This is a genomic window from Kribbella sp. NPDC058693, from assembly GCF_042715335.1.
GTDB classification, from domain to species: Bacteria; Actinomycetota; Actinomycetes; order Propionibacteriales; family Kribbellaceae; genus Kribbella; species Kribbella jiaozuonensis.
On the sequence record NZ_JBHXSQ010000004.1, the window covers coordinates 1,285,099 to 1,333,691 of the forward strand.

The window sequence follows — 48,593 nt, forward strand, 5'->3', positions numbered from 1 at the left end:
ATCGGGTCAGGAGTGTGGTGGAGCTGGTGGAGGCGGGCTAGTTCGTTGGCCAGGGTGGTGGGGGCTTCGGTTGGTTCGGCGCCGTGGATGCGTTCCATGACGACGTACGGGGCGGGGAGGAGGCGGCGGGTTTCGTCGTACTCGAGGATTTCGGGGGTCAGTACGCCGACCAGTCGGGCGGCGGGGACGACGTGGGTTTCTTTGCGGAGGTCGTCCTCGTAGCCGGGGCGGGAGGCGCGGAAGAACAGGTCGTCGCCGAGGATGAAAGCGCGGTTGGCCACGCCGCCCGGGACCTCTTTCACGTGTTCGGCGTCGATGCCGTGGCGGCGGGCGACAGTGGTCACCTGGTGCAGGAAATCGTGATGCTCGGCCAATCCACTTCTCCGTCGCGCGCGGGAGCCGCCGGCCGGATCCGCGAGGCGGGGTGGGGCGGCATCCACCGAGTTTGATGTACTGCGGGCGTGCGTGTCGATGTAGATCCGGAGACCGTCGGGCGACGAGAGTTCTACGCGCTGCTGAACTCTGTGGTGGTGCCGCGACCGATCGCGTGGGTGTCGAGCCGCTCGGCCGACGGTGTGCTGAACCTCGCGCCACACTCGTTCTTCACCGTTTCGTGTGTCCGGCCGCCGATGGTGCAGTTCACCTCGGTCGGCCGGAAGGACAGCCTGAACAACGTCGAGGCGACCGGCGAGTTCGTGGTGAACTTCGCCGCGGAGCCCCTGTACGAGCAGGTGAACGCGTCCGGGACGAACTTCCCGCCGGACGTCTCCGAGTTCGAGGCGATCGGCGTCACCACCGAACCGTCGCGAACAGTCTCCGTCCCACGGGTCGCGGAGTCGCCGGTCGCGATCGAGTGCACCTTGCACACCACCCTCGAACTCGGCGACTGCACCCTCGTGATCGGTCAGGTCCGCCAGATCGCGATCGACGCCGCGATGATGGACGGCGGTCACCCCGAGGTACGCCGACTCCGCCCGCTCGCCCGGCTCGGTAAGGACGAGTGGAGCACGCTGGGCGAGGTCCGCTCGATCACGCGCATCCGCCACTCCGACTGGCCTGGTCATTTCACTCCTCCTGGTGGCTGAACAGTTCGAGTTAGTTGCTCATGGCACCTGTCGTCACCGCGACCTCGACGGCAGCTCCGACGTGGCCAAGACCTTCGTGAGCGTTTCGAGCTCAGAGGACAACCTCAGCGGCGTGTAGTCCGGCGACACGGTGGTCGCCGGTAGCCAACGGAAGTCCGGCGTCACCATGAAGACCTCGGGCGACAGCGGTCCGGGGTCATGGGCGTGGCTGCGGGCGGCGACGTTGAGCAGCAGACCCAGGGCCGGGATGAGCGACAGGTCCCGGATCACGTGCAGCATGAGCGTGTCTCGGGCCGGCACGGCCGCGAGGACGCCGTGTGGTACGTGCTCCACGTGCAACGACTCGCGCAGCACGGTATCGAGAACGAGCGCCCGCGACGCCGCGAACGGTGTCCCGGTGACGAAGTCGACCTGTAGATCCTCGTGGTCGACGTGCTCGACGTGGTCGGTCATCCTGCGGAGGTTGGCGAGGCCGAACCGCTCGGCCTCGGACCAGGTGATCCCCATATCAGCCGGCTCGAGGAACATGGTGACGATCCCGTCGTCGGTCGTGGACGGAACGGACAGCAGACCGGGCAGGAAGTCGGGCCGGTCCGCGGTCCAGCCGGGCGGCAGCGCGTCGCGGGGCACGAGACGCTGGATCAACTCGCGCTCGGGATCTGTCGGTGGTGTCGGTGGACCCTGCCGGAGCTGCTCCAGCAGTTGGTCGAAGTGCTCCTCGACGAGCACCGGCCAGCTGTCCTCGTCGAACTGGGCGACGATGCGGGCGAGGTTGCTCAGACCGAGCACCGGATTGTCGGCGGAGCGATCGGCCGGGACCAGGGCCGCGCCGCCCTGGTAGGCGAGATCGAGCCCGAGCTCGGCCGCGGTGGACAGGGCGAGGTGCACGAGTCGGGTGGCTTGTCGGCGGGAGAGTGGGGTCAGGATCGGGTCGGGACGGTCGGAGTTGTTGCCCTGGGCATATTCGGTGGCTGCGTCGATGGTCATCGTGGTCCTCCTTCTCGGCAGAGAAAGTACGAGGATCGGGCCTCGCCGGAGACCGTGATTCCGAACCTGTGGACAACTCCCGGGGGATACTCTGCGCAGACCCATCAGGGAGCCCGAAGGAGCCTGTATGTCCAGCAGCCCGTCGTCGCGGCCGACCTCCGAGACCCGGCTGTCGCTGTCGCACATCACCGCACAGAACGAGACCAACCTGCTCGGGACCGTGCACGGTGGCGTGATCATGACGCTGGTCGACTCGGTCGCAGGCGTCGTTGCGGCCCGGCACTCGGGCGGGGCCGCGGTCACGGCGTCGATGGACGAGATGGTGTTCCTCGTCCCGGTGCGGGTCGGGGACGTCGTGCATTTCAGCGGGCAGGTGAACTGGACCGGGCGCAGCTCGATGGAGGTCGGCGTACGGATCACCGCGGATCGGTGGGACGCGGTGGGTCCGCAGGTGCATGTTGCCTCGGCGTACCTGGTGTTCGTCGCGGTGGACGAGGAGGGCAAGCCGCGCGAGGTGCCGCAGGTCGTGCCGGTGACCGACGAGGACCGGCGGCGGTTGCGTGAGGCCGAGATCCGGCGGAGTCACCGGTTGGCCCGTCGCGCGGCGATCATCGCTTCCCGCGAACAATCGGATGAAGAAGGCGAACAATGACGCTCGTCGGCAGCGCCCGGCGGAACCCGTCGGCCGTGCTGCTCGTGGTGCAATTGCTCGGCGTCCTGATCTACCCGGCGATGGAAGGATCGCGGCCGGGTCGGGTCGCGTTCGAGATCCTCGGCATCGTCGTACTCGTGCTCGCGGTCTTCTCCGTCCGCTCGACGCCAGGGCTCACCTGGGTCAGCATCTGCCTGGGTATCCCGGCCGTCGGGTTGTCGTTGCTCGATGCGTTCGATCCGACCGATCCGGTGGTCGCGATCTCCGCCGTACTGCATGCTGCGTTCTACTTCTACGCGGCGTACAGCCTGCTCCGCTACATGTTGTCCGACCATGACGTCAGCGTCGACGAGCTGTTCGCGACCGGTGCGACATTCACCTTGGTGGCTTGGGGTTTCGCCTACCTGTACGTGTTCGTCCAGGTCCTCGTTCCGGAGAGCTTCACCGCAGCTGTTGCTCCAAGCAACGATCGCACGTGGATGGAGCTGCTCTTCCTGAGCTTCACCACGCTCTCCAGCACCGGCCTGAGCGACGTCGTCCCGATCACCTCGTGGGGCCGCTCGGTGGTGATGATCGAGCAGTTGGCCGGTCTCGGGTACGTCGCCATGGTCGTGTCCCGCCTCGTCGGCCTCACTCTCACGAAGCGCACCAACAGCTAGACCCGCGGCCACCCGGCCAGCAGGTCGGCCGCTGCTCGCGCGGCAACCTCCGGCGCTTCGGTCATCGCCGCGACCCGGTAGCTGACGAGCGCGCCTTCGTGGAGCAGCAGCAGACGATCAGCCAACTCACCCGGATCGGCAAGCCCGGCCGCCCGCGCCTGTGCTTCGAACTCGGACCGCATCCACCGCTTCTGGCCAACGATCACCGGCATCGCCGGATGGTCCGGCGCCGCCAGCTCCACGCTCGCGTTGATGAACCCGCACCCGTTGCGCGACCCGGCAAGCCAGTCCGTCAGCGCCGCGAACAACGCCAGGATCAGCTCTTGCGGGGTCGCCGGCTGCCGCTCGGTCAGCTGCTCGTCGAGGAAGAGGTGCCAGGCGCGATCCCGCTCCTCGAGGTACGCCGCGATCAGCCGGTCCTTCGACCCGAACCGGTCGTACAACGTCTTCTTGGTCACGTCCGCCGCGGCAGCGATCGCATCGACCCCGACCGTCCGGATGCCCTGCTCGTAGAACAGCGTCGACGCGGCCGCGAGGATGCGCTCCCCGGCCGGGGTCAACCGGGGCGCTGCACGCACCTGGCGGTCCACGATCAGTCTCACCTGCTGGTCAAGCATACTGACAGTATACCGACCGGTGTGGTTACTCTCGCTGACATGACCACCAACAAGGCGCTCACCCTGGCGGCCGGAGCCGGGTTCGTCGTGTTCTGGAGCTGCGGCTTCATCGGCGCCCGGTGGGGTACGCAGTACACGAACGCGTTCGACCTGCTTGCCTGGCGGTTCCTCGTCGCGGGTGCGATCGCCGCTGCGGTCCTGGCGATCAGGCGACCGCGGATCTCCCGCCGGGATCTCGCGACCCAGATCTCGATGGCGTTCCTGACCCAGTTCGTCTACCTCGGTCTGATCTTCACCGGTATCGACCACGGGATCACGGCCGGCGTCACCGCGCTCATCGGCTCGCTGCAGCCGCTGCTGATCGCGACCGTGGCCGGCCCGCTGCTGGACGAACGCGTGAGCCAACGCCAATGGATTGGTTTGGTTCTGGGCCTCGCCGGTGTGGGCTTGGTTGTCGCCGACGACCTTGGAGCCGGTCATGGGTCGCCCCTGCTGTTCCTGCTCCCGATCGGTGGCCTCCTCGGTCTCGTTGCAGGCACTTGTCTGGAGCGCTCTCGCAAGCCGAGTACGAGATCTCTGGATGCGCTGGCCGTGCAGAGCCTCGTGTCAGCTGTCCTCTTCACAGCCTTGGCCACCTCGACCCACAGGATGACTGTTCCGCAGCAGCCCGGCTTCTACGGCCCGGTGCTGTGGTTGGTGTTACTGGCGACCGGTGGTGGCTGGGGCCTGTACCTCGTCAACCTCAAACTCTCCGGCGCAACCCGCATCAGCTCGCTGCTCTATCTGGTCCCGCCGACCACGATGGTGTTCGCGTTCCTGCTCTTCCACGAGACCATCGGCGCGCTCGCCGTCGCGGGCATGCTGATTTGTGCGGTCGCCGTGCTGCTGATCCGGATCGGTGAACAAGTACGCTGCGGGGATGGCGGAGACCCGGTGGCTGGACCAACGAGAAGCACAGGCCTGGCGCGCGTACATCGCGGCGCAACGAGTAGTGAGTAGCCGCATCGAGCAACAGCTGCAACGCGACGCCGGAATCCCGCACACGTACTACGAGATCCTGGTCCGGCTGTCCGAGGCGCCGGGCAACCGGCTGCGGATGAGTGAGCTCGCGGTGGCGACCCAAGGTTCGCGCAGCCGACTGTCGCACGCGGTCAACCGGCTCGAGCAGAACGGCTGGGTCAAGCGCGAGGGCATCGAGTCCGACCGTCGCGGCCAGGTCGCGATCCTCACCGAGCTCGGACGGCAGAAGCTGATCGACACGGCCCCCGGTCACGTCGAGGAGGTGCGCAAATCGATCTTCGACGCACTCACCCCGGAGCAGGTCGAGCACCTGTACGACGTGTGCGCGACCCTGGCCCGGCATTCCGGGGACACCGTCGACCGCGCCGCCTGGGAGCGAAACTGAGATGAGGCGACCGGTCGCGCTGATCGCGCTGACTGCTCTCGTGGTCGCCGGCTGCGGCGACAGCAACTCTCCACCGACCGCCGGTCCGAGCACAGTGCCGTCCTCATCGATGCCGGTCGAGCCGACCGATCAGCCGACCGATGAGCCCAGCACTCCGGCGAGCGAGACGCCACCAACCCAGACGCCGACGGACCCGCCGACTGAAGGCTGCATCGACCAGAAGCTCCAGAGCCTGACGCTCCGCGAGCAGGCCGCTCAGCTGATCATGACCGGCATCGACGCCAGCGGCATGACGTCCGCCCAGAAGGCCGTCGTACAGCAGAAGTCCGGCAGCGTCTTCCTGATGGGCGCCAGCGGCAGCCTCTCCCACACCCGCTCGGCGATGACCGCGGTCAATACCGCGGCCACAGTGAAAGGCGTCCGCCCACTTATCGCAGCGGACCAAGAAGGCGGCCAGATCCAGCGCCTGAAGGGCTCCGGCTTCGACCGCATCCCCGCAGCGACGGTCCAAGGCACCTGGTCCAGCTCGAAGCTCACCGCACAGGCACAGGTGTGGGGCAGCCAGCTCAAGCAGGCCGGCGTCAACGTCGACCTCGCGCCGGTGGCCGACGTCGTACCTAGTTCACTGAAGTCCCAGAACGCCCCGATCGGCCAGCTCAACCGCGAGTACGGCAACACGCCGGCCGACGCGAGCCGCGGAGTACAGGCATTCGTGCAAGGCATGCGCAAGGCCGGAGTCGCGACCTCGGTCAAGCACTTCCCCGGACTCGGACGGGTGCGCGGCAACACCGACTTCTCGTCAGGTGTCGTCGACAACGTCACGGTTCGCGGTGACGACGACCTGCAGCCGTTCGCCGACGGGATCAAGGCCGGTGCGTCGATGGTGATGATCTCGACCGTCACCTACACCAAGATCGACCCGAAGAACCGCGCGATCTTCTCGCCGACCGTCATCCAGGGCATGGTCCGCGGCGACCTGGGCTGGAGCGGGGTGGTGATCACCGACGACGTCGGCGCGGCCGCCGAGGTCGCATCGGTCCCGGCCGGGGCCCGCGCGACCCGGTTCGTCGCGGCCGGCGGAGACATCGTCATCAACGCCAAGGCCGGGCTGACCACGACGATGGTGGACGCACTGGTCGCCAAGGCCCAGCAGGACAAGTCCTTCGCGGCGAAGCTGGCGAGTAGCGTGCGGCGTGTGCTGACGCTGAAACAGGACCACGGCCTGGTGAGTTGCGGATGACCGAGGAGGAGCCCGATTACCGGTTCACGCTGGCGAACGAGCGCACCTACCTCGCCTACCTGCGGACGTCGCTCGCCTGCTACGCCGGGGGACTGTCCGCGGTGCAGTTCCTCGACCTCGGCCCGGATCGCTGGCCGGCCCGCATCATCGGACTGATCCTGGTCTGCGCCGGCATCGTCACGACGGCCGGAGCGTTCCGGCGCTGGCAACAGAACCTGATCGCGATCCGTCGCGGTGGCGCGCTTCCGGTGACCCGGCTCCCGTTGATGCTCGGGGCAACGATCGCGGTCGTCGGCCTGATCGGCCTGCTGTTCTCACTGTGGCGATGAGCACACCGGATCCCGGCCGGCAGCCCGAGCGGACGCTGCTCGCATGGCGTCGTACGGCGCTCGGCCTGATTGCCAACGGCATCCTGCTGATTGCCTCCGGCCACGGTTCGTCGGACGTCCGCACCGGGCTCGGAATCGTCGTACTGGTGCTGTCCTTGGGCTGCTGGGCCGCCGTCAGCGCCGTCTATCGCAGTACCAGCGGCGGCGCGATCCATGCCCTCGGTCACGAGAATGTGCTCCGGGTCGCGGCCGGTCTGGTCCTCGTCGTCGGGCTGTTCGACCTGTACGCCGTGATAACGCGCTGAAACCGATCGGTTACCAACTGTGCAACGCCCAACTGCCCAGTTCATCACAACGCGATACGTTGCTCCGGGCGGATGCCACGTCAGGCGGATGTTCCCCCTAGCATGTTCACGGTTTGTCCCTCGTTCACCCGGAGCTTGAAGTGCCGTTACGTCTGCGTCCGAACGACCCGACGTTCTACGACCTTTTCACCGAGTCCGCCAACCACCTCGTGGACGGATCCCGGATCCTGGCCGAGTTGCTCGGCAGTACGGCGGGGACCGGCCTCTCCTCGAGTCACCAGATCGCCGCCGAGATGAAGGATGCGGAGCACGCGGCCGACGAGACCACCCACTCGATCATCCGCCGGGTGAACTCGACCTTCGTCACCCCGTTCGACCGCGAGGACATCTACCGGCTGGCCTCCGATCTCGACGACGTGATGGATTTCATGGAGGAGGCGGTCGACACCGTCCACCTCTTCAACCTGGAGAAGCTGCCGGAGGAGATCGCCGAGCAGATCGAAGTACTCCAGCGGATGGCCCAGCTGACCGCTGAGACCATGCCCAGGCTGCGGACGATGAAGGACCTGGCCGAGTACTGGATCGAGATCAACCGCCTGGAGAACACCGGCGACGCGGTCCACCGCAGGTTGATCGCAAAACTCTTCAGCGGCGAGTACGAGGCGCTGACCGTGATGAAACTCAAGACCGTGGTCGACCTGCTGGAGGCCGCGATCGATGCGTTCGAGCACGTCGCCAACACGGTCGAGCAGATCGCCGTCAAGGAGGGCTGAGCGTGGAGCTCGCGCTCGTCATCGCCGTAGTCCTCATCGCGCTCGTCTTCGACTACACCAACGGTTTCCACGATGCCGCCAACGCGATCGCTACCTCGGTGTCCACCCGGGCGCTCACTCCGCGGGTGGCGCTGGCGATGGCGGCGGCCTTCAACTTCCTCGGTGCGCTGGCCGGCACCGAGGTCGCCGAGACCGTTGGCAAGGGCATCATCAGCACGCCGTCCGGGACCCACGGCCTGGTGATCGTGATCGCGGCCCTGATCGGCGCCATCACCTGGAACCTGATCACCTGGTACTTCGGCCTGCCGAGCTCCTCGACCCACGCACTGATCGGCGGCCTCGTCGGCGCCGGCCTCGCCTCGGCGAGCACCGTCCTGTGGTCGGGGATCATCGACAAGGTCGTCATCCCGATGGTGCTGTCACCCGCGGTCGGCTTCCTCGGCGCGTTCCTGCTGATGGTCGCGATCCTCTGGCTGTTCCGGCGCAGCAATCCCGGCAAGACCACACGCGGTTTCCGGATGGCGCAGTCGCTGTCGGCCGCCGCGATGGCGCTCGGCCACGGACTCCAGGACGCGCAGAAGACGATGGGCGTGATCTTCCTGGCGCTGGTCACCACCGGGCACGCACAGCAGAGCGACGGCATCCCGCTGTGGGTCAAGATCTCGGCCGCGACGGCAATCTCGCTCGGCACGTACTCCGGCGGCTGGCGGATCATGCGGACGCTCGGTCGCCGGATCATCCACCTGGACCCGGCCCGCGGGTTCGCGTCGGAGGCAGTCGCCGCGACCGTGCTGTACGTGATGGCGATCGGCCTCCACGCCCCCGTCTCCACCACGCACACGATCACCTCCGCGGTGATGGGCGCCGGCGCGACCAAGCGGCTGTCCGCGGTGCGCTGGGGTGTCGCCAAGAGCATCGCGATCGCGTGGGTCCTGACCATCCCGGCCGCCGGGATCGTCGCAGCACTCATCTACGAACTGGCACATCTGATCTTGGAGTAAATTCCCTGGTTCCATTCATTTCAAATTCACTCACCGGGCCTACGGTCGATCGACGTTACTGATCGTCCGCCTAGGGAAGTGATCGGGATGGATCTGTCGTTCCTTGTCGTCGTGGTGATCATCACCGCATTGGTGTTCGACTTCACCAACGGGTTCCACGACACCGCCAATGCGATGGCGACGTCGATCGCCACCGGCGCACTGAAACCGAAGGTCGCGGTGGCTGTGTCCGCCGTGCTGAACCTCGTCGGCGCGTTCATCTCCACCGAGGTCGCCAAGACGATCTCGAGCGGGATCGTCGACGACGCCAAAGTGACCGTGCCGGTGATCTTCGGCGGCCTGGTCGGCGCCGTGCTGTGGAACTTGATGACCTGGTACGTCGGCCTGCCGAGCTCGTCGTCGCACGCGCTGTTCGGCGGCCTGATCGGCGCCACCTGGATCGCCTCCGGGAGCAGCGCCGTGCACTTCACCACCGTCGTGCAGAAGATCATCATCCCGGCGGTCGCCGCGCCGATCGTGGCCGGCGTCGTCGCGCTGCTCGGCACGTTCCTGGCCTACAAGATCACCCACCGGGCCGAGAAGAAGACGGTCACCGAAGGGTTCCGGGTCGGTCAGATCGCGTCCGCCTCGATGGTGTCGCTGGCCCACGGCACCGGTGACGCGCAGAAGACGATGGGTGTGATCACGCTGGTGCTGATCACCTCGGGCACCCTGGCCTCGGGCTCTGCGCCGCCGGTCTGGGTCATCCTGTCCTCCGGACTCGCGATCGCCGCCGGCACCTATCTGGGCGGCTGGCGGATCATCCGGACGATGGGCAAGGGCCTGACCGAGATCGAGTCGCCGCAGGGCTTCTCCGCCGAGACCAGCTCGACCGCGGTCCTGCTGGCTTCGTCCCACCTGGGCTTCCCGCTGTCGACCACGCAGGTCTGCTCGGGCAGCATCCTCGGCGCCGGTCTCGGCAAGCGGCTGGCCGAGGTGCGCTGGACGGTGGCCGGCCGGATGGCCGTCGCCTGGGTGCTCACGCTGCCCGCCGCCGCGATCGTCGGCGCGCTGGCCGGGCGGGTGGCCGACTCCGGCAACATCGGCGTGCTGATCATCGCGATCCTCGCGGTCGCGGCCGGTGTCGCCATCTACGCGGCCTCCCGGCGCAAGCCGGTCACGTCGAAGAACGTGAACGACTACCCGACCTCCACCCCGGCCGCCAGCTCGGCCGCGGCGGCCTGAGAGGAGTACGGCGATGCACATCGACTGGAGTTCACTCGGTCAGGTGGCACTGGCCAGCCTGATCTTCGGGGTCGGCCTGGCGGTCCTGTTCGCGTTCGGGGTCAGCGCGATGTCGCGGCGCGCGGTCGCGATCGACGCGAAGCGGCAGCCGTCCGTCGTGGACACCGGCGTCGCGGCACTCTGCTTCGCGGGCTGCCTGGCCGCGGTGCTGTACGGGCTGTACCTGATCATCCCGCAGTTCCACTGAGTCTCTTGAGTCTCTGAGAGGTACGACGGGCGGTCTGGCGGCTGCCCGTCGTACGTCTTCTCAGGGTGCGGCTCAGCGGTTCCAGCGCCGGACCGACTTCGCCACGTCCTTGGCGCGGATCGAGCCGAGGTTGTACTCCCACGCGGCCAACAGGCGGTCGCCCAGTACCTCCGCGTCGAGGTATGTCCGCGGCCGTACGGCGACCGCCCACGTCGCAGCGGCGGCGTGGCCCTGCTGGTGCAGCAGGTGGTCCACCGTCGCCTCGATGCGGCCCACCTGCTCGTCACGCAGGCCGTCACAGGCCCACTCCTGCAGGATCTTCGGGTCGTCGGCCGTCATCCTGGCCAGGTAGGTCAGCGGCCCGCGCCAGAAGCCTCTGCTGCCGATGCTGTCCAGCGTCTCCAGCGGGAACCAGCCGTTCGGGTTCCGCCGGCCGTTCACCGCGGACTCGATCTCGCGGGCGCGCTCCGGATTCAGCCCGCGGGTCGCCCAGTCGACGAAGAACGCTCCGGCGTCCGGGATGTGCTCGGCCACATGCGGCGCCGGAGTCATCGCGCCCGGGTCGAACAGATGCAGCTCTTCCGGTGAATCGAACAAAACCTTCCCCGCCCGCTCGTGTCGCAGGCCACCGACACCGGCCCGCCGCACAGGGACCCCCCAGGTTCCTGCTCAGTCAACGAAAGCCTTCGTACCCTCGTTCCGCCCCGAGGGTCAAGGTCCTGTCCGCCGTCTTAACGACGTTTGGAGGCCCGGCGGGCGAGCTCTTCCTGGTCGAGTCGTTCGGCCTCGGCCGGGGTCGGCGCGCTGCCGCCGTAGGCCGCGGGCAGCCACCAGGCGCCGGCGGGCTGCTCGGGGTACGCGCGGATGGTCTCGTCGAGCATCCCGGCCATCGTGGATCGCAGGTGTGCGGTCGCCTCGGCCGCGTCGTCGTCGCGCGTCACCGTGATCGGTTCGCCGACGGTGATCGAGATCGGGCGGTGCCGGGAGAAGTCCCGCGGATGGTCCTTGGTGAACATCCGCTGCGTGCCCCACAGGATCATCGGGATCACCGGTACGCCGGCCTCCGCCGCCATCCGGACCGTGCCGGACTTGAACTCCTTGAGCTCGAACGAGCGGCTGATCGTCGCCTCCGGGAACACGCCGACCACCTCGCCCGCGGCCAGGTACTCCAGCGCCTTCTGGTACGACGCCGCGCCCGCGTCCCGGTCGACCGGGATGTGGTGCATGCCGCGCATCAACGGACCGGAGTACCGGTTGCGGAACAGCACCTCCTTGGCCATGAACCGGACCAGCCGCTTGCTCGGCAGAGCGCCGTACCCGCCGAGGATGAAGTCGACGTAGCTGATGTGGTTCAGGGCGATCAGCGCACCGCCGGTCCGGGGCACGTTCTCCGTGCCGGTCAGGCGGAGCTTCAGGTCCAGCACCTTGAACGAGGTCCGGGCGAAGGCGATGACGGGCGGGTACACGAGGTCGCGCATACCTGGACGCTACAGGCTTCGTCTAGGGTGGTCGTGACAACTTGAGATCGCGGGAGCTCGCACCGTAGCGGGCTGAGAGGGCGGCTGGGTTCTGATCCCGGCGCCGCCGACCGCCGAACCTGTCCGGGTAATTCCGGCGTAGGGAGCACCAGCATGGTGAATGTCAGCACGATCCGTCCGACGGTGACGACGGGTCCGATCTCCGGCTCGGAGAAGATCTATCGCGGCGAGCTCGGCGTACCGGCTCGTCGCGTGCATCTGACGAACGGGGAGCATTTCGACCTGTACGACACATCCGGTCCTTACACCGACGCGTCGGCGCAGATCGACGTACAGGCAGGCCTTCCCGCGTTGCGGCGGGAGTGGATCGCGGAGCGCCCGGGACTGACCCAGCTCGGGCATGCGCGAGCCGGGACGATCACCGGCGAGATGAGGTACGTCGCCGTCCGGGAGGGCGTCGATCCGGAGTTCGTCCGGGCCGAGGTGGCGCGCGGGCGGGCAGTGATACCGGCGAGCCGGCGGCATCCGGAGAGCGAGCCGATGATCATCGGCAAGAAGTTCCTGGTGAAGGTGAACGCGAACATCGGCAACTCCGCCGTCACCAGCTCGGTCGAGGAAGAGGTCGAGAAGCTCGTCTGGGCGACCCGGTGGGGCGCGGACACGGTGATGGATCTGTCCACCGGGAAGAACATCCACGAGACGCGGGAATGGATCCTGCGGAATTCGCCGGTGCCGATCGGGACGGTGCCGCTGTACCAGGCGCTCGAGAAGGTGAACGGCGATCCGGCCGCGCTGTCGTGGGAGGTGTACCGCGACACGGTGATCGAGCAGTGCGAGCAGGGCGTGGACTACATGACCGTGCACGCCGGCGTACTGCGGCGGTACGTGCCGCTGACCGCGCGACGCATCACCGGGATCGTGTCGCGCGGCGGGTCGATCATGGCGGCGTGGTGCCTCGCGCATCACCAGGAATCGTTCCTGTACACGCATTTCGCGGAGCTGTGCTCGATCCTGCGGGAGTACGACGTGACGTTCTCGCTCGGCGACGGGCTGCGGCCCGGGTGCATCGCGGACGCGAACGACGAGGCGCAGTTCGCGGAACTGCGAACGCTGGGTGAGCTGACCAGGATCGCCTGGGAGCACGACGTACAGGTGATGATCGAGGGCCCGGGACATGTGCCGATGCACAAGATCGCCGAGAACGTGCGGCTCGAGGAGGAGCTGTGCGGCGAGGCGCCGTTCTACACATTGGGGCCGTTGGCAACTGATGTGGCGCCGGCGTACGACCACATCACCTCGGCGATCGGCGCCGCGCAGATCGGCTGGTTGGGTACGGCGATGCTCTGCTACGTCACGCCAAAGGAGCATCTCGGGCTGCCGGATCGCGATGACGTGAAGACGGGTGTGATCACGTACAAGATTGCTGCTCACGCCGCGGATCTGGCCAAGGGACACCCGGGCGCGCAGGACTGGGACGACACGTTGTCCAAGGCAAGGTTCGAGTTCCGCTGGGAGGATCAGTTCAACCTGTCGCTGGATCCGGACACGGCCCGGTCCTTCCACGACGAGACGTTGCCGGCCGAGCCTGCCAAGACCGCCCACTTCTGCTCGATGTGCGGCCCGAAGTTCTGCTCGATGCGGATCACCGCCGACATTCGGGCCGAATACGGGGAGTAATCGGCTGAAGCGATTCAGGTTTTGTCCTTCACTCTACGTGAATAAGACTGTAGCCTTAAGCCGTTCAGAAGGAGGTGCAGGGCGATGGTCTTCGTTCTCACGGTAGATCAGCGGGGCAGCCGAAGCACGAGCGATCTCGTACCCGAGCTGCTGAACTCCCTGAACCGCCGCCCGCGCCGGTCCGGACTGCTGCGGAGGTTCGAGCGGACCGCCGGCGACGAGGTACAGGGCGTGTTCTCGGAGGCCCGGTCGACGGTCGACGTGATCGTAGAGCTGCTCCGCGCCGACTCCTGGTACGTCGGGCTCGGCATCGGCGAGGTGACCCAGCCGCTGCCCCGCAGTACCAGAGCAGGCAGCGGTGAGGCGTTCGTGTTCGCCCGTGAGGCGGTGACGAAGGCCAAGTCGAGCCCCCACCATGTGAATGTGGTGGGGGCCGACTCGCGGGTCGCGGAGCAGGTGGAGACGGTGCTGTGGCTGATGGCGTCCGTACTGCGGCGCCGGAGCGAGCGTGGCTGGGCAGTGGCGGACCTGTTGGCCGAAGGACTCACCAGGCGGGAGATCGGCGTGAAACTCGGTATCAGCCAGTCGGCGGTGACGCAACGTGCGCAGGCGGCGGGATTCGCCGAGGAACAGCGCGGACGGGTGCTGGCCGCGGACCTGCTCGGTGCTGGAGTCGCTGCGTGACGGCGCTGGTCCTGTCGTTGACGGCCGCCGGGCTGATCCTTGCTGTGCTCGCATGGGTGCCCAGGTCCGGTTCCAACCTCGAGATCGTGATCAGCGGCGTCATGCTCGCCTGTCTCGCTGCTGTCGGCGTACTGCTGCTGTCAGGGCACGGAGTGGCCGGCTGGGCCGAGCGCTGGTGGAACGTGCTGCTCCTGCTCGCCGGAGGGCTGGCAGTGACCGGCGGCGGCCCGCTGACGACGTCTGTGCTCGCCCTGGTCGACCGGAACAACACCAGAGCCCAGTCGACCCAGAAAGCCGGTGAGGTACTGCGTGGCGGCGCGCTGATCGGAGCCCTCGAGCGGACCGCGATCTACGCGTCCCTGGTAGCCGGCTGGCCGGAAGGCATCGCAGTAGTACTGGCGATCAAGGGCCTTGCCCGGTACCCGGAGCTCCGCAGCCCCGACCAGCCGGCCTCAGTGACTCCGCAGGCCGTCGCCGAACGGTTCATCATCGGCACTTTCACCAGCGTGCTGTGGGCAGTTACCTGCGCCGGTCTCCTGCGTTCGCACTGACGTCAGCTCTTGATCACGATGTCGCTGACGACCTTGTCGTGCCAGGTCTGCTTCTTGTCGTCCCACAGCGGCCAGAGGACGTTGAGGAAGCAGAGCTGATTGAAGATCTGGGCGCAGACCTCGCGGCCGAGATTCTTGCCCATGCCGATCAGCTGACCGGTGTGTGCGTCCACGATCCGCAGGCCGGTCACCTTCTTGCCGAACGACTGGCCGGTGCGGCCCTGCTGGATGATGCGGTTCCACACCCAGATACCGAAGGCGACCAGGAAACCGGCGATCATCGCGATCCCGCCGCCGGTGCCCAACTCGTCCTGGTCGCCGTCGATGACCAGTGCGGCGAGCACCCCGGCGATCGACGGAATGGCCATGATCAGCGAGTCGACCAGTGACGCGCCGACCCGTATCGGCCAGTCCGCCAGCCGGCCGGGTGGCGCATAGCCGTACCCGCCGCCCGGAAAGCCTTGCCCGTAAGGGTTGTAGCCCTGTACCGGGTACTGACCAGGCGGTGGATACTGACCGTCGTACGGCCCTGTGGGAGGGGTGCTCACGACAGGTCAGAGCTTGATGACGTAGGTGTTGTTGATCTTGTCGGCGAACGTCTGCCGCTTCTCGTCCCACAGCGGCCACAGGTAGCCGATGTAGCAGGCCAGGCCGTCGAGGATGTGCGTGAGCTGGCGGAGGAACGTCTTGCCGGCGCCGATCGGCTGGCCGGTGTCGGCGCCGACGAGCTTCAGCCCGAGCACCTGCTTGCCGACGGTCTGACCGGTGCTGCCCTGGCGGATCAGGATGTTCCAGATCGCGAGTCCGACGCCGGCCAGGTAGAAGATCAGGCCGATGATCGCCAGCACCGAGCTGTTGGTGTTGCCCGCGATCGCGGAGCCGATACCGGACGGCACACCGACGATCAGCGCATCGACGAACCAGGCGCCGACCCGGTTCGGCCAGGCGGCCAGGTTGCCGGGGATCCCGCCGAAGCCCGGCTGGCCGTAGGGCTGACCGTACGCCTGACCAGGCTGGCCGTAGGGACCCGGCTGGCCGTACTGGCCGGGCTGCTGCGGATACCCCGGCTGCTGGCCGTACTGACCAGGCTGCTGGGGATAACCCGGCTGCTGCCCGTAGCCAGGCTGGCCGCCGTACCCCGGCTGCTGCCCGTACTGGCCCGGCTGCTGCCCCGGCTGACCAGGTTGACCGTACTGGCCGGGTTGGCCGTACTGACCCGGTTGCTGTGGGTCTTGCGGGCCGTAACCCGGCGGTGGCGTCGGATTGCTCACGACGATCCCTTCTACTGAAGACATGTGAGGAGTGAGTTGCAGGCTACGGGTCAGACGGCTCAGACCTGTCGACGGATCCCACCGGTTGAGAGTTACCGTTAGGGGGTGAGCGTCTCGCAGAGCGTCGTACTCCGGCCGGCCGGTCCGGTCCAGCCGTTGGACCGCCGGGTCTGGGGCCTGTCCGCGGTCGGTGTCGGCGGGTTCGCGCTGGCCGGGCTGTACCAGCTGTCCGGCGGCCGGATCGGCGTGCCTTGCATCTTGCACGCCACCACCGGTCTGAACTGCCCGCTCTGCGGGTCGACCCGGATGGCGGCCGCCTTGCTCCGCGGCGATCTGGACGCCGCCTGGCACTTCAACCCCGTGATCCTGGTGCTCGGCCCGCTCGTCGGCGTTGCCGTCGGCTACCAAGTGCTTGCCTGGGGCCTCGAATCGCTACGGCTGGTGCGCCTGCCCAGGCTGTCGATGAGCCCGCGCGTTGCGGACTGGCTGATCAAGGGCGTCATCGCCCTGCTGGTCGTGTACGGCGTCGCCCGCAACCTGAACTGACGCCGTCGCGGGGCCACGCCGGCCCCGCGACGAGCAGGATCAGTTGGACGCGAGTCCGATGATGTAGAACAGCAGTCCCAGGCCGGTCAGGGCGGCGCCGCCGATCCACGCGACCTTTGCCAGCGTGTCGGAACGGCCCTGCTCGCGGAACTTGCCCTGGGCAATCAGCCCCAGCACGATCGAGGCCGGCGTACAGATCACCAGGCAGACGATGCCGATGATCGCCAGCGTCTGCGGGGTGTTGTTCTGCGGTACGGCGCCGCCGCCGTACCCATAGCCGGACTGGCCGTACGCGCCGTATTGGCCGGGCTGCTGACCGTACGCACCCGGCTGCTGCTGGCCGTAACCGCCTTGCTGGCCGTAGCCCTGCTGCTGACCGTACTGACCCGGCTGCTGCTGGCCATACTGCCCAGGCTGGCCCTGCTGCCCGTACTGCCCAGGCTGCCCAGGGTACTGCTGCTGGCCGTATCCCGGCTGCTGCTGGCCGTACTGCCCAGGCTGCTGACCGTACTGGCCCGGCTGCTCAGGCTGGCTCTGGCCGTACGGATTCGGCTGGCCGTACTGGCTCGGCTGTTCACCCGGGGTCTCGGGAGTGTCCTGCGGCCGGTTCTGGTCGTTCTGGTCGTCGCCGGGAGGTGGCGTCGGAGTGCTCACCGCGGTTCCCTTCTGAGAACGTCGAGGAATCCCCAGAGGCTATCTTTTCCACAGGTTCGCGGTCACGTCCCCACACCGGTCCGTGGACCCCTTAGGGTCTCGTCTGTGACTGAGACCCCTCGTGAACCCGCGCCCGGTCAGGGCCCTGGCGGCGATCCCGACCGCCATCTCCCGGTGCAGTACCCGACGCCGCCCACTTTCGAGGCCGCCCCCCAAGCCCAGCCCGGTCCGTACGGGATGCAGCCGGGCGCGTTCCCACCGCCCGTCGGCGGTCAGTACCAGCAGCAGCCCCAGCCGCCGCTGGTGGCCCTGCCTGCCGGTCCGGTGCTGGTGACGATCGGCGACATCTCGGTGGAACAGCAGCGGATCGTCACGCCCGCCGGCGTACTGCCCACGCACGGGACGAACTGGTCGGCGATGGACATGTCGCGGACCGAGGAGAAGATCCCCGGCTGGGCGATCGTGCTCGCGATCATCTTCGCGCTGGCCTGCCTGCTCGGCCTGCTTTTCCTGCTCTGCAAGGAGCGCCGGACCACCGGCTTCGTCCAGATCACCGTGCAGAACGGCAACCGCACCCACAACACCCACGTCGGTGTGAGCTCGCCGCAACAGGTGGCCGACGTCCTTGCCCGGGTCAACTTCGCCCGTTCGCTCTGCGTCTGACACGGGTCCGAAACGCCGACGGCCGCCGCGACGGACCTCGTCGCGGCGGCCGGCAGCAAACCGTCGTACGGCGGATCAGCCGAAGCGACCCGTGATGTAGTCCTCGGTGGCCTTCTCCGTCGGGTTGGAGAAGATCTGCTTGGTCGGGGCCATCTCGATCAGCCGGCCCGGCTTACCGGTGGCGGCCAGGTTGAAGAACGCGGTCTGGTCCGAGACCCGGGCCGCCTGCTGCATGTTGTGCGTGACGATGACGACCGTGAACTGGTCCTTCAGCTTCTCGATCAGGTCCTCGATCGCCAGCGTGGAGATCGGGTCCAGGGCCGAGCACGGCTCGTCCATCAGGATCACCTCGGGCTCGACCGCGATCGCACGCGCGATGCAGAGCCGCTGCTGCTGACCGCCGGACAGACCCGCGCCCGGCTTGTCGAGGCGGTCCTTGACCTCGTTCCACAGGTTCGCGCCGTGCAGGGACCGCTCGACCACCTCGGTCAGCTTCTTGCGGTCCTTGACGCCGTTCAGCTTCAGGCCGGACGCGACGTTGTCGAAGATCGACATCGTCGGGAACGGGTTCGGCCGCTGGAACACCATGCCGACCACGCGGCGGACGGCGACCGGGTCGACCCCGGAGCCGTACAGGTCCTGCTGGTCCAGCAGCACCTTGCCCTCGACCCGGGCGCCGGGGATCACCTCGTGCATCCGGTTCAGGGTCCGCAGGAAGGTGGACTTGCCGCAGCCGGACGGGCCGATGAACGCGGTGACCGAGCGGGGCTCGACCGTCATCGACACATCCTCGACGGCCTTGAAGTCGCCGTAGTAGACGTTGAGGCCGCTGACCTCGATGCGCTTAGCCATATCGACTCAGAACCTCTCGTGACTATTTCGACTTGATGGCGCTGAACCGGGCGACGAGCCTGGCCAGCACGTTGAGGACAAGGACAAGCAGGATCAGCGTCAGTGCGGCCGCCCAGACCCGGTCCGCGGCCGGCTGCAGCGCCAGCTCGGTCCGGTCCTGGTTGATCATCGTCGGCAGCGCGCCCATGAATCCGTTGAACGGGTTCAGGTTGATGTTCTTCGAGTAGCCGACCAGGATCAGCAGCGGCGCGGTCTCACCCATGACGCGGGCCAGACCGAGCATCACGCCGGTGACGATGCCGCCGAACGCGGTCGGCACGACCACCTTCATGATCGTCTTCCACTTCGGCACCCCGAGCGCGTACGACGCTTCTCGCAGCTCGTCCGGAACGAGTTTGAGCATCTCCTCGGTGGACCGCAGTACGACCGGGAGCATCAGCAGCACCAGCGACAGCGACACCGCGAAGCCGACCCGGTTGAAGCCGAAGATCGTGATCCAGACCGCGTAGATGAACAGCGCGGCGACGATCGACGGGACACCGGTGAGGATGTCGATCATGAAGCTGACCACCCGGGCGGCCTTGGTGCCCTTGCCGTACTCGACCAGGTAGACCGCGCCGAGGACGGCGATCGGCACCGCGATCACGGCGGTGATGAGCGACATGATCAGCGTGCCCATGATGGCGTGGTACGCGCCGCCGCCTTCGCGCCGGACGGTGATGCCGCGCTGCGACTGGCTCCACCAGTCCGCGCTCAGCAGCAGGTGGTAGCCCTTGCTGATCACGGTGCCGAGGATCCACAGCAGCGGGATCATCGCGACCACGAAGGCCAGCACGATCAGCACGGTGGCCAGCGTGTTCTTGAAGGCGCGGGCGCCGGACTTGCCGGACAGATCCAGCGCCTGACCGTCGTACGCCGGTTTGTTCTCTGCGATCGCGGTCATGAGGACGCTCCTTGGGCTGCGGCGCGGCGGCTGCGGCGGGGACGCCGGCCACCGGGGCCGCTGCGGTCGACGATGATCCGGGCCGCGGAGTTGACCAGGAACGTGACGACGAACAGAACCAGGCCGGCCGCGATGTAGGCGCCGGTCTTCTCCGGCGAGTCGAACTCGGCGGCGTTGTTGGCGATCTTCGACGCGAACGTCTCGCCGCCGGCGAAGATCGACGAGTTCCACGGGTCGTTGCCGTTCGGCACCGACAGGATGATCAGTACGGCGACGGTCTCGCCGAGCGCGCGGCCGAGGCCGAGCATCGACGCGCTCACCACGCCGGAACGCCCGTACGGCAGGACCGACATCCGGATCATCTCCCACTTGGTCGCGCCGAGTGCCAGCGCGCCCTCACGGTGCGCGATCGGTGTCTGCGCGAAGATCTCCCGGCTGATCGCGGTGACCACCGGCAGGATCATGATCGCCAGTACGACGGACGCCGTGAAGACCACGCCGACGTTGTCGCCCGGCGGCTTCTCGAACAGCGGGATCCAGCCGAGTGCGTCGGACAGTCCGTTGATCACCGGCAGCAGGATCGGGGCGAAGAACAGGATGCCCCACAGGCCGTAGATGATCGACGGCACCGCGGCCAGCAGGTCGACGGCGTACGCGACCGGCTGCGCCAGCCGCTTGGGGGAGTAGTACGTGATGAAGAGCGCGACGCCGATCGCGATCGGGACCGCGATCAGCATCGCGATGATCGAGCTGATCACGGTGGTGTAGAACATCGCGGCGATACCGAACCGGGGCTCGTCGCCGCCGGGCTCCCAGATCCGGGAGAACAAGAAGCTGCTCTTGTTGTCGGCCAGCGCCGGGATCGCCAACGCCAGCAGGAAGATGCCGACGAACGCGACGATCAGGACCACCAGGCCGCCGGAACCACGGGCGAACCCGCTGAACAGCCGGTCACCGAGATGACCGACCGGACCGAGCTCCATCTTCTTCTCCGGCTCGGTCGCAGCGGCGGTGCCGACTGCGGCCTCGGGGCCGGTCTCGGTCATCACTTCGGCGGGCTGGTCCGCCTCGTGCTCGGCGTGTTCCTCGGCGAGGCCCTCGAACCGCGGAGTCGGTCCCGCGTCGTCGTGGACCAGATCCTCGATCTTGGGTTGTTCCTGTCCGGCGGCCGTGCCGTCCGGCCGGTCGGGCGGTGCCGTGCCGTCTGGACTACTCATCGATGGTGCTCCAAGCGCCTGGGTCGTGATCTGTCACGTCTGGGTCTGACGAGGCGAGCCCCGGCCGTCTCCGATGAACAATCGGACCGCCGGGGCTCGCATCAGTGCTACTTCGAGGTCAGCTGATCGCCTGGATGGCGGCGTCGACCTTCGTCTGGATCTCGGCCGGGAGCGGCGCGTAGTTCAGGTCGGTCAGCGAGGCCTGGCCGTCCTTGCTGACGAAGTAGCTCAGGAAGCTCTTCACCAGCGCGGTCTTCTCGGCCGGGAGACCCTTGGTGCAGGCGATCTCGTAGGTGACCAGGATGATCGGGTAAGCACCCGCGGCCTTGGTCGCGTAGTCCAGCTTCAGGGCCAGGTCGGACCCGGTGCCGGCCGGCTGCGCGGCGGCCAGGGCCTTACCGGCGGAGTCGGCGGACAGCTCGATCGGGGTGCCCGAGCCGTTGTCGATCTGCGCGATGGTCAGCTTGTTGTCGACGGCGTACGACCACTCGACGTAGGTGATCGAGTTCTTGGTGCTCTTGACGCCCTCGGCGACACCCGCGGACTTCTCCTTGCCGGCGCCGGTGCCGGTCCACTTCTTGGCCGGCTCACCGGTCCAGGCGCCACCGCCCGAGGCCTTCAGGTACTTGGTGAAGTTCTCGGTGGTGCCGGACTCGTCCGAACGGAAGAAGACCGAGATCGGGGCCGACGGGAAGGTCACGCCCGGGTTCAGCTTGGTGATGGCCGGGTCGTTCCAGGTCTTGATGGTGCCCTGGAAGATCTTCGCGGCGGTCGGGCCGTCGAGGACGAACTTGTCGACGCCGTCGACGTTGATCGCGATCGCGACCGGGCCGATCACCATCGGCAGGTCGATGGCCGGGTTGCCCCCGCAGCGCTTGGTGGCGGCGGTCATCTCGTCGGGCTTCAGCGCCGAGTCGGAGCCGGCGAAGTCGACCTGGTTCGCGTTGAACTGCTTGACGCCCGCACCGGAACCGGTCGGGTTGTAGTTCACCGTGACGTCGGCGCACTTCTCGTTGTACTTGCTGATGACCTCGTCGATGGCGTTCTTCTGCGCCGAGGAGCCTTCGGCGTTCAGAGTGCCCTGCGGGCAGTCTGCACCGGTGGACGACGTCGAGGAACCGGGGCTCGAGGAGCCGGACGGCTCGGGGTCACTGCCACAGGCGCTCAGAGCGAGGACGCCGAGGGATGCCACGGCGACGGAGCCGACGCGGAGCAGGCGATTGACGGACACGAGAATGTTGCCCTTCTGCGGGAATCAGACTTCTTGAACTTCCACAGACGGTAGGGAGAGCAGGTGACCGACCGGTCCGTCGCTGGTGAACGAGCGGTGAACGGTTCCAGTAGCGTGTGCGACGCCTGGCGTGCCGACAGGCAGCCATTAGGTGAACTGAGTTAAGAGCCGTCACACTCTGTCGATGTAAACGGCCGTTGGCTCACGTTTCGGTAACGCTCAGCGCACTGTCAACGAGAACGAGCGACTGCCCGTGGTCTGGATCGGCAGCCCGTAATACGTCATCCCCGGGACGGCAACACGGTACTGCGTGGTCGTGCCGCGACCGGCAGCCCGGATCGACATCGTTGCCTTACCTTTAGCAACCGGCACCGTCAGCACGCTGCGCCAGTACTTGCCGTCCCAACGCTGCAGCGCGCCCTTCACGGTCCCGCCCGGCTTCACGTCCACGGTCAGCTTCACCATCTGCCCGACCTGCGCGGTCCGAACGTTGAACCCGGCAACGGCGAAGTTCGCCAGCGTGGGGATGTACTTCGTCCCCGAGGTCGCCAGCGCCGTGACCGTCGAATAGCCGCTCCAGGCCGGGGCGTAGAAGCGGTACTCGCGACCGCCGACGGCGACCGGTTGTGCCTCGAATCCGCTCAGGTCGAACGAGGTGTAGCGCCCGGCGTACTCCCAGGGCTTGGCAGCGCTCGCCCTGGTCTGCATCGTGATCGGGATCCCCGCGCCACCGAACAGCCGGCCCTTGCCGCAGTTGCCCGGGTTGTCGCAGAGCAGCGCGCCCGCGATACCGGAGATCGTCATCGGCTTGCCGAAGACGCCGTACGCCGGTCCAGCCTTGAGGGCGAACTTCATGTCCGTGTAGTCGACCTGGTCGGGCGACATCCCGCCCCACTCGTTCGTCGCGATGACCAGGGTCGTCAGCGGACGCGGGCGTGGCGGCACGACCGCCGTCGTGGTGCCGAGCGGATGCGGGAACAGTTCCGTCTTGTCGGCGGGCCTGGACCAGGCCTTCACGATGACTTCGCCGACCTGGCCGACCGGCACGTCCAGCGGATCGCCCGGGGTGCTGTCCTTCGGAGCCGGCGGGTTGGTCCAGGTGAGGCGCAGCGACCCGTCGGCCTGCGGAACCGCGGCGGTCACCGTCGGTGCCGCGGGGATGTTCGTGTCGAACCAGGGCGAGTACGCGGCCGCGCTGTCACCGGTCGCGTCGGTCGTCACCACGGCGACCCGCGCGGTCTTCCCCGACTGCACTACCCAGCGATGGTTGAAGTCGTTGTCCGAGGTCGCGAGCCAGCCCATCGGCGCCGTTCCGTCCTGGTACTCGATGCGCAGCTTGTTGGCGGCCCCGGCATCCGTCCACTGCACCCGAATCAGGCTGGTCGCCGGATCCGACCAGCTGACCTGTACGCCGGTCGGCGGCGGTGGTGCGGCGTGGGCCGTGGTGGTCTGGAGCGCGCCGAGCAGTACGGCGGCGGTCGCGGTGGCGACGATTCTGCGCATGTCGGAGTCCCCCAGGTGAACGGCGCCTGGAGGTCACCCCTGCCACCAGTGCGCTGTCGGATCGTAGCGCATCGGGGCGCACGGTCAGCTGGAGAAGTCCTCCGGGGCGACGCTGTCCAGGAACTGGCGGAAGCGTTCGAGCTCGGCCTGTTCCTCTTCGGGCGTGGCGATGCCCGCTTCGCGGAGCACCTGTTCGGTGCAGCGGATCGGCGTACCGAGGCGGACGGCGAGCGCGACCGAGTCGCTCGGTCTGGCGGACACGCGGGCGCCGTTGGCGAGTACGAGTTCGGCGTAGAAGACGGCGTCGCGCAGTTCGACGATCTCGACGGCCTCGATGTGGACGCCGAACGCCTCGATCAGGTCGCGCATCAGGTCGTGGGTGAGTGGTCGCGACGGGCGCAGGCCCTGCTCCTCGTACGCGATCGCGGTTGCTTCGACCGAGCCGATCGAGATCGGCAGGTAGCGGTAGCCCTCGGTCTCGCGCAGCATCATCACCGGGGCCCGGTTGGGTGATTCCATCCGGATCCCGATCAGTGTCAGTTCTCGCATCATCGTCATGGTGCGCCCCGAACCTCTCCTCAGACCGGCACCCGGTGGGGCGCCGGTTCCTCGGGTAGGAACATACCCGTCACCTCCAGTGTCACCCGGCTGCCCCGTCGGCTGTGCCTGGATCGTCACCGAGCCGTGTCGCAGTGTGCTCAGGGGGCCCGGAAGCGCTCGTGGACGAGGCGTCCGTCGGCCAGCCGGTGTGCAACCAGGAAGGCACCCGTGGAGAACTTGCCCACCTTCAGTCCCAGCTCCCGGGACAGGGCCGGCAGCACCGGCCGGTGCGAGCAGACGACCGTCACCTTGCCCGGGCGCCACACCCGCTCCGCCAGACCGCGTAGACCGCCCGGATCGGCGTCGTACCCCCGCTCCGAGATCTCCGGCCAGAGGTGGATGTGCCGGTCGATGGAGGCGGCGTACGGCGTGACTGTGGCGGCACAGCGCTCCGCGTCGCTGCTGATGATCCGGTCCGCGCCCACAGCGGCCAGTACGTCGGCCAGCCGCTCGGCAACCGCCGTACCGTTGCTGGTCAGCGGGCGGACCGTGTCCTTGCCGTCCCAGTCCTTGCGCTTCACCGCCTCCGCGTGCCGGACCACTACCACCGTGGAGACCACGGGTACGGCGTGCTCCAGCGCGTCCAGGATGTCCACGTCACGCGGGTAGCTGAGCTTGTTGCGGGCCTTGTCGACCGGGAGCCAGCTGATCTCGTCGACTTCGTCGTTCGGCTCGAAGCCGCCCTCATCGACCGGTACTGCGGACCAGTAGTGGACCAGCTTCTCCGCGGTGCCGCCGTTCTTGCGGACGGCGTACCGCTGGACGCCGAGCGGCGGACCGAGCAGGACCTGTACTCCGGTCTCCTCTGCGATCTCCCGGCGCGCTGCGAGCAGCACATGCTCGTGTGCGTTCAGCTTGCCCTTGGGCGGGGACCAGTCGTCGTACCTGGGACGGTGCACCAGCAGCACCTCACGGGTGCCGCGGCGCTCTCGCCAGACGACACCACCCGCGGCGATGACCGTCGCCGGGTTGCTCATGACTTCACCTTAGGAAATTTGCTCCGGCAGCTAGCTGATGGGGTCGATCGCCCGGCGGCGTCCGCGTGTCGCGATCAGCCGCTCCTGCAGGTCGCGCAACGGTTGACCGTCCGGTCCGTTCAGCCGCGGCTGCCAGCTGTCGTCCTCCTGCAGCCACCACGAGCCGGTGGTCTCGTCCATCGCCAGGTCGAACATCTCGCCCAGCTCGATGACGTGGTCCGGCTCCTTCAGTTGCACGAGCACCTCGACGCGGCGGTCCAGGTTGCGGTGCATCAGGTCGGCCGAGCCGATCCACACCTCCGGCTCACCGCCGTTCTCGAACAGGAATACGCGGCTGTGCTCGAGGAATCGGCCCAGGATGCTGCGAACGCGGATGTTCTCCGACAGACCCGGTACGCCGGGACGCAACGTGCAGATGCCGCGGATCCACAGGTCGACCGGTACGCCGGCCTGCGACGCCCGGTACAGCGCGTCGCACAGGGCCTCGTCGACCAGGCTGTTCACCTTGAACCGGATCCGGGCGGGCCGGCCGGCCAGGTGATGCTGCACCTCGCGGTCGATCCGCTCGACGAGCCCCCGCCGTACCGATTGGGGAGCGACCAGGATCCGCCGGTACCCGGCGCTGCGGCCGAAGCCGGACAGGTGGTTGAAGAGCAGTGCGACGTCCTCGGTGACCACCTTGTCGCTGGTGAGCAGTCCGAGGTCCTCGTACAGCCGGGCTGTCTTCGGGTGGTAGTTGCCGGTCCCGATGTGCGCGTAGCGGCGCAGTCCGTCGGGCTCGTCGCGGACGACCATCGACAGCTTGCAGTGCGTCTTGAGACCGATCACGCCGTACACGACGTGGCAGCCGGCGTGCTCGAGCTGACGGGCCCATTTGATGTTCGCCTGCTCGTCGAAGCGCGCCTGGATCTCCACCAGCACCAGGACCTGCTTGCCGGCCTCGGCCGCGTCGATCAGTGCGTCGACGATCGGCGAGTCACCACTGGTGCGGTACAGGGTCTGCTTGATCGCCAGTACGTGCGGGTCGGCGGCGGCCTGCTCGATGAAGCGCTGGACGCTCGTGGAGAACGAGTCGTAGGGGTGGTGGACCAGCACGTCACGCTGCTTGAGCGCGTGGAACATGTCGGCCGGGTTGGAGGTCTCCACCTCGGCCAGATGCGGATGCGTCGACGGTACGAACCCGGGGTACTTCAGCTCGGCTCGGTCCAGGCTGGCGATCGTGAACAGGCCGCGCAGGTCCAGCGGGCCGGGCAGCTCGAACACCTCGGCCTCGGTCACGCCCAGCTCGGACAGCAGCAGCGCGCGCACCTGCGGGTCGATCGACTCCTCGACCTCGAGCCGGACGGGCGGACCGAACCGGCGCCGGAGCAGCTCCTTCTCGAGCGCTGCCAGCAGGTTCTCCGCGTCGTCCTCCTCGACCTCGAGGTCCTCGTTGCGGGTCACGCGGAACGTGTGGTGCTGGGTGACCTCCATGCCTGGGAACAGCTGGCCCAGGTGGGTCGCGATGACGTCCTCGAGCGGCACGAACCGGCCCTCGGCGACCCTCACGAACCGCGGCAGCAGCGGCGGCACCTTGACCCGGGCGAAGTGTTCGCCGCCGGTGTCGGGATTGCGGACCACGACCGCCAGGTTCAGGCTCAGGCCGGAGATGTACGGGAACGGGTGGGACGGGTCGACCGCCAGCGGCGTCAGCACCGGGAACACGCGGTCCCGGAAGAACCGCGTCATGTCCTCGCGCTCGGTGTGCTGCAGCTCGTCCCAGCGGAGGATCTCGATGCCCTGGTCGACCAGCGCCGGCTGGACCGACTTGCGCCAGGTCTCGGCCTGGCGGTCCATCAGCTCGCGGCTCCGGGCCAGGCTGCGGTCGAGGACCTCGCGGGGGAGCAGACCACTGGCCGCCCGCACCGCGACGCCGGCCGCGATACGCCGCTTCAGACCGGCGATCCGGACCATGTAGAACTCGTCCAGATTGCTGGCGAAGATCGCGAGGAACTTGGCCCGCTCGAGCAGCGGGATCCGCTCGTTCTCGGCGAGCTCGAGGACGCGCTGGTTGAACGCGAGCCAGCTCAGCTCCCGATCCGAGAACCGGTCAACCGGAAGATCGCCGGCCGCACTGATGTCGTACGGCGGCTCGACGTCGTACTCCCGGTTGTGCGATGCCAGCAAGTCTCCTGCCACGCCGTCCAGCATCGCATCCTTTGGTGAACGAGGGGTAGCCGTCCGCGCGTTGGCAGATGTGACGTTCTCGTTGCCTACGGACCACATCTCGGGCCGGCGGTTGCTAGCGTCACTCCTTGTGAACTCACGACTGGATTCGGCACTACGCGACACGCTGACCGCCGTACAGGCCAACGCGCTGACCCCGCTGTACGCCCTCCCCACGGCCGTCCGCCGCCGCCTGGCCGGCGCCCCGATCCAGATCGACGGCAACATCCTCGACCCCGACCTGCAGCTCCTCATCCGCGTCGACAACCTGTTGCCCAACACAACCAAGACCGACGCACCCACAGCCCGGGCCCACTTCCGCAACCTCTGCAAACTGATCCCCGGCACCCCCGCCGAACTACACCGAGTAACCGACCTAACCGTCCGAGGCGCCGCCGGCCAACTAGGCGCCCGCCTATACATCCCCCGAGCCCTACGCCCCTCGCCCCCGACCTCCAGCTCAGCCGCCGCCGCTGGCTCTAGTTCGCGCTCAAACTTCGGATCCGGCTCTACCCCAGCCTTCGGCTCGGGTTCCGGCTCGGACACCGCTACCAGCGCCACCAGCTCCACCGACTCGGCTCCGGGTTCCGGCGCGGCCCCAGGCCTCGGCTCTGCCGCAGGTTCGGGCTCGAGCTCCAACTCCAGCTCTGGTCCTGGCTCCGGCTCAGGCTCAGGCCCAGGTTCGGGTTCGCGCTCGGGCTCTGATTCAGGCCCCGCCGCCGGATCCGGCTCCGGCTCGGGCCCAGGCTTCGGCTCGGGCCCAGACTTCGGCTCGGACACCGCCGCCCGCTCCACCGGCACCGGCACCGGCTCGGGTTCCGCGGGTTCCGGCGTCGGCTCTGGTGCAAGTTCGGACTCGGGCTCCAGCGCTGGTTCTGGCTCTGGTTCTGGTTCGGATTCTGGCTCGGGCTTCGACACCGGTGCGGGCTCCCGCTCCCGCCCCGGCTCCGGCGGTGTGGATGGAGTGGGCCGGGGGCTGCTGGTCTTCTTCCACGGTGGCGGCTGGGTCGTCGGTGACCTCAACACCCACGACGCCCTGTGCCGCGCGATCGCCGCCGACACCGGGATCCGCGTTCTCTCCGTCGACTACCGCCTGGCCCCCGAGGCCCCCGCGCCCACCGCCGCCGAGGACGCCATCGCCGCGTTCACCTGGGCCGTCGAGCACGCCGACGACCTAGGCGTCGACCCAGACCTCATCGCCGTCGGCGGCGACAGCGCCGGCGGCAACCTCGCCGCGGTAGTAGCCCAGCAGACCGTACGTCGCGGCCTGCCGCACCCCGCCCTCCAGGTACTCCTCTATCCAGCAGTCGACCTGGTAGCCCGCCGCCCCAGCCGAGACCTGTTCTCCGAAGGCTTCATCCTCAGCGAGAACGACATCATCTGGTACCGCGACCACTACACCCCCGACCCCACCCTCCGCCCCGACCCGATCGTCTCCCCCATCCGAGCCAAGGACCTAACCGGCCTCCCACCCACCTACCTGACAACAGCCGGCTTCGACCCCCTAAGAGACGAAGGCCTCGAGTACGCCGAAGCCCTCCGAGCCGCCGGCAACCCCCTCACCCACATCCCCCACCCCACCCTCTGCCACGGCTACGCCAACCTCCTAACCGTCCCCGGCAAAATCCGCCAAGCCCACACCCACCTAACGAACTACCTCAAAAACGCCCTCTACTAACCCGTCTCGCGAGGCAAGCACGCACCTCAGCGACCCGGGTCCACCAGAACGGGAACAGCTTCGCGAACCAGAAGCGGGGTGGCCGGTCCGGTGATGGGCACGGTGCCATTGACGTACTGCCAGCCGGTATCGGCGACGTTGAAGCGGGCGGCGTAGTTGGTGGTCAGCGTGAGACTGATATCGCCGCGCTTCATGTACTTGTGGGTGATCTCCTTCGACGGGTACGGCTTGCCCGGCGTGCTCGTCGTCAGCGCAGGGCTGCCATCCCCGAAGCTCCAGGTGTAACTGATCGGCGTCGCCTCAACCACCACCGGGAAGCCGAGCAGGGTCACGGTCGTCGTCGACACCTTGCTGTCCTCGGTGTAGACGATCGTGTCCAGGTTCACCAACGTCCGCCCGTCGGGCTGCACCTTCACGGAAAGCCCAGGAAACAGGACGTTCTTCGTCTCCGACCGGATCTGCTCCCAGGTGACGTCCTCTGGGCGCGGGCGTACTACTTCCGGTGGAATCGTCGGCGGCGCCACCCGCCGTTCGATGCCGCCGGGCTGGCATCGCGTCGGGCCGGGCACCGATCCATCCGGCTGCATGCGGCCACAGATGCCGATGTTGAGTTCGAGATCGTCTTCAACTGATTGGGGTGGATCGTCCCGACGCTGGTTGCGTCCAGGATGCTGGTTGCCGGGATGCTGTGTCGTCTTGCCGCGATCGGACGTAGATGCCTTGCCAGAGGACTTGCCGTGGCCGTGTCGCCTGATGATTCCGTCGGCACTCCCCTGAATTCCTTCTCTTGTCGGCTTCACGGTCACGACCGGCGGCTTCGGTGTCGGTGTCAACGGTGCATAGGTTTGTGCATGCGAGGCCGCCGCGTTGCTGAACACAAAGCCTGTCAATATCGCGAATATCAGGCTGGCCACAACGGGTCGCGGTCTCATTGCGCGGTCAACCTCATCGCAGCCATTACCCACGATCCCTGCTGATCCAACAGCGTGAATTCGCGCTTGTACTTCCGCACCGTGCTCGTCACAGGTTTTGCCGACGGAGAATCCTTCGACGTGTACGCACCGATCGTCACTGCTGCGTAGCCGCCGACCCGTCCGCCGTCTCCGCGGAACAGATCGGGTACGTCGTCGACGCGCTCGAAGTAGTCTCCAGTGAGACCGCCATTGGCGGCGTTGACCTTCGCCACGTAATCCGCATAGAGCTTGCATTGATTGCAACTTGCCGCGGTCGCGGACATCATCGGCGCGACATCGCCGGTCGTCGATGCGTAGTTCAACAGGCTGACGTAGTACCTGACGAAGGACTCTGCCGCGGAGAGGCTGACGCCGGCGGCCGCCTTCGGCCGTTGAGGCACGCCGCTGCCAGTGGCCGACGAGGTGGGCGACGCGGTTGCCGCCGGTGCGCTCGTCGAGTTCGTGGCCGAAGGCGGGGCCGTGTTAGGGCGGCCGGCGGCTGGGCTGCCGGTGGTGCAGGCGGTTAGGAGTGCGGCAGCGCTCAGGCAGGCTAGGAGCTTCAGGGTGGGGGTGTTGCGGTGTGTCACGAGTGTGTGCCCTCCGTAGTCGAAAATTATCGTAACGGGGGTTGGGCTCTTGGTTCGATGTCAAAAGGTGCAGTTGTGGATAACGGGGTTTGGGGCCAGGAGCCGCCCGGCTGGGGGGTTAGAGGCTCGGACGGCTCCTGGTTGGTGGTGGGACGGGTGGGTGGGGGTGTTATGACGTGAAGTGAGGGGGTGACTTCGGTGTGAGGTCGTTCACAGGTCGTTCACGGAAGGGTCAGGCGGGGCGTATTGGACGTCCAGCGCGGCTGTGGCGAAGCCCAGCGACTTGTAGAGGGCTCGGGCTGCGGTGTTGGTGCCGTCTACGTAGAGGACGATCGAGTCGAGGTTGCGGTCGTCCTGGAGGTGGTGGAGGCCTTGGAGGGTTAGGGCTTTGCCCAGGCCGGAGCCTTGGTGGGACGGGGAGACACCTACTACATAGACCTCTCCGACGCCGTCCTCGACCTTCGTCCAATGGAAGCCGGCCAGTGCGTCGGTGGCGGAATCGACGGCCAGGAAGAAGCCGTTGGGGTCGAACCACGGTTGCTGCAGGCGCTCCGTCAGGTCCTCCGCGGTCCAACTGCCCTGCTCCGGATGGTCGGCGAAGGCAGCCGCGTTGACCTCCAGCCAGGCCGCGTCGTCCTGGCCGGGCAGAAACGTCCGTACTGCGATCCCGTCAGGCCACACCGGATCCGGGAGTGAAGCCCTGGTACGGCGGAGGAAGTACAGCTCTCGCGCCACCTCGAGACCGAGCCGCCGTGCCAGCTCGTCCGACCCAGGCAGACGCCCGTGGGCCCAGACGCGCGTGCGGGAACCCCCGTGGTCGAGCAGCATGCGCAGAAGCGCCGTACCGAAGCCTTGTCGTCGGAAGTCTGGGGCTACGACGAGTTCGGCCGAGCCGTCGGGGGACAGGGCGGCGTACCCGACGAGGTTGCGGGCGCTCTGCAGGCCGGTGACCTCGATCGTGCCGGGATCGCCTTCGTACGCGAGGACGTGGACGTCGTCGGGGTGCTCACCGTCCAGGTGCAGCAGCGTGCGTTCGGAGAGCGGATTGACGCCGTCGCTGTGTGCTGCGGCGCGGGCGAGTTCCGTGACGGCGGCGGCGGTGGCCGGGGGCAACGGTGAGGGAACGGCTTCGAGGGTCACCCGAATACCGTAAAAGGTCCGGTTCAGTTCATGCTCAGGTCCTGGCCGGGCCACGCCGATCCAGGTAGTTTTCGCGGCACCGCGGGGGATTTCGCCTTCGCGGCGACCGAGACGACGGACCAGACGGAGTTGACATGGCCCTGACAGGACGAGACAAAGCGCGGCTGGGGGGACGGCGAGCGGTCGGACTGCTGGCCGCCGGGACGGCTGCGGTGCTCGCCTTGGCCGCGGGGGGATCCGTGAGCCAGGCCGCCGGCGCCAAGCCGACGCAGGCAACGCAGGCGTCGCAGACCACCGAGCAGACCGCCGTGCAGACCAGCGCACAGGCGAAGAAGCCGAAGCCGACGCACACCCAGATCCAGCTGCTCGCGATCAACGACTTCCACGGCAACCTGGAGCCGGCGACGGGTTCGGGCGGCAACATCAACGGCATCCCGGCAGGCGGCGCGGCGTACCTCGCGACGTACCTGAAGGACCTGCGGGCCGCCGCGAAGGCGAAGGGACAGGACTCGGTCACGGTCGCTCCCGGTGACCTGATCGGCGCCTCGCCGCTGCTGTCGGCGGCGTTCCACGACGAGCCGACGATCGAAGCACTAAACGGGATGGGCCTCGAGGTTGCGTCGGTGGGCAACCACGAGTTCGACGAGGGCTGGCACGAGCTGCTCCGGATGCAGACCGGCGGCTGCCTGCCGGACGGCGACGGGCAGAACAACCAGAACTCCTGCCCGGACGCGAAGCACCCGTTCACCGGCGCCAAGTTCAAGTACCTCTCGGCGAACGTGTTCTTCACCAACACCCAGAAGACCCTGTTCGCGCCGTACACGATCAAGACCTTCAAGGACGGCCAGAAGGTCGGCTTCATCGGCATGACGCTGGAGAACACGCCGAACATCGTCACCAAGTCCGGTGTCGAGGGTCTGACCTTCAAGGACGAGATCGAGACCGCGAACGCGCTGGTCCCGGTGCTGAAGAAGAAGGGCGTGAAGTCGATCGTCGTGCTGCTGCACGAGGGCGGTTTCCCGGCCGACCCGAAGGCGTACAACAGCTGCCCGGGCATCTCCGGCCCGATCGTCGACATCAACGCCGGCCTGGACCCGGAGATCGACGCGATCATCTCCGGCCACACCCACCAGGCGTACAACTGCTCCCTGGCGGACAAGGCCGGTAAGCCGCGGCTCGTCACCAGCGCGTCGTCGTTCGGTCGACTGGTCACCGACGTCCGGCTGAGCATCGACAACGCGACCGGCGACGTCGACCGGGTGAACACGCTGGCGAACAACCAGATCGTCACCCAGGACGTCGTGCAGGACCGGAAGACGGCCGAGCTGATCGCGAAGTACAAGGCGCTGGTGGCGCCGATCGAGAGCAAGGTGATCGGCCACATCACCACACCGTCGGTGGTGCGGACGACCGACGACTCGCTCGAATCCCCACTGGGCAACCTGATCGCCGACGCGCAGCTGGCCGACCCGTCGGTGATGTCGGGCGGGAAGACACCGGTCGCAGCGTTCATGAACCCGGGCGGTATCCGTGCTGACCTGGCGTCGACGGGCGGTGCGGTCACCTTCGGGCAGGCGTTCACCGTGCAGCCGTTCAACAACTTCCTGGTCTCGATGGACATGACCGGGACGCAGATCAAGGCGCTGCTCGAGCAGCAGTTCTCCGGGGTCAACGGTCCGGAGGCGCCGAAGTACAAGGTGCTCCAGGTCGCGGGCATCACCTATACGTGGAACCCGGCGGCCGCGGCGGGCTCGAAGATCGTGGCCGGCTCGATCAAGATCGGCGGGCAGCCGCTGGTGGACGGTACGTCGTACCGGATCGTCACGAACAACTTCCTGTCCGACGGCGGCGACGGCTTCCCGGCCTTCACCACCGCGACGAACAAGGTGTTCGGCGGCCTCGACATCGACGCGTTCGCGAGCTACCTGACCGCGCACGACCCGTACACCCCTGTCGCCACCGACCGGATCTCGATCGGCTCCTGACCCTGGACGCCTGACCGGGCAGGGTCCCGGCGTACCCCAGCTGGTACGCCGGGACCGTTCCGGCGGTTTTTCGATCCGCGAAAGCTTTTGATACCTTGCGTACTCAGGCTTTTACGGAAGGTGAGCGATGGCGCACGTTGCTCCGACCTCGCATCGACGGGCCAGTCGCTCGTCGCATCGCGGGCATCGCAGCGGTGATGGGCCGATCCAGACCACCAGCTGGCTCGGGTTGACGTTTGCATTCGTCGTGGGGCTGGTGCTGACAGCCCAGTCGCACGTTGGCGTTCACGCCGCCGGGATCACCCTGCTGGTGATGCTGGTCCCGATCACGATCGGGACGTTCGTGGCCGCGTTCCGGCAGGGCGTCGGGTCCTGGAAGGCAGCGCTGTTCACCGCGGTCGCGCTTGCGGTGACCTTGCTGAAGTTCCTGCTCTGAGCAGCAGAGCTCAGGACTTCACTTCAGCCGGCTCACGGCTAGGCGCCGGCGGTACGACGAAGCGGTAGCCGACGTTCCGCACGGTGCCGATGAGCGACTCGTGCTCGGGGCCGAGCTTCGCGCGCAGGCGGCGTACGTGGACGTCGACCGTCCGGGTGCCGCCGAAGTAGTCGTAGCCCCAGACCTCCTGGAGCAGCTGCTCGCGGGTGAACACGCGGCCCGGGTGCTGCGCCAGGAACTTGAACAGCTCGAATTCCTTGTAGGTCAGGTCGAGCGCCCGCCCGTTCAGCTTCGCCGTGTACGACGCCTCGTCGATCACGACGTCGCCGCTGCGAATCAGCGTGGACTCGGGCTCGTCGTTCCGGGTCGCGGCCAGCCGACCGATGACGAGTCGCAACCGCGCCTCGATCTCCGCCGGGCCCGCGGTGTCGAGCAGTACGTCGTCCGCGCCCCAGTCGGTGTTGACCGCCGTCAGGCCGCCCTCGGTCACGACGAGGATCAGCGGTACGTCGATGCCGGTGGTGCGGATCAGCCGGGAGGCGCTCCGAACCGCGACCAGGTCGCGGCGGGCGTCGAGCAGCACGGCGTCAGCATCGGGCGCATCGACCAGCGCGGCCACCTCGGGCGGCAGGATCCGGATCTGGTGCGGGAGCAGGGCGAGCGACGGCAGGACCTCGGTGGAGGCCTGCAGGGCGTTCGTCAGCAGAAGCAACGTGCTCACGCCGTCTCCTTGTGCTGATCATCGGATCCTGGGGATGCGATCCGGTCCTCGTGCACGGCAGGCCCCGTCGGCGTCGTTGCCGGGGGCCTGAGACACACTGGGCATAACAGCAAGCTGACATAATAGCCGAAGACTTAACCGATTAGTGAGGCGACGACCAGATGCCGGAAGTCACCATCAGGTACTTCGCTGCCGCTCGTTCAGCCGCAGGGGAGTCCTCGGCGACCGCCGAGGCGGGCTCGATCCGCGACCTGGTCAGCACCGTTTCCACCGACCGGCCGGAGCTGGCGCGGGTGCTGTCGATCTGCACGTTCCTGCTCGACGGCGAGCGCGCCGACCCGGCCACGCCGCTTCGGCAGGGCTCGCTGGTCGACGCACTCCCACCCTTCGCCGGGGGCTGAGCGACCGGACCGAGGAGAGCTTCCCGAAGGGTAGATTCGTCGCCGTGGCGATGGAGTCGGGGACGCTACTCACTACGGTGGGGCGGGCGGGGGTCCTGTTCGGCAAGGCCTGGCCGCGCCTGTTCGCGGTGTTTCTGGTGGCGCAGTTGGCGCACCGCGGTCTGCAGTGGGTCGCAGTGCAGGCAGGGGCCAAGGCAGAGGCCGCCGGCATCGCAGTACTCGCTCTGCTTGTTGTGGTGTCGCTCGCGATGTACGTCGGCATGTTCCTGGTACTGCGTGGTGAGCTGCCCTTCCACCGGCGGGCAGTTGCCGAAGGCACCCTTGCCCCGGACGGCATGGAGCCCGGCAACGAGCACAGGCCGCTCGACGCGCTCGCTGCGGCGCTGCTGCCGTTCCTGGCGTTCTACGCGGCGTACAAGTTCCTGCAGAACGAGGCGCTCGACTACGAGTACCAACTGGCCGTCCACAAGGTCAACGAGACCGCTGCGACCGTTCTGAACGGCGGTACGGTGCCGCAGCCGTCGGAGGGCCTGCAGTCGCTGTCCACCTGGTTGTTCATCGGCCTCGGCGTCACGGCGTACCTGCTCCGCTTCGTGTTCAAGAAGTGGAAGAAGGAGAAGGAAGGGCCGGTCCGCAAGCTGTTCGTCACGTACCTCGAGGCGCTGTGGATCTTCGTGGTGGTCTACCAGGCCACGTCGGTCATCCCGCCGCCGATGACCTGGCTGAAGGAACGCGTGGTCTGGCAATGGCTGCACGACGGCTACAGCTGGGTGCTCGACCACGTGCTCGGCGTCGACCAGGTCCGCGAGGTGTGGGACGCAGTCACCGGCTTCATCGCTGCCGGCATCGGTGATCTGTGGAACGCCGCCGTACTGCCACTGATGTGGATCACCATGACCGCAGTCATCTACGGCCGCGTCGTACAGAAGCTCGACGCGCCACGCTGGCGGTTCGACCGGATCACGCACCGCTGGCAGCAGACGCCGCGGATCGTCCGCATCGCCGGGAACTCGGTGGTCTCCGACTGGAAGGACCGCTGGATTCCGGTCGCCAATGCGTTCCGGCTGGTCGTCCGCTCGGGGCTGCGGCCGATGCTGGGGTACTTCCTGGCCTGGGCGGTTGTCACGTTCGCGGCCAGCGCGGTGTGGATCGCGCTGAAGCTCTGGGTGCTCGGCCCGCACACGCTGCCGTTCTGGCTAGTCATCGACGAGCCGCTGAACCTCATCACCGACGGCCTGAAGATCTCGCTACAGGTCAGCCTGCTGGCCGCGGCGTACGACCGGATGATCGGCGGACTGGCTGGATACCTCACGCCGCGGACCCGTGCGGTCCACGAGCAGCCGGCCGGCGACCATGGCGTCACCGACCTGAGTGCGGCTACCTCGGGAATGCCAGGTACTGAGGGAGCTTCGTAGCAAAGGTGATCGTCGGCTGCACAGTCGCAGCGACAGCGGACGGTACGACGAACACTGCGACGGTCTCGAACGGCTTCCCCGCCACGGGCTTCACGTAGTACTGCGCCAACTGCCCGCGCCAGCTCTCCGGCTTGTCGTCGTACCCGCCGGTGCAGCCGGTCGGACGGTCCTGGTAGTCGTCCGCGACCACGGTGTCGTCCCAGATACGACCGTCCGGTGCGCGCAGGTGCAGCTGGCAGCCGCCGAGCCCGTCGAGCGCGGACAGCTGGTTCACCTGGATGCGGTAGTACACACGGATCCGGGTGGTCCCGTCCGGAAGGGCACCAACGTCGCCGAGACCGGTCCGCACCGGCTGAGGGTCCTGCTCGACGCTGGCGCCGTACCAGATCGCGCCGTTGTACGGCGTGCCGCCGGCCGACACGACGACCGGATCGCGGGGCTCGGCGTCGTACCAGGACTTGTAGTCGCTCCGGGTGGTCCACCAGCCGGCCAGCGGGATCGCCAGCACCAGCGTGGCGAGTGCCGCGGTGTTCGCGCGGAACCAGCCGCGGCGGGCCCGGCGCGCGCCGGTCATGTGTCGCTCGCAGGGGTCAGCGCCACGACGTCCTGGACCTTCACCGTCTCGGGGCCGAGCGGGACGGTGACCTGGGGCTCGAGATCGTTCAGGATCGGCTTCTCCATCACCAACAACGTTGCCCCCGGCACCTTGTCGGCCGGCATCTCGACCACGAACGAGCCGCGGACCGGGATGTCCGGCGAGAGTTCGCTGCCGGTCAGGTCGACCTCGTTCAGACCGTTGCGGTTGGCACCGAGATAGGTGACGCCGTCAGACGACTTGATCCGGACGTTGGAGACGTGGATCGGCTCGCGGGTGGCGGTGATGGTCGCGTCGATCACCACGAAGTCGGTCAGCGAGTCCCGGTCCGGTGTGGAATGTGGGATGCGGAGCTTCTTGCCGACGCGAACGTCGTTGACGGTCAGGTCGAACCGCGGCGTCTTCACCGTGCGGCCGATGATGCCCTTCACCGGGGTTAGGTCCTGGATGTCCTTCTGCGTTGGCGTGAGGCGGTAGAGGCCGACGATCGCGACCAGTACGGCGAGCGTGAGGCCGACGTTGAGCAGCTTCCGCCCGCTCACTTCTTCGTCACCTTGACCGTGCTGTCGGCAACGACCTTGTCCGGCAGCCATTTCTCGTGGTGGTCGAGGATCGACTCGTCCTCGTGCTCGTAGCCCTGCACGGTCAGGTCGACCTGGGTCGGGAGCTCCGTGGCCTTGGGCAACTTCCAGACGTACGCGACGTCCTCGCCGGCGTCCGGGGTGAGGACCGGGTTCATGGTCTCGTCGCGGATGTTGGTAGTGCCGAGCGGCGGGTCGGTGTCTTTCACCCCCGGTACGCCGATCAGCCGGATCAGGTCGGACGGTGGCGTCGTACCGGTGTCGTCGGTGACCTTCAGCTTGGTCACGACCGCGATCAGGGCGCCGCCGTCGTCCGGGGTGAACAGCGGTTTGAGGTCCTTCACGGTGACGACACGCTGGATAGAGACCTCGAACTGACCGGCGTCGATCGCCGTACCAGCGTCCACGTGCGGCGTCTCCGCGCCGGCCTTCTTCAGACCGCCGAAGGCCGCGGAGATGACCAGCAGGACGGCCGCGGCGCTGATCGACCAGGTGCGGACCGATCGGCCACGCACCTTCAGATCCTGGAACTCCGGGAGCTCCTCTTGTTCAGATCCCCCGCTCCCCGTTTCCTGCACGCGGGAAGCCTAACGAGCCAAAGGTCCTAGTCGTCCGGGCGGCCGCGCAGGCGCTTGGTCTGGCCGCGCCGCTTCTTGTCGTCCAAGCGTCGGCGTACCGACGCCTTCGAGGGTTTCGTGGGCCGCCGCTTCCGGGGTGGCGGCGCGATCGCCTCCCGCATCAGCGCGACCAGCCGCTCCCGGGCCGCCTCCCGGTTGCGCCACTGCGACTTGTACTCCGAGGCCGCGATCGTCACGACCCCGTCCACCAGCCGCGACTGCAGCCGCTCGAGCGCCCGCGCCTTCAGTACGTCGCTCAACGCCGACGTCCCCGCCACGTCGAAGCTCAACTCGACCCGGCTGTCCGTCGTGTTCACCGACTGCCCACCCGGCCCGCCCGACCGCGAGAACCGCCACGCCAACTCGCCCTCAGGAATCACCACCCCGGCCCGCACCACCAACCCAATCTCCACACGCCAATTAAGACAGAATCCCGAGCTGAACGCCGTTCTCAAGGGGTGGATGGGTGGTTGAAAGGTGGATGAGGGGTCGTACCGTGGGTAACTGTGGGTCTTGGTGTGTGGGTGCTCGTCGGGGCTGTGGCTGCCGGCGTGGTGCTGAGTGCGCTGAAGGCTTGGGTTGACGGGCGGTTTCGTGGGAAGAGCGAGGACGACGTGGAGCGGGTGACTGCCGCGGAGCTCGGGGAGGACCTGGGGGAGCGGGCGACGCTGTTGCAGTTCTCGTCGGCGTTCTGTGCGCCGTGCCGGGCGACCCGGCGGACGCTGGCCGAGGTCGAGGGCATGGTCGACGGAGTACGGCACGTCGAGCTGGACGCGGAGTCCCACCTCGAGCTCGTACGCCGGCTCGACATCCTGCGTACGCCGACCACGCTGGTGCTGGACAGCACCGGAGCCGTGGTGAAGCGCGCCAGCGGAGCACCGCGCAAGCCCGACGTGATCGCCGCGCTGGCGACCGCGATCGACCGCCAGGCGAGCTGACCACCGTCCGGTACGTGCCACCGAATGGCGCATGCACCTGCGGGTAAGCAAGACTCTCCAGGTGAGCTCTCCAGCCGGTTGGTACGACGACCCCGCGGACCCGACCCAGCAGCGGTACTGGGACGGCAACACCTGGACGGATCAGCGACGCGCGCCGCAGGGCCCACCGCCGTACCAAGGTCAGTACGGCGCCGCGCAGCACGGGCAGGTGTTCGGCGGCGGCGAAGCCCCGAGCGGACCGACCCGCCCGGCCCAACCGCAGTACGGCCAGTACGCCCCGCCGCAGCAGCCCCAACAGCCGCAGTACGGCCAGTACGCCGGTCCGCAGCAGCCGCAACAGCCGCAGTACGGCCAGCAACCGCAGTACGGCCAGTACGGCCCGCAAGGGCCTCACCCGCAGCAGCAGGGCTACGGCTACCCGGGCAAGCGTCCGCACACCACCCCGGACGGCCAGCTGCTCTCGGGCTGGTGGCGCCGCGTCTTCGCCCGCATCATCGACTCGATCATCGTCGGCATCATCGGACTGCCGCTGACCGGCTACTTCTACTACCAGTACTCGCAGGTCCTCTGGGACTACTTCAAGACCACGATGGACCAGGCCGAGGCCGGCACCCCGACGACCACGACCGCGCTGCCGCCAGAGGTCTACAAGTGGATGATCCCGGCGGTCCTGATCGGTCTCGTGGTGTCGTTCGTCTACGAGTACCTGTTCCTGACCAAGAAGGGCGCCACCCCGGGCAAGATGGCGCTCGGCATCGCGGTCCGGCTGCGCGACACCCCCGGCAACCCGCCCGGCGCGGCGGTCGCCAAGCGGTACGGCTTCGAGATGGCGCTCAGCGTGCTCGGCCTGATCCCGCTGATCGGCACGCTGGCCGGCTTCATCGCGCTGATCAACTACCTCTGGCCGCTCTGGGATGACAAGAAGCAGGCGCTGCACGACAAGGTAGCGGCGACCAACGTGGTCCGCACCTGATACCACCATGTGATCAGTTGTCTCAAGTAATGGGACCACAGCTGGCAGGCCCGGCCGGGTTCCGTACGCTCGATCCGTGGTTTACACGACATGGCTGACGAAGCGCAGGGCAGTGGACAACTGCCGCGTGCGCTCATCGCTGTGTCGATGCCGCTGACCAGGCGGCGTCCCGAGCGCTGCGGAACCGGTCGCTGAGCACGGTTCCGCGTACGTCGCCTCCCCGCACACCCGGGCGGGTCCGGCTCGACAGCCCTCCTCCTCGCAGGAGTCGTCATGTCCGAATCATCGGCGGCACAGAAGGTTGATCCTCGCGGACTGCGGTTCGCGGCCGGGGTGACCACGGTCGTCCTGGCGTTGACGCTCGTACTGAACAACCCGTGGCCGCTGGCCGTGCAGGCCGTGGTGTTCGCGATCTCGGTCGCGTTCGGCGTGCAGGCCTCGCCGTACGGGCAACTGTTCAAGCGGCTGATCCGGCCCCGGATCGGTCCGCCGAAGGAACTGGAGGACGCGGCCCCGCCGCGGTTCGCCCAGCTGGTCGGCCTCGTCTTCGCGGTCGCCGGTCTGATCGGGTACCTGACCGGCGTCACCGTGCTGGGCGTGGTCGCCACCGGATTCGCCCTGGTCGCCGCGTTCGTGAACGCGGCCGTCGGGCTCTGCCTCGGCTGCGAGGCCTATCTGCTGATCCACCGCATTCGTACGCCAACCACCGCTACCAACTGAGAGGCAGCACACATGAGCAGGGAATCCGCGCTCGTCTCGGCCGACTGGGTCGAGGAGCACAAGAACGACGCCGGTGTCGTCCTGATCGAGGTCGACGAAGACGTCTCGGCGTACGACGCCGGCCACATCGCCGGCGCGATCAAGCTGGACTGGAAGGACGACCTGCAGGACGCGGTCCGTCGCGACTTCGTCAACCAGGAGCAGTTCAGCGCGCTGCTGTCCGAGCGCGGCGTGAAGAACGACGACACGGTCGTGCTGTACGGCGGCAACAACAACTGGTTCGCGGCGTACGCGTACTGGTACTTCAAGCTCTACGGCCACGGTGACGTCCGCTTGCTCGACGGCGGCCGCAAGCGCTGGGAGCTGGACAGCCGCGAGCTGACCGACGAGGTCGTCAAGCGCGACGCGACCGAGTACGCCGCGAAGGCGCCGAACCTGGACATCCGCGCGTTCCGCGACGAGGTCAACGAGGCCATCGGCGTGAAGAACCTGGTGGACGTGCGGAGCCCCGACGAGTACGCCGGCCGGCTGCTCGCCCCGGCCCACCTCCCGCAGGAGCAGGCGCAGCGCGCGGGTCACATCCCGACCGCGGCGAACATCCCGTGGAGCAAGGCGGCCAACGACGACGGCACGTTCCGCGCCGACGACGAGCTGAAGCAGCTGTACGCCGACGCGGGCGTGGACTTCGGCAAGGACACCATCGCGTACTGCCGGATCGGCGAGCGCTCGGCCCACAGCTGGTTCGTGCTGCACGAGATCCTCGGCCAGCAGAACGTCAAGAACTACGACGGTTCGTGGACCGAGTGGGGCTCGCTGGTCGGCGTACCCGTTGCCCTCGGCGACGAACCCGGAGAGGCCTGACACATGTGCGGAGCAACGAAGGGCGGCCTCGACCTCAAGGGTGTCGACGTCGACAAGGAAGCCGTGATCCAGGGCCAGGTACTGCGCGGCGAGGAGCCGGTCGGCGGCGCGTACGTGCGGCTGCTGGACTCCACCGGTGAGTTCACCGCCGAGGTGCCGACGTCGGCCACCGGGCACTTCCGGTTCTTCGCGGCGCCGGGCAGCTGGACGCTGCGGACGCTGGCCCCGAAGGCCGACCCGGTCGACCGCCAGGTGGTCGCGCAGTACGGCGAGGTCGCGGAAGTGGCCGTCACCGTCTGAGCAGTCGGTCGTTACACAAGGTGCCACCACCACCCATCGGTGGCCCACCCTGAAGTAAGCACGAAGGGCCCGGACCTTGCGCGTCCGGGCCCTTCGCCATGCCCGGAGACGGTCAGAATCGCTTACCCGGCAGGGATTCCGGACGTCATCGCATTGGGGTTACGGGCAACGACCGGAAATCTCGTGGACCGAGCGGCAATGTAACGGTTTGGTCTCGGAGCGGGGTCGGCTCGTCACCTACCGCAATCGGCTGAGTTGTGTCTGTGTCCTGACCCGCACTTCGGGTCACGTCATCACTCAGGGAGGAGGGGTCAATGCGACCCCGCATCGGATACAAGAAGCTCGCTGCCGTCGGAGTTGCGGCGGTTGTCGGCGTGGCTTCTACGATTGCGCTGACCTCGGGTTCGGCGTCCGCCTCGCCGGTTTTCGGATACAGCGGTTACTCGTACGGCACCGACGTCGAATCCGGCCTGGCGAACAGCGGTCCGCAGGTCATCAGCAAGTTTGGTTGCACCACTGACGCCACCAAGGCTGACAAGAACGACATCGCCACGGCGAATGTGAACAACCAGGCGATCGCACGCTCGGTGAAGACCGACACGCACGCGTTCAACAACAAGAGCGGGACGGGCGTCACCAGCACCGCGACGGCTGCCGACATCCGCGTCGGCAACCTGGTCACGCTGACCGGCGTGAAGACCACGACGACGGCCAAGTACTCGAAGGGCCAGCTGTCGTACACCGGTGACACGACCTTCGCGGGCGTGCGGATCGGCGCGATCTCGGTGCCGTCGCTGCTCAAGCCGAAGTGGAACACCAAGATCGCGGTTCCGGGTCTCGGTTACATCGTGCTGAACCGGGTCGGCGGCGTGAAGACCGCGTCCGGCATCTACTCGTACGCGCAGGCGGTCGTGCTGCACGCGACGGTGAAGAACCAGTACATCCCGCAGGGCGTCGACGTCGCGGTGCTGAAGACCCGCGCGGAGATCTCGAAGCCGGCGACCGCACTGGTGATCGGTTCGGCCTACGGCACCCAGGCCAACGTCGACAAGCTGGTCGTCTCCAGCCCGACGTCCCTTCAGACCACCTGCCAGGGCACTGAGGGCAAGACGGTCCGGGTTTCGGTCGGCGAGGTCAACATCCCGAAGGTCGCCTACGTCGGCGGTGTCTACACCACCAAGAACGGCGCCATCGGCACCAACAAGTCCTACATCAACTTCACCTCGCACGTCGCGGGCGTGAAGGTGGGCAGCCTGTCCATCGGCGCCATCGAGTCCTCCGCGTCGGCGTGGAAGACCAAGGACGGCAAGGGCGGCGTCAGCTCGTCCTCGACCATCGCCTCGATCAAGGTCGGCGGCAAGACCTACGCTGTACCGACGGGCGAGAACAAGACCCTGAACATTCCGGGTGTTGCTCGTCTGACCTTCAACCAGGTCCTGCGTCAGAAGCGCTACATCTCGGTGGACGCGCTGGTGATCGACGTGTACAGCCTGAACACCAAGGTCATCGTCGGCCACTCGGCCGCGGGCGTCGTCAGCTGATCTCGGCACACGCCATCTGAGTCGAACCTCACCGACCCAGAACACACCGGCCCCCGGATCCCGCAAGGATCCGGGGCCGGTTCGTTTATGCGTCCAGGATCAAGGTGACCGGGCCGTCGTTGGTGAGGTCGACCTGCATGTCGGCGCCGAAACGGCCTCGCTCCACCTTGGCGCCCAGGTCCTCGAGGGCGGCGCAGAAGTCGTTGTAGAGCGGTTCCGAGACCGCGCCCGGGGCGGCGGCGCTCCACGACGGGCGGCGGCCCTTGCGGGTGTCGGCGTACAGCGTGAACTGGCTGATCGCGAGGATCGGGGCCTGCTCGTCGGCGGCGGAGCGTTCGTCGTGGAGGATGCGGAGGGTCCAGATCTTGGCGGCGAGCGCGGCCGCCTTCTCGGTGGTGTCGTCGTGGGTGACCCCGAGGAGGACGACCAGCCCGGGCACGTCGATCGCTCCGACCACCTCGCCGTCCACGGTGACCGACGCCCGGCTGACTCTTTGTACTACGGCTCTCATGAGGCCATCCTCTCCTGCCGGAGATCGTCCGGCGATCGGAGCCATGGACCGGCAAATATCCGTTATCGATCCCGATCTGGCAGGATTCGTCCATGGCGTCGACTCTGATCACTGTTGCTCCCACCGGTGCCGAGACCGCGAAGGCGGACTGCCCGGCGTTGCCGACCACGCTCGACGAGCTGGTCGAGACCGCGAAGCGGTGCGAGGCCGTGGGGGCGGCGATGATCCACATCCACATCCGGGACGGGGAGCACAAGCCGACGCTGGATCTGGGCCGGCTGACAGAGGCAGTTGCCGCAGTACGCGAGAACACGGCGCTGATCGTGCAGCTGTCCACGGGCGGTGCGGTCACCGATCCGTACGATCACCGGTTGCGTGTGCTCGACGCCGTACCGGACTCCTGCTCGCTGACGATGGGGACGGTCAACTTCGGCGACGACGTGTTCATGAACCCGTGGCCGTTCGTCACCCAGCTCTACCAGCTCACCCAGGAGCGCGAGGTCGTGCCGGAGTTCGAGCTGTTCGACCTCGGCCACGTCGCCGCGCTGCACCGGCTCCTCGGCAAGTACGGCCTCCCGTACGGCGGACGCGTGCACTGCGACCTGGTCATGGGCGTCCCCGGCGGCATGCCCGGTACGGCGGACGCACTCGTCGCAGCCGTCAACGCGTTGCCGGACGCCGTGACGTCATGGTCCGCGACGGGCATCGGCCGTACGGCGCTGACGGTCGCGCTGGCCGCGCTGTCGAAGGGCGGCAACCTCCGCGTCGGCATGGAGGACACGCTCACGCTGGCGAAGGGGCAGCCGGTCACTCACAACGCGGAGCTCGTCGAACGCGCCGCAGCCCTCGCCACGCTCGCCCAACGGCCGCCGATGTCGCCGGACGAAGCTCGTTCCCTGCTGAACGTGAAGCGATGAAGTAGCCGGCGATCCCGGCCGCGATGATCGTTGCCTCCAGCAATAACCAGTCGCGGAGGTAGTCGCGCGGGAGGATGGTCGGGTTCGCGCCTTTGCCTTGGCGTAGGAGCAGCGGGACTGCGATCAGGCTGGTGATGCCGACGTACAGCAAGGTGGTTCTGACGGCGCCGACTGTGCGGTGGCCGTCGGGTCTGTTTGACCACCGGGTGACCAGCCAGCCTGCGGTGATTGTCAGTGGGACCAGGAAGAAGTCGTCCGCGAGCACCGCTCCGCCCAACCACAGCGGCAACCTGATCAGGGCTCTTAGGTCCAGCGCGTCGATCAGCTTCCAGACGCCCCACAGGCCTATCAGCACGCCGACTGTTGCCAGCCCGATGCGGGTTCTCATGTGATGACCTCCAGCCGGTGGACCCACTTGGTTTGGAGTACGCCGGGGCGGTTGGGCGCGATGATCCGGGCGGGGAACCCGTGGTCGAGTGCGAGTTGGCTGCCGTTGAGCCGGAGGGCCAGGAGCGTGAGCGGATCTGCAGCGAACTGCTCCGGCAGCTCACTGGTCGCGTAGAACCCGCCCTTCTCCATCGACACCACCCGCACGCGCGAGTGCGCCGGCGCGCCGCACAGCTCGAGTAGGTCGCGGATCCGGACGCCCTCCCACCGTCCGCCTTGGCTCCAGCCCTCGACACAGGCGATCGGGAGTGCCGACCGGCTCTGCGGGAGTTGCTGCAGTTCGTCGAGGCTGAGCTCCAGCGATCGCGGTCCGGTGACGGTGAAGCGCCAGCCCGGCCCGATGGCGGTCACGCCGGCGGCTTCCGCCGTACGGTTGATCGGGAGTCCTTGGGGGCCGATGTTCGGCTTGCGGGGGGCGAGTACGGCGACCGGGCCGAGCGCTGGTACTGACTGGCCAACCGAGGTGATGCCAACGAGCGCGGCGGCGCCGGCGACTGTTCGGAACAGGCCTCGGCGGGTGAGGCCGGAGATTGCTGGGGGCAAGGAGTTTGGGATCAGCTCGGCGACGCGTCGCCAGTTGGCGCGGATCAGGGGGAGCTTGACGGCGATATGGACGAGGAGCGCGCCGATGATGATCCAGGCGAGGGCGTAGTGCGTCTGGCGGAACGGGAAGGGCCACGGGTACCACTGCAGGGTGTTGAGGAACCCGGTGAAGAGTTCGAGTGCCATCGCCGACACCAGGACCAGGATCGACGCCCGCTCGAGCATCGTCTCGATGGCCTTGCGGCTCGGCGGCCACGGCAGCTTCGCGAACAGCTTCGGGTAGACCGTCCATAACTTTGCCAGCAGCAACGGGACGGCGACGGTCCCGCTCAGTACGTGCAGGCCCTGCGTCACGCGGTACAGCGTGGCCGGGCGGCTCGGGATGGGCAGCCAGCTCGGGGTGTCCTGCTGGAAGTGGCTGTACAGCCCGGTCAGGAAGCAGATCACGACCGCGACGCCGAGCCAGCGGCCGATGACCGTCGCGACCCTCGGGTGGTGCAGGGGCGATGGGAACGACTTCTCCGTCGGCATGTTTCCACTACAACCCCGCCGGGGACGTCTTTACGGCGTACTCCGGTTACTGCTCGCGAACGGCGTATTACTGGTCGCGAACGAGATCCGGCGGGAACAGTTATCCACAGGTCTGCGTCTGTACCTCGGATGGTGATACCGATCGGGGCATACTCTGAGCGAACTGATCGCTGGCTGGACTCGTTTTCTGGGCGGACTGATCTCTCTTGGCGGACTGGGGCGAAAGGAGTGAGGCGGAGTGAAGACGCAGGAGCGGTCGTCCGAGGATGACGAGCGTGCGATGGCGGATCTGGCCGAGGTTGCGGACTGGCGCGCGATCTGGGGTCCGCCGGACACCGGCATGGACGCGATCCGTGCCCTGGTGAACCGCGTTACCGCCGCCACCGGCTGGCGTCCGTGGGCGCCGGGCAACATCGACCCCGATCGGTACACGTGGGGTCTCGTGACCCAGCGCGAGACCGTGATGCTCGTGCTGCCGGACGCCGTGTTGCCGGAGAGCCCGCGGAGCGGCTGGTCGGCGTACGACATCGCCTCGGGTGAGCTGCCGCTGGTCGAGGAGGGTCTGGACGACCACTGGCCGGGTCAGCTCGAGCTCGCGCGTCGGTACTGGGGACCGCCGGTCTTCGTCGGGCCGGGCAGCGATCTCCGCGTTCCGCCGGAGTGGCGCGGCCGCCGCCGTCATCTCGCCGTCTGGTTGCGTCCGGGAGCCGAGATCCACCTGTATGCGTCCCAGCCGGGCCCGGAGGACAGTGCCGCCGGTTTCGGATACTCCGTCTATGCCAGCGAGGTGGCCTGATGGCCGAGGAAGAAAGCGCCGAACACTACCTCCAGGTGATCGCCGGAAACGCCCGCCAGCTCTGGCAATGGCTGCGTGGCGCCGAGCAGCGCGTCCGGCAACTGTTCTCCAACCAGCAGCGTCGTCGCGTCATGATCGAAGGCGGTAACTCCCGGCAGAGGTGGGACGCCGATGTCGACCGCGAAGCGCAGGGCATGGACCCGCGGGTTCGCACCCAGGAGTTGGAGCGCCAGGCCGACGCACAGCTGCGAGAAGCACAGGGCCTCGAGGAGGCCAACAGCGAGCTGAGGGCACAGCGCGAAACTCTCCAACTGGAGTCGGACGCCGCCCGAGAACGGATCCGTGAGCAGGAAGAAGCCCTGAACCAGGACCGCAACCGGGACGGCATCGACGACCTCTACCAGAACCGCGTCGACGGCGACGGGGACCACATCCCCGACACAGACGAGCGGCAGGACGAGATCGACCAGCAGAACGCAGAGGCCGACGCGGTCGCTGACGAGGTCCAGCAGCGTCAGGACGAACAGGCCCGGGCGGACGACGAGAGGCGGAAGCAACAGGAGGAGGACCGTCGCCGCCAGGACCGCGAAGACGGCCTCGACCCGGCGGCCGCCGTGCCGGCCGCGGTCGGCGCAGCCGAGGCCGCCGAGGCACTCGACGACGAGCTGAACGAGGAGCGCGCCGACGACCTCGATGCCGCCCAGCAGGACGACCCGGCGACCCAGGCCGAGACCGACGTCGCTGAGCAGCCCGGTCTCGACGCGGATCTACAGCAGGACAACGTCGACCAGGCCCGGCTCCTGGACGAGGACGGCGTACTCCGCGACACG

The 48,593-nt window shown here is 67.6% G+C and carries 58 protein-coding genes and 1 riboswitch (1 of these 59 running past the window's edge); of the genes, 31 read left to right on the top strand and 27 right to left on the bottom strand.

All coding sequences use genetic code 11. The annotated features are described in order from the left end of the window. On the bottom strand, positions 1-344 hold the 5' portion of the coding sequence (locus ACFWUU_RS32560; RefSeq protein WP_380181255.1) for a phosphotransferase family protein. 604 nt of this gene lie to the left of the window's left edge; the window shows 344 of its 948 coding nt (coding positions 1-344); the start codon lies at positions 342-344; its stop codon lies off the left edge, out of view. A 117-nt stretch (positions 345-461) separates the two neighbouring features. Here ACFWUU_RS32560 and ACFWUU_RS32565 point away from each other — a divergent pair, with 117 nt between their 5' ends. Then, positions 462-1,085 carry a flavin reductase family protein gene (locus ACFWUU_RS32565; RefSeq protein ID WP_380181257.1) on the top strand — a complete coding sequence of 208 codons (624 nt, stop codon included), beginning with the start codon at positions 462-464 and terminating at the stop codon, positions 1,083-1,085. Between the two features lie 33 nt (positions 1,086-1,118). Here the strand turns inward: ACFWUU_RS32565 and ACFWUU_RS32570 are convergent, their stop codons facing one another. Beyond that, positions 1,119-2,072, bottom strand: coding sequence for a hypothetical protein (locus ACFWUU_RS32570; RefSeq protein ID WP_380181259.1), 954 nt, complete (start codon positions 2,070-2,072; stop codon positions 1,119-1,121). A gap of 127 nt (positions 2,073-2,199) precedes the next feature. Between ACFWUU_RS32570 and ACFWUU_RS32575 the strand changes: the two genes are divergently transcribed. Next, positions 2,200-2,724 carry an acyl-CoA thioesterase gene (locus tag ACFWUU_RS32575; RefSeq protein ID WP_380181261.1) on the top strand — a complete coding sequence of 175 codons (525 nt, stop codon included), beginning with the start codon at positions 2,200-2,202 and terminating at the stop codon, positions 2,722-2,724. After that, complete coding sequence (locus ACFWUU_RS32580; RefSeq protein ID WP_380181263.1) at positions 2,721-3,383, top strand: potassium channel family protein; 663 nt, start codon at positions 2,721-2,723, stop codon at positions 3,381-3,383. Before ACFWUU_RS32575 ends, ACFWUU_RS32580 begins: the two co-directional genes overlap by 4 nt. Here the strand turns inward: ACFWUU_RS32580 and ACFWUU_RS32585 are convergent. Continuing rightward, a complete protein-coding gene (locus ACFWUU_RS32585) occupies positions 3,380-4,000 on the bottom strand; it encodes a TetR/AcrR family transcriptional regulator (protein WP_380181265.1) in 621 nt (206 codons plus the stop codon). The genes ACFWUU_RS32580 and ACFWUU_RS32585 overlap by 4 nt on opposite strands. Before the next feature lie 39 nt (positions 4,001-4,039). Here ACFWUU_RS32585 and ACFWUU_RS32590 point away from each other — a divergent pair, with 39 nt between their 5' ends. The 9 genes from ACFWUU_RS32590 (at position 4,040) to ACFWUU_RS32630 (ending at position 10,524) form a co-directional block, all read left to right on the top strand. Further along, positions 4,040-4,999: a DMT family transporter gene (locus tag ACFWUU_RS32590; protein WP_380181267.1), complete on the top strand. Its 960-nt coding sequence runs from the start codon at positions 4,040-4,042 to the stop codon at positions 4,997-4,999. After that, positions 4,992-5,405, top strand: a complete 414-nt coding sequence (locus ACFWUU_RS32595) for a MarR family winged helix-turn-helix transcriptional regulator (RefSeq protein ID WP_233714485.1) — start codon at positions 4,992-4,994, stop codon at positions 5,403-5,405. Before ACFWUU_RS32590 ends, ACFWUU_RS32595 begins: the two co-directional genes overlap by 8 nt. Position 5,406: 1 nt before the next feature. Further along, positions 5,407-6,645 carry a glycoside hydrolase family 3 N-terminal domain-containing protein gene (locus tag ACFWUU_RS32600; RefSeq protein WP_380181269.1) on the top strand — a complete coding sequence of 413 codons (1,239 nt, stop codon included), beginning with the start codon at positions 5,407-5,409 and terminating at the stop codon, positions 6,643-6,645. Then, complete coding sequence (locus ACFWUU_RS32605; RefSeq protein WP_137252464.1) at positions 6,642-6,974, top strand: YidH family protein; 333 nt, start codon at positions 6,642-6,644, stop codon at positions 6,972-6,974. Before ACFWUU_RS32600 ends, ACFWUU_RS32605 begins: the two co-directional genes overlap by 4 nt. After that, on the top strand, positions 6,971-7,279 hold the full coding sequence (locus tag ACFWUU_RS32610; RefSeq protein WP_137252465.1) for a DUF202 domain-containing protein: 309 nt from the start codon (positions 6,971-6,973) through the stop codon (positions 7,277-7,279). Before ACFWUU_RS32605 ends, ACFWUU_RS32610 begins: the two co-directional genes overlap by 4 nt. A 140-nt stretch (positions 7,280-7,419) precedes the next feature. Beyond that, positions 7,420-8,052: a DUF47 domain-containing protein gene (locus ACFWUU_RS32615; protein ID WP_137252466.1), complete on the top strand. Its 633-nt coding sequence runs from the start codon at positions 7,420-7,422 to the stop codon at positions 8,050-8,052. A gap of 2 nt (positions 8,053-8,054) precedes the next feature. Next, positions 8,055-9,053, top strand: a complete 999-nt coding sequence (locus ACFWUU_RS32620; RefSeq protein ID WP_380181271.1) for an anion permease — start codon at positions 8,055-8,057, stop codon at positions 9,051-9,053. Between the two features lie 87 nt (positions 9,054-9,140). Further along, the gene (locus tag ACFWUU_RS32625) at positions 9,141-10,277 is read left to right on the top strand and encodes an inorganic phosphate transporter (protein ID WP_137252468.1); all 1,137 of its coding nucleotides are present in this window, start codon (positions 9,141-9,143) and stop codon (positions 10,275-10,277) included. 13 nt (positions 10,278-10,290) lie between these two features. Continuing rightward, positions 10,291-10,524: a hypothetical protein gene (locus ACFWUU_RS32630; RefSeq protein ID WP_137252469.1), complete on the top strand. Its 234-nt coding sequence runs from the start codon at positions 10,291-10,293 to the stop codon at positions 10,522-10,524. 72 nt (positions 10,525-10,596) lie between these two features. Here ACFWUU_RS32630 and ACFWUU_RS32635 read toward each other — a convergent pair whose 3' ends face one another. Next, a complete protein-coding gene (locus ACFWUU_RS32635) occupies positions 10,597-11,121 on the bottom strand; it encodes a hypothetical protein (protein ID WP_233714487.1) in 525 nt (174 codons plus the stop codon). Between the two features lie 134 nt (positions 11,122-11,255). Next, on the bottom strand, positions 11,256-12,002 hold the full coding sequence (locus tag ACFWUU_RS32640; protein ID WP_380181273.1) for a lysophospholipid acyltransferase family protein: 747 nt from the start codon (positions 12,000-12,002) through the stop codon (positions 11,256-11,258). A 39-nt stretch (positions 12,003-12,041) separates the two neighbouring features. Beyond that, positions 12,042-12,164: riboswitch (TPP riboswitch) on the top strand. Here ACFWUU_RS32640 and thiC point away from each other — a divergent pair. From thiC to ACFWUU_RS32655, 3 genes are all read left to right on the top strand, one after another. Further along, a complete protein-coding gene (gene thiC, locus ACFWUU_RS32645) occupies positions 12,156-13,679 on the top strand; it encodes a phosphomethylpyrimidine synthase ThiC (RefSeq protein ID WP_380181275.1) in 1,524 nt (507 codons plus the stop codon). Its footprint overlaps the riboswitch before it by 9 nt. An 84-nt stretch (positions 13,680-13,763) precedes the next feature. Further along, complete coding sequence (locus ACFWUU_RS32650; protein WP_137252471.1) at positions 13,764-14,363, top strand: transposase; 600 nt, start codon at positions 13,764-13,766, stop codon at positions 14,361-14,363. Continuing rightward, positions 14,360-14,914, top strand: coding sequence for a hypothetical protein (locus ACFWUU_RS32655; protein ID WP_137252472.1), 555 nt, complete (start codon positions 14,360-14,362; stop codon positions 14,912-14,914). Before ACFWUU_RS32650 ends, ACFWUU_RS32655 begins: the two co-directional genes overlap by 4 nt. Before the next feature lie 2 nt (positions 14,915-14,916). Here ACFWUU_RS32655 and ACFWUU_RS32660 read toward each other — a convergent pair whose 3' ends face one another. Both ACFWUU_RS32660 and ACFWUU_RS32665 read right to left on the bottom strand, forming a co-directional pair. After that, complete coding sequence (locus ACFWUU_RS32660; protein ID WP_380181277.1) at positions 14,917-15,462, bottom strand: RDD family protein; 546 nt, start codon at positions 15,460-15,462, stop codon at positions 14,917-14,919. 6 nt (positions 15,463-15,468) lie between these two features. Beyond that, positions 15,469-16,209 carry an RDD family protein gene (locus tag ACFWUU_RS32665; RefSeq protein ID WP_380181279.1) on the bottom strand — a complete coding sequence of 247 codons (741 nt, stop codon included), beginning with the start codon at positions 16,207-16,209 and terminating at the stop codon, positions 15,469-15,471. 81 nt (positions 16,210-16,290) lie between these two features. Here ACFWUU_RS32665 and ACFWUU_RS32670 point away from each other — a divergent pair, with 81 nt between their 5' ends. Next, positions 16,291-16,731 (top strand): DUF2752 domain-containing protein, encoded by a 441-nt coding sequence (locus tag ACFWUU_RS32670; protein WP_380181281.1) that lies wholly within the window; start codon positions 16,291-16,293, stop codon positions 16,729-16,731. A gap of 39 nt (positions 16,732-16,770) precedes the next feature. Here ACFWUU_RS32670 and ACFWUU_RS32675 read toward each other — a convergent pair whose 3' ends face one another. Further along, positions 16,771-17,385: a hypothetical protein gene (locus ACFWUU_RS32675; protein ID WP_380181283.1), complete on the bottom strand. Its 615-nt coding sequence runs from the start codon at positions 17,383-17,385 to the stop codon at positions 16,771-16,773. A gap of 105 nt (positions 17,386-17,490) precedes the next feature. On the opposite strand from ACFWUU_RS32675, the gene ACFWUU_RS32680 reads away from it, so the two are divergent. Then, the gene (locus ACFWUU_RS32680) at positions 17,491-18,048 is read left to right on the top strand and encodes a hypothetical protein (RefSeq protein ID WP_137252475.1); all 558 of its coding nucleotides are present in this window, start codon (positions 17,491-17,493) and stop codon (positions 18,046-18,048) included. A gap of 75 nt (positions 18,049-18,123) precedes the next feature. Here the strand turns inward: ACFWUU_RS32680 and pstB are convergent, their stop codons facing one another. The 8 genes from pstB to ACFWUU_RS32720 all read right to left on the bottom strand — a co-directional run bounded on the left by pstB (position 18,124) and on the right by ACFWUU_RS32720 (position 27,561). Then, on the bottom strand, positions 18,124-18,900 hold the full coding sequence (gene pstB / locus ACFWUU_RS32685) for a phosphate ABC transporter ATP-binding protein PstB (RefSeq protein ID WP_137252476.1): 777 nt from the start codon (positions 18,898-18,900) through the stop codon (positions 18,124-18,126). A 22-nt stretch (positions 18,901-18,922) separates the two neighbouring features. Continuing rightward, positions 18,923-19,843 (bottom strand): phosphate ABC transporter permease PstA, encoded by a 921-nt coding sequence (pstA, locus tag ACFWUU_RS32690; RefSeq protein WP_380181285.1) that lies wholly within the window; start codon positions 19,841-19,843, stop codon positions 18,923-18,925. After that, on the bottom strand, positions 19,840-20,826 hold the full coding sequence (gene pstC, locus ACFWUU_RS32695; protein ID WP_202877628.1) for a phosphate ABC transporter permease subunit PstC: 987 nt from the start codon (positions 20,824-20,826) through the stop codon (positions 19,840-19,842). Before pstC ends, pstA begins: the two co-directional genes overlap by 4 nt. A gap of 352 nt (positions 20,827-21,178) precedes the next feature. Next, positions 21,179-22,291 carry a phosphate ABC transporter substrate-binding protein PstS gene (gene pstS / locus ACFWUU_RS32700; RefSeq protein ID WP_137252478.1) on the bottom strand — a complete coding sequence of 371 codons (1,113 nt, stop codon included), beginning with the start codon at positions 22,289-22,291 and terminating at the stop codon, positions 21,179-21,181. A 219-nt stretch (positions 22,292-22,510) separates the two neighbouring features. Beyond that, positions 22,511-23,794 carry a hypothetical protein gene (locus tag ACFWUU_RS32705; RefSeq protein ID WP_380181287.1) on the bottom strand — a complete coding sequence of 428 codons (1,284 nt, stop codon included), beginning with the start codon at positions 23,792-23,794 and terminating at the stop codon, positions 22,511-22,513. A gap of 84 nt (positions 23,795-23,878) precedes the next feature. After that, complete coding sequence (locus tag ACFWUU_RS32710; RefSeq protein WP_166679510.1) at positions 23,879-24,343, bottom strand: bifunctional nuclease family protein; 465 nt, start codon at positions 24,341-24,343, stop codon at positions 23,879-23,881. A 149-nt stretch (positions 24,344-24,492) separates the two neighbouring features. Continuing rightward, positions 24,493-25,371, bottom strand: coding sequence for an NUDIX domain-containing protein (locus ACFWUU_RS32715; RefSeq protein WP_380181289.1), 879 nt, complete (start codon positions 25,369-25,371; stop codon positions 24,493-24,495). A 30-nt stretch (positions 25,372-25,401) separates the two neighbouring features. After that, on the bottom strand, positions 25,402-27,561 hold the full coding sequence (locus ACFWUU_RS32720; RefSeq protein WP_137252481.1) for an RNA degradosome polyphosphate kinase: 2,160 nt from the start codon (positions 27,559-27,561) through the stop codon (positions 25,402-25,404). A 979-nt stretch (positions 27,562-28,540) separates the two neighbouring features. Here ACFWUU_RS32720 and ACFWUU_RS32725 point away from each other — a divergent pair. Beyond that, positions 28,541-29,254 (top strand): alpha/beta hydrolase, encoded by a 714-nt coding sequence (locus tag ACFWUU_RS32725; protein ID WP_380181291.1) that lies wholly within the window; start codon positions 28,541-28,543, stop codon positions 29,252-29,254. A gap of 26 nt (positions 29,255-29,280) precedes the next feature. Here ACFWUU_RS32725 and ACFWUU_RS32730 read toward each other — a convergent pair whose 3' ends face one another. From ACFWUU_RS32730 to mshD, 3 genes are all read right to left on the bottom strand, one after another. Continuing rightward, a complete protein-coding gene (locus ACFWUU_RS32730) occupies positions 29,281-30,219 on the bottom strand; it encodes a PKD domain-containing protein (RefSeq protein WP_380181293.1) in 939 nt (312 codons plus the stop codon). Next, a complete protein-coding gene (locus ACFWUU_RS32735; protein WP_380181295.1) occupies positions 30,183-30,794 on the bottom strand; it encodes a DUF6318 family protein in 612 nt (203 codons plus the stop codon). Before ACFWUU_RS32735 ends, ACFWUU_RS32730 begins: the two co-directional genes overlap by 37 nt. 210 nt (positions 30,795-31,004) lie before the next feature. Further along, on the bottom strand, positions 31,005-31,934 hold the full coding sequence (gene mshD / locus ACFWUU_RS32740) for a mycothiol synthase (RefSeq protein WP_380181297.1): 930 nt from the start codon (positions 31,932-31,934) through the stop codon (positions 31,005-31,007). Between the two features lie 134 nt (positions 31,935-32,068). Here mshD and ACFWUU_RS32745 point away from each other — a divergent pair, with 134 nt between their 5' ends. Together ACFWUU_RS32745 and ACFWUU_RS32750 are read left to right on the top strand one after the other, a co-directional pair. Continuing rightward, the gene (locus ACFWUU_RS32745) at positions 32,069-33,919 is read left to right on the top strand and encodes a bifunctional metallophosphatase/5'-nucleotidase (RefSeq protein ID WP_380181299.1); all 1,851 of its coding nucleotides are present in this window, start codon (positions 32,069-32,071) and stop codon (positions 33,917-33,919) included. 127 nt (positions 33,920-34,046) lie between these two features. Next, positions 34,047-34,355, top strand: coding sequence for a hypothetical protein (locus ACFWUU_RS32750; protein WP_380181301.1), 309 nt, complete (start codon positions 34,047-34,049; stop codon positions 34,353-34,355). Positions 34,356-34,365: 10 nt separating this feature from the next. On the opposite strand, the gene ACFWUU_RS32755 is transcribed toward ACFWUU_RS32750, so the two are convergent. Beyond that, the gene (locus ACFWUU_RS32755; RefSeq protein WP_380181303.1) at positions 34,366-35,076 is read right to left on the bottom strand and encodes a winged helix-turn-helix domain-containing protein; all 711 of its coding nucleotides are present in this window, start codon (positions 35,074-35,076) and stop codon (positions 34,366-34,368) included. Between the two features lie 161 nt (positions 35,077-35,237). On the opposite strand from ACFWUU_RS32755, the gene ACFWUU_RS32760 reads away from it, so the two are divergent. Both ACFWUU_RS32760 and ACFWUU_RS32765 read left to right on the top strand, forming a co-directional pair. Beyond that, complete coding sequence (locus ACFWUU_RS32760) at positions 35,238-35,477, top strand: MoaD/ThiS family protein (protein ID WP_137252488.1); 240 nt, start codon at positions 35,238-35,240, stop codon at positions 35,475-35,477. 50 nt (positions 35,478-35,527) lie between these two features. Continuing rightward, positions 35,528-36,892: a hypothetical protein gene (locus ACFWUU_RS32765; protein WP_380181799.1), complete on the top strand. Its 1,365-nt coding sequence runs from the start codon at positions 35,528-35,530 to the stop codon at positions 36,890-36,892. Here the strand turns inward: ACFWUU_RS32765 and ACFWUU_RS32770 are convergent. From ACFWUU_RS32770 to arfB, 4 genes are read right to left on the bottom strand one after another with little or no spacing between them, the layout of a single operon-like run. Beyond that, entirely contained in the window at positions 36,855-37,466 is a 612-nt protein-coding gene (locus ACFWUU_RS32770) for a hypothetical protein (RefSeq protein ID WP_380181305.1), read from the bottom strand. The two genes, ACFWUU_RS32765 and ACFWUU_RS32770, sit on opposite strands and share 38 nt — an antisense overlap. Further along, on the bottom strand, positions 37,463-38,029 hold the full coding sequence (locus ACFWUU_RS32775) for a hypothetical protein (RefSeq protein ID WP_380181307.1): 567 nt from the start codon (positions 38,027-38,029) through the stop codon (positions 37,463-37,465). The genes ACFWUU_RS32770 and ACFWUU_RS32775 overlap by 4 nt, the downstream gene beginning before the upstream one ends. After that, entirely contained in the window at positions 38,026-38,646 is a 621-nt protein-coding gene (locus ACFWUU_RS32780) for a hypothetical protein (RefSeq protein WP_380181309.1), read from the bottom strand. The genes ACFWUU_RS32775 and ACFWUU_RS32780 overlap by 4 nt, the downstream gene beginning before the upstream one ends. 26 nt (positions 38,647-38,672) lie before the next feature. Continuing rightward, positions 38,673-39,098 carry an alternative ribosome rescue aminoacyl-tRNA hydrolase ArfB gene (arfB, locus tag ACFWUU_RS32785; protein ID WP_130446285.1) on the bottom strand — a complete coding sequence of 142 codons (426 nt, stop codon included), beginning with the start codon at positions 39,096-39,098 and terminating at the stop codon, positions 38,673-38,675. A 93-nt stretch (positions 39,099-39,191) separates the two neighbouring features. On the opposite strand from arfB, the gene ACFWUU_RS32790 reads away from it, so the two are divergent. The 6 genes from ACFWUU_RS32790 to ACFWUU_RS32815 all read left to right on the top strand — a co-directional run bounded on the left by ACFWUU_RS32790 (position 39,192) and on the right by ACFWUU_RS32815 (position 44,018). Beyond that, the gene (locus ACFWUU_RS32790; RefSeq protein WP_380181311.1) at positions 39,192-39,623 is read left to right on the top strand and encodes a TlpA family protein disulfide reductase; all 432 of its coding nucleotides are present in this window, start codon (positions 39,192-39,194) and stop codon (positions 39,621-39,623) included. 61 nt (positions 39,624-39,684) lie between these two features. After that, positions 39,685-40,596 carry an RDD family protein gene (locus ACFWUU_RS32795; RefSeq protein ID WP_170989563.1) on the top strand — a complete coding sequence of 304 codons (912 nt, stop codon included), beginning with the start codon at positions 39,685-39,687 and terminating at the stop codon, positions 40,594-40,596. A gap of 273 nt (positions 40,597-40,869) precedes the next feature. Next, entirely contained in the window at positions 40,870-41,316 is a 447-nt protein-coding gene (locus ACFWUU_RS32800) for a DUF4395 domain-containing protein (protein WP_137252493.1), read from the top strand. Positions 41,317-41,328: 12 nt separating this feature from the next. Then, a complete protein-coding gene (locus ACFWUU_RS32805; protein ID WP_380181313.1) occupies positions 41,329-42,177 on the top strand; it encodes a sulfurtransferase in 849 nt (282 codons plus the stop codon). A gap of 3 nt (positions 42,178-42,180) precedes the next feature. Then, entirely contained in the window at positions 42,181-42,477 is a 297-nt protein-coding gene (locus tag ACFWUU_RS32810; protein ID WP_134105618.1) for a DUF1416 domain-containing protein, read from the top strand. A gap of 314 nt (positions 42,478-42,791) precedes the next feature. Then, positions 42,792-44,018, top strand: a complete 1,227-nt coding sequence (locus tag ACFWUU_RS32815) for a choice-of-anchor P family protein (protein ID WP_137252495.1) — start codon at positions 42,792-42,794, stop codon at positions 44,016-44,018. An 85-nt stretch (positions 44,019-44,103) separates the two neighbouring features. Here ACFWUU_RS32815 and dtd read toward each other — a convergent pair whose 3' ends face one another. Then, the gene (gene dtd / locus ACFWUU_RS32820) at positions 44,104-44,529 is read right to left on the bottom strand and encodes a D-aminoacyl-tRNA deacylase (RefSeq protein ID WP_380181315.1); all 426 of its coding nucleotides are present in this window, start codon (positions 44,527-44,529) and stop codon (positions 44,104-44,106) included. A gap of 92 nt (positions 44,530-44,621) precedes the next feature. On the opposite strand from dtd, the gene ACFWUU_RS32825 reads away from it, so the two are divergent. Continuing rightward, the gene (locus ACFWUU_RS32825) at positions 44,622-45,446 is read left to right on the top strand and encodes a 3-keto-5-aminohexanoate cleavage protein (RefSeq protein WP_380181317.1); all 825 of its coding nucleotides are present in this window, start codon (positions 44,622-44,624) and stop codon (positions 45,444-45,446) included. Here ACFWUU_RS32825 and ACFWUU_RS32830 read toward each other — a convergent pair. Together ACFWUU_RS32830 and ACFWUU_RS32835 are read right to left on the bottom strand one after the other, a co-directional pair. Beyond that, complete coding sequence (locus tag ACFWUU_RS32830) at positions 45,337-45,834, bottom strand: hypothetical protein (RefSeq protein ID WP_380181319.1); 498 nt, start codon at positions 45,832-45,834, stop codon at positions 45,337-45,339. The genes ACFWUU_RS32825 and ACFWUU_RS32830 overlap by 110 nt on opposite strands. Then, on the bottom strand, positions 45,831-46,967 hold the full coding sequence (locus tag ACFWUU_RS32835; protein ID WP_380181321.1) for a molybdopterin-dependent oxidoreductase: 1,137 nt from the start codon (positions 46,965-46,967) through the stop codon (positions 45,831-45,833). Before ACFWUU_RS32835 ends, ACFWUU_RS32830 begins: the two co-directional genes overlap by 4 nt. A 238-nt stretch (positions 46,968-47,205) precedes the next feature. Here ACFWUU_RS32835 and ACFWUU_RS32840 point away from each other — a divergent pair, with 238 nt between their 5' ends. Together ACFWUU_RS32840 and ACFWUU_RS32845 are read left to right on the top strand one after the other, a co-directional pair. After that, positions 47,206-47,763: a hypothetical protein gene (locus ACFWUU_RS32840; RefSeq protein WP_380181323.1), complete on the top strand. Its 558-nt coding sequence runs from the start codon at positions 47,206-47,208 to the stop codon at positions 47,761-47,763. Continuing rightward, positions 47,763-48,593, top strand: an 831-nt coding sequence (locus ACFWUU_RS32845; RefSeq protein ID WP_380181325.1) for a hypothetical protein, incomplete at its 3' end; no start/stop codon positions are given. The genes ACFWUU_RS32840 and ACFWUU_RS32845, both read left to right, overlap by 1 nt.

Excerpts from the sequence above, each read along its gene's own strand:
- ACFWUU_RS32570 (WP_380181259.1), bottom strand. The coding sequence starts at position 2,072 with ATGACCATCGACGCAGCCACCGAATATGCCCAGGGCAACAACTCCGAC.
- ACFWUU_RS32575 (WP_380181261.1), top strand. The coding sequence starts at position 2,200 with ATGTCCAGCAGCCCGTCGTCGCGGCCGACCTCCGAGACCCGGCTGTCG.
- ACFWUU_RS32580 (WP_380181263.1), top strand. The coding sequence starts at position 2,721 with ATGACGCTCGTCGGCAGCGCCCGGCGGAACCCGTCGGCCGTGCTGCTC.
- ACFWUU_RS32585 (WP_380181265.1), bottom strand. The coding sequence starts at position 4,000 with ATGCTTGACCAGCAGGTGAGACTGATCGTGGACCGCCAGGTGCGTGCA.
- ACFWUU_RS32590 (WP_380181267.1), top strand. The coding sequence starts at position 4,040 with ATGACCACCAACAAGGCGCTCACCCTGGCGGCCGGAGCCGGGTTCGTC.
- ACFWUU_RS32600 (WP_380181269.1), top strand. The coding sequence starts at position 5,407 with ATGAGGCGACCGGTCGCGCTGATCGCGCTGACTGCTCTCGTGGTCGCC.
- ACFWUU_RS32605 (WP_137252464.1), top strand. The coding sequence starts at position 6,642 with ATGACCGAGGAGGAGCCCGATTACCGGTTCACGCTGGCGAACGAGCGC.
- ACFWUU_RS32610 (WP_137252465.1), top strand. The coding sequence starts at position 6,971 with ATGAGCACACCGGATCCCGGCCGGCAGCCCGAGCGGACGCTGCTCGCA.
- ACFWUU_RS32625 (WP_137252468.1), top strand. The coding sequence starts at position 9,141 with ATGGATCTGTCGTTCCTTGTCGTCGTGGTGATCATCACCGCATTGGTG.
- ACFWUU_RS32630 (WP_137252469.1), top strand. The coding sequence starts at position 10,291 with ATGCACATCGACTGGAGTTCACTCGGTCAGGTGGCACTGGCCAGCCTG.
- ACFWUU_RS32640 (WP_380181273.1), bottom strand. The coding sequence starts at position 12,002 with ATGCGCGACCTCGTGTACCCGCCCGTCATCGCCTTCGCCCGGACCTCG.
- thiC (WP_380181275.1), top strand. The coding sequence starts at position 12,156 with ATGGTGAATGTCAGCACGATCCGTCCGACGGTGACGACGGGTCCGATC.
- ACFWUU_RS32650 (WP_137252471.1), top strand. The coding sequence starts at position 13,764 with ATGGTCTTCGTTCTCACGGTAGATCAGCGGGGCAGCCGAAGCACGAGC.
- ACFWUU_RS32665 (WP_380181279.1), bottom strand. The coding sequence starts at position 16,209 with ATGTCTTCAGTAGAAGGGATCGTCGTGAGCAATCCGACGCCACCGCCG.
- pstB (WP_137252476.1), bottom strand. The coding sequence starts at position 18,900 with ATGGCTAAGCGCATCGAGGTCAGCGGCCTCAACGTCTACTACGGCGAC.
- pstA (WP_380181285.1), bottom strand. The coding sequence starts at position 19,843 with ATGACCGCGATCGCAGAGAACAAACCGGCGTACGACGGTCAGGCGCTG.
- pstC (WP_202877628.1), bottom strand. The coding sequence starts at position 20,826 with ATGGAGCTCGGTCCGGTCGGTCATCTCGGTGACCGGCTGTTCAGCGGG.
- ACFWUU_RS32705 (WP_380181287.1), bottom strand. The coding sequence starts at position 23,794 with ATGCGCAGAATCGTCGCCACCGCGACCGCCGCCGTACTGCTCGGCGCG.
- ACFWUU_RS32710 (WP_166679510.1), bottom strand. The coding sequence starts at position 24,343 with ATGCGAGAACTGACACTGATCGGGATCCGGATGGAATCACCCAACCGG.
- ACFWUU_RS32715 (WP_380181289.1), bottom strand. The coding sequence starts at position 25,371 with ATGAGCAACCCGGCGACGGTCATCGCCGCGGGTGGTGTCGTCTGGCGA.
- ACFWUU_RS32720 (WP_137252481.1), bottom strand. The coding sequence starts at position 27,561 with ATGCTGGACGGCGTGGCAGGAGACTTGCTGGCATCGCACAACCGGGAG.
- ACFWUU_RS32745 (WP_380181299.1), top strand. The coding sequence starts at position 32,069 with ATGGCCCTGACAGGACGAGACAAAGCGCGGCTGGGGGGACGGCGAGCG.
- ACFWUU_RS32750 (WP_380181301.1), top strand. The coding sequence starts at position 34,047 with ATGGCGCACGTTGCTCCGACCTCGCATCGACGGGCCAGTCGCTCGTCG.
- ACFWUU_RS32760 (WP_137252488.1), top strand. The coding sequence starts at position 35,238 with ATGCCGGAAGTCACCATCAGGTACTTCGCTGCCGCTCGTTCAGCCGCA.
- ACFWUU_RS32765 (WP_380181799.1), top strand. The coding sequence starts at position 35,528 with ATGGAGTCGGGGACGCTACTCACTACGGTGGGGCGGGCGGGGGTCCTG.
- ACFWUU_RS32770 (WP_380181305.1), bottom strand. The coding sequence starts at position 37,466 with ATGACCGGCGCGCGCCGGGCCCGCCGCGGCTGGTTCCGCGCGAACACC.
- ACFWUU_RS32800 (WP_137252493.1), top strand. The coding sequence starts at position 40,870 with ATGTCCGAATCATCGGCGGCACAGAAGGTTGATCCTCGCGGACTGCGG.
- ACFWUU_RS32805 (WP_380181313.1), top strand. The coding sequence starts at position 41,329 with ATGAGCAGGGAATCCGCGCTCGTCTCGGCCGACTGGGTCGAGGAGCAC.
- ACFWUU_RS32810 (WP_134105618.1), top strand. The coding sequence starts at position 42,181 with ATGTGCGGAGCAACGAAGGGCGGCCTCGACCTCAAGGGTGTCGACGTC.
- ACFWUU_RS32815 (WP_137252495.1), top strand. The coding sequence starts at position 42,792 with ATGCGACCCCGCATCGGATACAAGAAGCTCGCTGCCGTCGGAGTTGCG.
- dtd (WP_380181315.1), bottom strand. The coding sequence starts at position 44,529 with ATGAGAGCCGTAGTACAAAGAGTCAGCCGGGCGTCGGTCACCGTGGAC.
- ACFWUU_RS32825 (WP_380181317.1), top strand. The coding sequence starts at position 44,622 with ATGGCGTCGACTCTGATCACTGTTGCTCCCACCGGTGCCGAGACCGCG.
- ACFWUU_RS32830 (WP_380181319.1), bottom strand. The coding sequence starts at position 45,834 with ATGAGAACCCGCATCGGGCTGGCAACAGTCGGCGTGCTGATAGGCCTG.
- ACFWUU_RS32835 (WP_380181321.1), bottom strand. The coding sequence starts at position 46,967 with ATGCCGACGGAGAAGTCGTTCCCATCGCCCCTGCACCACCCGAGGGTC.